Source organism: Brumimicrobium salinarum, assembly GCF_002844555.1.
Lineage (GTDB): Bacteria > Bacteroidota > Bacteroidia > Flavobacteriales_D > Crocinitomicaceae > Brumimicrobium > Brumimicrobium salinarum.
This window is the reverse complement of sequence record NZ_PJNI01000008.1, coordinates 115,343-173,013: the sequence shown is the minus strand read 5'-3', so window position 1 is coordinate 173,013 and position 57,671 is coordinate 115,343. Positions and strand designations below refer to the sequence as shown.

At 34.4% G+C, this 57,671-nt stretch carries 47 protein-coding genes and 1 pseudogene (2 of these 48 running past the window's edge); 25 read left to right on the top strand and 23 right to left on the bottom strand.

The annotated features are described in order from the left end of the window. The 5 genes from CW751_RS08535 to CW751_RS08515 form a co-directional block, all read right to left on the bottom strand. A protein-coding gene (locus tag CW751_RS08535; RefSeq protein WP_133122174.1) for an SUMF1/EgtB/PvdO family nonheme iron enzyme crosses the window boundary here: on the bottom strand, window positions 1–1,531 show its 5' portion. 14 nt of this gene lie to the left of the window's left edge; only the first 1,531 of its 1,545 coding nucleotides appear in the window; the start codon lies at window positions 1,529–1,531; its stop codon lies off the left edge, out of view. Window positions 1,532–2,128: 597 nt separating this feature from the next. Further along, complete coding sequence (locus CW751_RS08530; RefSeq protein WP_101334587.1) at window positions 2,129–2,530, bottom strand: DUF1987 domain-containing protein; 402 nt, start codon at window positions 2,528–2,530, stop codon at window positions 2,129–2,131. A gap of 118 nt (window positions 2,531–2,648) precedes the next feature. Then, complete coding sequence (locus CW751_RS08525; RefSeq protein WP_101334586.1) at window positions 2,649–3,458, bottom strand: hypothetical protein; 810 nt, start codon at window positions 3,456–3,458, stop codon at window positions 2,649–2,651. Window positions 3,459–3,470: 12 nt separating this feature from the next. Further along, window positions 3,471–4,151 carry a hypothetical protein gene (locus CW751_RS08520; protein ID WP_101334585.1) on the bottom strand — a complete coding sequence of 227 codons (681 nt, stop codon included), beginning with the start codon at window positions 4,149–4,151 and terminating at the stop codon, window positions 3,471–3,473. After that, the gene (locus CW751_RS08515; RefSeq protein WP_101334584.1) at window positions 4,133–4,678 is read right to left on the bottom strand and encodes a DNA-3-methyladenine glycosylase I; all 546 of its coding nucleotides are present in this window, start codon (window positions 4,676–4,678) and stop codon (window positions 4,133–4,135) included. Before CW751_RS08515 ends, CW751_RS08520 begins: the two co-directional genes overlap by 19 nt. 52 nt (window positions 4,679–4,730) lie before the next feature. Here CW751_RS08515 and CW751_RS08510 point away from each other — a divergent pair, with 52 nt between their 5' ends. Then, window positions 4,731–5,339, top strand: a complete 609-nt coding sequence (locus tag CW751_RS08510) for an acyltransferase (protein ID WP_101334583.1) — start codon at window positions 4,731–4,733, stop codon at window positions 5,337–5,339. A gap of 20 nt (window positions 5,340–5,359) precedes the next feature. Here CW751_RS08510 and CW751_RS08505 read toward each other — a convergent pair whose 3' ends face one another. The 5 genes from CW751_RS08505 to CW751_RS08485 all read right to left on the bottom strand — a co-directional run bounded on the left by CW751_RS08505 (window position 5,360) and on the right by CW751_RS08485 (window position 13,667). Beyond that, a complete protein-coding gene (locus CW751_RS08505) occupies window positions 5,360–7,219 on the bottom strand; it encodes a T9SS type A sorting domain-containing protein (protein ID WP_101334582.1) in 1,860 nt (619 codons plus the stop codon). Between the two features lie 510 nt (window positions 7,220–7,729). Beyond that, the gene (gene rny, locus CW751_RS08500; protein ID WP_101334581.1) at window positions 7,730–9,262 is read right to left on the bottom strand and encodes a ribonuclease Y; all 1,533 of its coding nucleotides are present in this window, start codon (window positions 9,260–9,262) and stop codon (window positions 7,730–7,732) included. Between the two features lie 88 nt (window positions 9,263–9,350). Next, entirely contained in the window at window positions 9,351–9,626 is a 276-nt protein-coding gene (locus CW751_RS08495; protein ID WP_205677805.1) for a cell division protein ZapA, read from the bottom strand. A 16-nt stretch (window positions 9,627–9,642) separates the two neighbouring features. Further along, a complete protein-coding gene (locus tag CW751_RS08490) occupies window positions 9,643–9,936 on the bottom strand; it encodes a hypothetical protein (RefSeq protein WP_101334579.1) in 294 nt (97 codons plus the stop codon). A gap of 350 nt (window positions 9,937–10,286) precedes the next feature. After that, window positions 10,287–13,667, bottom strand: coding sequence for a methylmalonyl-CoA mutase family protein (locus CW751_RS08485; protein WP_101334578.1), 3,381 nt, complete (start codon window positions 13,665–13,667; stop codon window positions 10,287–10,289). A gap of 99 nt (window positions 13,668–13,766) precedes the next feature. On the opposite strand from CW751_RS08485, the gene CW751_RS08480 reads away from it, so the two are divergent. The 3 genes from CW751_RS08480 to CW751_RS08470 all read left to right on the top strand — a co-directional run bounded on the left by CW751_RS08480 (window position 13,767) and on the right by CW751_RS08470 (window position 14,931). After that, entirely contained in the window at window positions 13,767–14,198 is a 432-nt protein-coding gene (locus tag CW751_RS08480; protein ID WP_101334577.1) for a DUF4190 domain-containing protein, read from the top strand. A 69-nt stretch (window positions 14,199–14,267) separates the two neighbouring features. Beyond that, window positions 14,268–14,627, top strand: a complete 360-nt coding sequence (locus CW751_RS08475) for a CCC motif membrane protein (RefSeq protein ID WP_101334576.1) — start codon at window positions 14,268–14,270, stop codon at window positions 14,625–14,627. Window positions 14,628–14,649: 22 nt separating this feature from the next. After that, window positions 14,650–14,931: a DUF2752 domain-containing protein gene (locus CW751_RS08470; protein WP_101334575.1), complete on the top strand. Its 282-nt coding sequence runs from the start codon at window positions 14,650–14,652 to the stop codon at window positions 14,929–14,931. Here the strand turns inward: CW751_RS08470 and CW751_RS08465 are convergent, their stop codons facing one another. The 3 genes from CW751_RS08465 to CW751_RS08460 all read right to left on the bottom strand — a co-directional run bounded on the left by CW751_RS08465 (window position 14,932) and on the right by CW751_RS08460 (window position 16,770). Further along, on the bottom strand, window positions 14,932–16,008 hold the full coding sequence (locus CW751_RS08465) for a chorismate mutase (RefSeq protein ID WP_101334574.1): 1,077 nt from the start codon (window positions 16,006–16,008) through the stop codon (window positions 14,932–14,934). Between the two features lie 93 nt (window positions 16,009–16,101). Beyond that, window positions 16,102–16,251, bottom strand: a complete 150-nt coding sequence (locus CW751_RS15410; protein WP_165779264.1) for a hypothetical protein — start codon at window positions 16,249–16,251, stop codon at window positions 16,102–16,104. A gap of 3 nt (window positions 16,252–16,254) precedes the next feature. Beyond that, window positions 16,255–16,770 (bottom strand): hypothetical protein, encoded by a 516-nt coding sequence (locus CW751_RS08460; RefSeq protein WP_133122173.1) that lies wholly within the window; start codon window positions 16,768–16,770, stop codon window positions 16,255–16,257. On the opposite strand from CW751_RS08460, the gene CW751_RS08455 reads away from it, so the two are divergent. The 4 genes from CW751_RS08455 to CW751_RS08440 all read left to right on the top strand — a co-directional run bounded on the left by CW751_RS08455 (window position 16,751) and on the right by CW751_RS08440 (window position 20,389). After that, window positions 16,751–17,431, top strand: coding sequence for an IMPACT family protein (locus CW751_RS08455; RefSeq protein ID WP_165779263.1), 681 nt, complete (start codon window positions 16,751–16,753; stop codon window positions 17,429–17,431). The two genes, CW751_RS08460 and CW751_RS08455, sit on opposite strands and share 20 nt — an antisense overlap. Further along, on the top strand, window positions 17,418–18,359 hold the full coding sequence (locus CW751_RS08450; protein ID WP_101334628.1) for a M20/M25/M40 family metallo-hydrolase: 942 nt from the start codon (window positions 17,418–17,420) through the stop codon (window positions 18,357–18,359). Before CW751_RS08455 ends, CW751_RS08450 begins: the two co-directional genes overlap by 14 nt. A gap of 87 nt (window positions 18,360–18,446) precedes the next feature. Next, a complete protein-coding gene (locus tag CW751_RS08445; protein ID WP_101334572.1) occupies window positions 18,447–19,331 on the top strand; it encodes a lysophospholipid acyltransferase family protein in 885 nt (294 codons plus the stop codon). 74 nt (window positions 19,332–19,405) lie between these two features. Beyond that, on the top strand, window positions 19,406–20,389 hold the full coding sequence (locus CW751_RS08440) for an OmpA/MotB family protein (protein ID WP_101334571.1): 984 nt from the start codon (window positions 19,406–19,408) through the stop codon (window positions 20,387–20,389). Window positions 20,390–20,520: 131 nt separating this feature from the next. Here CW751_RS08440 and CW751_RS08435 read toward each other — a convergent pair whose 3' ends face one another. The 3 genes from CW751_RS08435 to CW751_RS08425 form a co-directional block, all read right to left on the bottom strand. Beyond that, on the bottom strand, window positions 20,521–20,979 hold the full coding sequence (locus CW751_RS08435) for a type I restriction enzyme HsdR N-terminal domain-containing protein (RefSeq protein ID WP_101334570.1): 459 nt from the start codon (window positions 20,977–20,979) through the stop codon (window positions 20,521–20,523). Window positions 20,980–21,073: 94 nt separating this feature from the next. Beyond that, window positions 21,074–21,958, bottom strand: coding sequence for a formylglycine-generating enzyme family protein (locus CW751_RS08430; protein WP_101334569.1), 885 nt, complete (start codon window positions 21,956–21,958; stop codon window positions 21,074–21,076). 80 nt (window positions 21,959–22,038) lie between these two features. Then, on the bottom strand, window positions 22,039–23,022 hold the full coding sequence (locus CW751_RS08425) for a DNA topoisomerase IB (RefSeq protein ID WP_101334568.1): 984 nt from the start codon (window positions 23,020–23,022) through the stop codon (window positions 22,039–22,041). Window positions 23,023–23,346: 324 nt separating this feature from the next. Here CW751_RS08425 and clpB point away from each other — a divergent pair, with 324 nt between their 5' ends. Continuing rightward, window positions 23,347–25,968 carry an ATP-dependent chaperone ClpB gene (gene clpB, locus CW751_RS08420; RefSeq protein ID WP_101334567.1) on the top strand — a complete coding sequence of 874 codons (2,622 nt, stop codon included), beginning with the start codon at window positions 23,347–23,349 and terminating at the stop codon, window positions 25,966–25,968. A 914-nt stretch (window positions 25,969–26,882) separates the two neighbouring features. On the opposite strand, the gene CW751_RS08415 is transcribed toward clpB, so the two are convergent. The 4 genes from CW751_RS08415 to CW751_RS08400 all read right to left on the bottom strand — a co-directional run bounded on the left by CW751_RS08415 (window position 26,883) and on the right by CW751_RS08400 (window position 30,448). Beyond that, the gene (locus tag CW751_RS08415; protein ID WP_101334566.1) at window positions 26,883–27,368 is read right to left on the bottom strand and encodes a YkgJ family cysteine cluster protein; all 486 of its coding nucleotides are present in this window, start codon (window positions 27,366–27,368) and stop codon (window positions 26,883–26,885) included. A 60-nt stretch (window positions 27,369–27,428) separates the two neighbouring features. Further along, the gene (locus tag CW751_RS15900; RefSeq protein ID WP_317045801.1) at window positions 27,429–29,093 is read right to left on the bottom strand and encodes an SEC-C metal-binding domain-containing protein; all 1,665 of its coding nucleotides are present in this window, start codon (window positions 29,091–29,093) and stop codon (window positions 27,429–27,431) included. A gap of 126 nt (window positions 29,094–29,219) precedes the next feature. Continuing rightward, window positions 29,220–29,711, bottom strand: coding sequence for a hypothetical protein (locus CW751_RS08405; RefSeq protein ID WP_133122172.1), 492 nt, complete (start codon window positions 29,709–29,711; stop codon window positions 29,220–29,222). Window positions 29,712–29,743: 32 nt separating this feature from the next. Further along, complete coding sequence (locus CW751_RS08400; protein WP_101334564.1) at window positions 29,744–30,448, bottom strand: hypothetical protein; 705 nt, start codon at window positions 30,446–30,448, stop codon at window positions 29,744–29,746. A gap of 519 nt (window positions 30,449–30,967) precedes the next feature. Between CW751_RS08400 and CW751_RS08395 the strand changes: the two are divergent. The 4 genes and pseudogenes from CW751_RS08395 to CW751_RS08380 all read left to right on the top strand — a co-directional run bounded on the left by CW751_RS08395 (window position 30,968) and on the right by CW751_RS08380 (window position 36,854). Next, a pseudogene (locus CW751_RS08395) lies at window positions 30,968–33,066 on the top strand (alanine/glycine:cation symporter family protein). 264 nt (window positions 33,067–33,330) lie between these two features. Beyond that, the gene (locus tag CW751_RS08390; protein WP_101334563.1) at window positions 33,331–33,792 is read left to right on the top strand and encodes a hypothetical protein; all 462 of its coding nucleotides are present in this window, start codon (window positions 33,331–33,333) and stop codon (window positions 33,790–33,792) included. 402 nt (window positions 33,793–34,194) lie between these two features. Then, a complete protein-coding gene (locus tag CW751_RS08385) occupies window positions 34,195–35,169 on the top strand; it encodes a ribonucleotide-diphosphate reductase subunit beta (RefSeq protein ID WP_101334562.1) in 975 nt (324 codons plus the stop codon). Then, window positions 35,163–36,854 (top strand): ribonucleoside-diphosphate reductase subunit alpha, encoded by a 1,692-nt coding sequence (locus tag CW751_RS08380; RefSeq protein ID WP_262484524.1) that lies wholly within the window; start codon window positions 35,163–35,165, stop codon window positions 36,852–36,854. The genes CW751_RS08385 and CW751_RS08380 overlap by 7 nt, the downstream gene beginning before the upstream one ends. Window positions 36,855–37,018: 164 nt before the next feature. Here the strand turns inward: CW751_RS08380 and CW751_RS08375 are convergent, their stop codons facing one another. Then, window positions 37,019–38,482 (bottom strand): aminotransferase-like domain-containing protein, encoded by a 1,464-nt coding sequence (locus CW751_RS08375; RefSeq protein WP_101334560.1) that lies wholly within the window; start codon window positions 38,480–38,482, stop codon window positions 37,019–37,021. A 102-nt stretch (window positions 38,483–38,584) separates the two neighbouring features. Here CW751_RS08375 and CW751_RS08370 point away from each other — a divergent pair, with 102 nt between their 5' ends. Then, a complete protein-coding gene (locus CW751_RS08370; RefSeq protein ID WP_101334559.1) occupies window positions 38,585–40,453 on the top strand; it encodes a TonB-dependent receptor plug domain-containing protein in 1,869 nt (622 codons plus the stop codon). A 136-nt stretch (window positions 40,454–40,589) separates the two neighbouring features. On the opposite strand, the gene CW751_RS08365 is transcribed toward CW751_RS08370, so the two are convergent. Further along, window positions 40,590–41,336 carry a DUF2249 domain-containing protein gene (locus tag CW751_RS08365; RefSeq protein WP_165779262.1) on the bottom strand — a complete coding sequence of 249 codons (747 nt, stop codon included), beginning with the start codon at window positions 41,334–41,336 and terminating at the stop codon, window positions 40,590–40,592. A gap of 175 nt (window positions 41,337–41,511) precedes the next feature. On the opposite strand from CW751_RS08365, the gene CW751_RS08360 reads away from it, so the two are divergent. The 3 genes from CW751_RS08360 (at window position 41,512) to tamL (ending at window position 49,673) form a co-directional block, all read left to right on the top strand. Next, window positions 41,512–42,138 carry an alpha/beta hydrolase family protein gene (locus CW751_RS08360; RefSeq protein ID WP_101334557.1) on the top strand — a complete coding sequence of 209 codons (627 nt, stop codon included), beginning with the start codon at window positions 41,512–41,514 and terminating at the stop codon, window positions 42,136–42,138. Between the two features lie 159 nt (window positions 42,139–42,297). Further along, entirely contained in the window at window positions 42,298–47,397 is a 5,100-nt protein-coding gene (locus CW751_RS08355; protein WP_101334556.1) for a translocation/assembly module TamB domain-containing protein, read from the top strand. Next, window positions 47,394–49,673, top strand: coding sequence for a translocation and assembly module lipoprotein TamL (gene tamL, locus CW751_RS08350; protein ID WP_101334555.1), 2,280 nt, complete (start codon window positions 47,394–47,396; stop codon window positions 49,671–49,673). The genes CW751_RS08355 and tamL overlap by 4 nt, the downstream gene beginning before the upstream one ends. Here tamL and CW751_RS08345 read toward each other — a convergent pair. After that, window positions 49,670–50,698 carry a YihY/virulence factor BrkB family protein gene (locus CW751_RS08345; protein WP_101334554.1) on the bottom strand — a complete coding sequence of 343 codons (1,029 nt, stop codon included), beginning with the start codon at window positions 50,696–50,698 and terminating at the stop codon, window positions 49,670–49,672. The genes tamL and CW751_RS08345 overlap by 4 nt on opposite strands. A gap of 159 nt (window positions 50,699–50,857) precedes the next feature. Between CW751_RS08345 and CW751_RS08340 the strand changes: the two genes are divergently transcribed. The 8 genes from CW751_RS08340 to CW751_RS08305 form a co-directional block, all read left to right on the top strand. Beyond that, on the top strand, window positions 50,858–51,982 hold the full coding sequence (locus tag CW751_RS08340; protein WP_240612551.1) for a DEAD/DEAH box helicase: 1,125 nt from the start codon (window positions 50,858–50,860) through the stop codon (window positions 51,980–51,982). Between the two features lie 115 nt (window positions 51,983–52,097). Then, a complete protein-coding gene (locus CW751_RS08335; RefSeq protein ID WP_101334552.1) occupies window positions 52,098–53,150 on the top strand; it encodes an endonuclease/exonuclease/phosphatase family protein in 1,053 nt (350 codons plus the stop codon). Beyond that, window positions 53,137–53,682, top strand: a complete 546-nt coding sequence (locus CW751_RS08330) for a hypothetical protein (protein ID WP_101334551.1) — start codon at window positions 53,137–53,139, stop codon at window positions 53,680–53,682. Before CW751_RS08335 ends, CW751_RS08330 begins: the two co-directional genes overlap by 14 nt. A 179-nt stretch (window positions 53,683–53,861) precedes the next feature. After that, window positions 53,862–54,266: a hypothetical protein gene (locus tag CW751_RS08325; protein WP_101334550.1), complete on the top strand. Its 405-nt coding sequence runs from the start codon at window positions 53,862–53,864 to the stop codon at window positions 54,264–54,266. Next, complete coding sequence (locus CW751_RS08320) at window positions 54,209–54,670, top strand: hypothetical protein (RefSeq protein ID WP_101334549.1); 462 nt, start codon at window positions 54,209–54,211, stop codon at window positions 54,668–54,670. Before CW751_RS08325 ends, CW751_RS08320 begins: the two co-directional genes overlap by 58 nt. Before the next feature lie 87 nt (window positions 54,671–54,757). Further along, the gene (locus tag CW751_RS08315; RefSeq protein WP_101334548.1) at window positions 54,758–55,399 is read left to right on the top strand and encodes an ATP-binding cassette domain-containing protein; all 642 of its coding nucleotides are present in this window, start codon (window positions 54,758–54,760) and stop codon (window positions 55,397–55,399) included. Between the two features lie 3 nt (window positions 55,400–55,402). Then, window positions 55,403–56,578 carry an ABC transporter permease family protein gene (locus tag CW751_RS08310; protein WP_101334547.1) on the top strand — a complete coding sequence of 392 codons (1,176 nt, stop codon included), beginning with the start codon at window positions 55,403–55,405 and terminating at the stop codon, window positions 56,576–56,578. 99 nt (window positions 56,579–56,677) lie between these two features. Further along, window positions 56,678–57,671, top strand: the 5' portion of a protein-coding gene (locus CW751_RS08305; RefSeq protein WP_101334546.1) for a thioredoxin-like domain-containing protein. It continues 533 nt past the right edge of the window; the window shows 994 of its 1,527 coding nt (coding positions 1–994); it begins with the start codon at window positions 56,678–56,680; its stop codon lies beyond the right edge, outside the window.

Here is a 57,671-nt window from a genome sequence, read left to right as displayed (position 1 = left end):
CTCCACGACCACCAGCTTCAGGGTTTCTATTGAAGTTGTAAGTTGTCGAGTTTATATTAACCCTATCACCTACCCTACTTTGAAAATCACCTGATGCGTAGCTACCACCTCTAACAATGCTGAAAGTAGGATCTAAGTTCCAACCTGATTGATCGGCGTCTCCACTATTATTAAGTTTTCCATCACCTAATACCCCAGTAAAGCTTGATATGTTTCCGTTTGCATAGCCTACTGAAACAGTTTGCTCCCATAGGTTTCCAGTCATGTCTAATGAGCTCCAGTAAGAAGCTCCAGCTCCGGCTCTTGTAGGAATGTTGGATGCAGCGAAACCAACTCTTAAAGGACCATCATTATTAGAATCACCATTTATTGCGGCTAAGCCATCAACAGGGGTCGCCTCAATGGTTGAAAGTTCATCTTTTGTACCAGCATCTGATATGGTATTTGAACTTGTTTGGATGATCTCTTTAGCTCCCCACGCGTATTCATCCGTAACTACGGGTAAGGGACCACGACAAGCTTTTTCAAATTCTAACTCTGTCATTGGACGTAGTCCAGACCAATCTAGATAAGCAAGAATATCAGGCCAACTTAAATAATTACAAGCCAAATTTTGACCATCATCCGCTTCGTTAAAGACACCATTATTATTGAGGTCACATCCATAAATTGCAGGCTTGTTATCTGGACTAAGATTTCCTGGTGTAATAATTCGGACCCCATTCCGATTCATTATACTCGTTGGATTCGGAGCTAAACCATTTGTTCCCGTTGGGGAATTAGGAAGATGAGAGGTACGTACAGTCTGTTGCGCATAGTTCAAAAGGTTCAAGAAGTTAACATACTGTTCCTGTGTTATTTCATACTTCATAATATAAAAGAAATTGTATCCTTTTGGAAAATTCGCAGGAATGGATGGGTTGTAACTAAGTTCAGAAGGGGTGTTTGGTGCACCCTCTGTTTTTAACAGTCCTGCACTTATCGCACTTTCACTTGAAATAGTGTGTCCATTGTTAAAAGCTACTCCAGCATCCAAACTATTATAAGAACCGGAAGTTCCTCCAACTTCAAATGCGCCATCTAGCACAGAGACCATCTCTATTCCGAATACTTCTAGGCTAATGTTACTTGGGTTGTAAGCAGTTTGAAACGTTAAGGTAATGCTGGTAGAGGAAATATTTCCAACACCTCTACTTTGTCTTTTTATAAAAACACCTTTTCCATCTGAAACGGCATCAACTGTTAATATTCCACCAGAAGCAACATGATCTGAAGAATTGGTGCTTAAATCACCGTGTTCCCATGTCTTAAAATCAGAATTACAATCTTGAACTTTCACAAACACCCAAACTGCATCCCAGTTTTCTGCTGTACTTGACAAACCATTAAAATTCCAACTATTATCCCACTGCAAATCAAAGGAAACTTTGTCATTGGAAGGACGTGTGACATTATTTATTTTTAAGTTATTCGCAAGTGACAATCCAGATAAGATTATTTGGACTAATATTAAAAATAGTTTAATTTTCATATTGTTTTTTTTAAGTAATAGACTTTTAACATTTGTTTCAAAACCAAAAATGAATTTCCTTGACAAATATTATTAAAAATGTATAATACCTAAAATTATTTGGGTTTACATTAGGTTTACATAGGTCGGAAGCTTAGTTTTTTTTGATTAATTAAATCCAACTTAAATCCAATAATAGGCTCTTAAAGATTCTTTTGAAACATCTGAAATGTATTTCCTCATAAGACATTAACCTTTAACACTCTCTATGCCCCAAAATCCACATATTTATATCTATCAACAAATCAATGGACAGTTATATAAGAAAAAAGAATATCTAACGTATAGACCTATTTTAGCTCTATATCAGCATAATTCAATATTAGAAACACATAATACCCTCTCTCGAAACAAATCAATTTCAAGTATATAAGAATTCATATTATACCAGTGCAGATTGGATTGAGTGCTTTAAATCGATTACTTAAGTGAAATTTTATAGTGCCTCGGATTCAATTTTAGGGGTGAATTAAGTATAGTTTTGTTGAACAGAATTACTTCACCAATAAGGACAACAGTTATACATTAATTGTTCCTGAACATATTACAATCATTGAGCTATTTATAAATCTCATCTTTTTCAACATTTACAACCTCAAATTCAAAAGGAACTTCTACCATACAGGAAAAATCATAGCCTGCTTCTTTCATCTCTTTATCTTCTGTAGTATATTTCCACAACACAGATGCGTTGTAGCCTTGTTCCTTAAGTTCATTTAATTTATGCAGTAAAAAAAGAATTTGGCGAGAACTTGAATTGTTGTAATACTCCATATTAAAAACAAGCTTGGTATTCGATTGAGGAGCAATCGAATAAGCGTAAAACCATTTTAAAACAGGTCCCCAAAACTCTTCCGCATTTTGTGGAATTGCTCGACCTTGAATCAACATAACTCCAGTTTTTGGGTTAAAATTAATATGGGGAGTTACCGGTGTTGAACTTTTTTCTAATATTTCCATCTAATATCTGCTGTAAAAACTACCAATATGAGGAAAATTTTATAATTATAAAAACTCTTTGACTAAAAGTCTATTAACTACTAGATAAACACAAACTAAATGATGATAAAACAACTATTTATTCAGATAAAAAATCATAAAGTTTATGAACTGCTTCTATATGAACGTTTCCAGGTTGGTAACCATTTGTTTTAAGGCATTTAAAAAGATCAGATTTAAAATAGTAAGCAACACTACCTACAAAATGAATAGGATAATCTTTTCCAAGTGATGTTAAAGCTTCCTTACAAAAATCATTAAAAGCATCCCTCAATATGTCTTTCATTAAAGAATGATCAGAAAACTGTGCTACAACCTTTGTTAATCCAGCAATTTGCATACGTCCTTCTTTTCCATATATACAAGCCAGAATAGATTCATTATTAAAATAATTTTCAATATTTAAATTAATTACTTCTGGAAGTTTCCTGTGGAAATAATGTTGTAATAATCGTTTACCAATATCAAATCCGCTGCCTTCATCACCTAATATGTACCCCAGTCCGGAAGTTTGCTTGACTATCTTTTTCCCATTATACATGGCAGCAACAGCACCTGTACCTAAAACACCAACCACGCCCCTATCGCGTCCTAGGTGTGATATACACGCTGCTAAAACGTCAGTCTCAACACATCTCACTACCATTTGTTGCTTCTCAAAAAAATCAATTATGATCTGTTTATTGGTTTTATTTTCACAACCTGCACCATAAAAATAAACAGATTGCTCCTGCAAATGATTTTCAAGTACTATTTTTTGAATTGTTTGGATTTTTGCTTGTGTAATTTCACGGGGATGTAATCCAACAGAAATTATTTTTTGGAGATCTCCTGAAGAGCTTTTAAACAACCATGTTGATTTAGTACCTCCACTTTCAATAACTACCATGCGCTTTTCAAGTTAATAGAAGTCAAATCGATAGCCTAAGTTAAATGAGAAAGAAATGGGTGATATTTCATTTCCTAAAATAAGTGCTGGGTCATAAAGTCTAGAAATAACATCTAATCCTATATCAAACATCAATGCCCCCCCCATTGGAAGTTGATACTTTGCTCCTATTGTTCCACCGAAAGCAAACAATAAAGAATATTGCGCATCTGAACTATTCAAGTCTTGCGGTGGATAAGTGCTTGTCTGATAATCATCTATATCTAATCCTGAATCCATTCTATATTTCGATCCATAAGAACTTAAAATTCCTTTTAAATGTCCACCAGCAAAAAAGCCTAATCCTATATCATATTCGTTAAAGAAGTATAATCGAGAACCACCATCAACAGCAAAATAAGAGGTTTTAGTTATCAATTTTGCATCAGCTATACTTGGTGTTATTCCTGGCTTTGCGGATACCTGATCAATTCTTTGATTCTTATGTGGAAACATATAGGCACCACGAATAAAGAAGGTATTATTTGGTGATCGCGGAATTTCAGCAAATACATTAATCCCAATCCGATCAATAGGCAAATTTAATCCATGAAACGAACTCACACCACCACCTATAGAATGTTGTGCGATTGTTTGGGTTGATAAAAATCCAAAAATTAAAATTAAAAGTGTTTTTATGCGTTTCTTTTCCATTGTGGGTTACATTTTAATATTTCATCGTATACAGGACAATTTTTATCGTGGGCACCTTTAACATATCCTGTACTCATTAAAAACTCTTCAACAATTTTCTCCCCTGTAAATTTAAAATTTTTCTTAAACAACTTGGTCCATTCTTTCAATGAAAAACCAACATATTGTGTTAACCAATTATTAAAGCTACCAAATTTTTCTTGAATAATAAGTATTTTTTTAGCATTAAAAATAACTGCTTCAATTTTCCTTCTATTTCTGATGATACCTTTGTTGTTCATCAACTCGGTAATTTTTTGTTCATCAAACTGTGCAACACTAGCAATACTAAAATTATCAAAAGCTTTTCTGAAGTTTTCTTCTTTATTCAATATCAAAGACCAATTTAATCCAGCTTGGTTAATTTCTAAAATCAATCTACCAAACAATTCATCATCAGATTCAACAGGATATCCGTAATAAAAATCATGATATTTTTTATCTAAATGATTTTGTTTTAAATCTTTTGTAAATTCGCAATAGCTCATCGTTTTATATAACGAAGATAAACACTAAAAAGTTGTAATAAACAGTTAAAAAATGGCAAATATTTTTGAATTTAATGGTTTCAAACCAGTTATCCACCCATCAAGCTTTGTACATGAAAATGCTACGGTAACTGGTAATGTGATCATCGGAAAAAACGTCTACATCGGTCCAGGAGCTGCTGTTCGTGGTGATTGGGGTAAAATTATCATAAAAGACGGGTGTAATGTTCAAGAGAATTGTACCATTCACATGTTTCCTGGAACGACTGTTGTTTTGCATGAAAGCGCACATATTGGTCATGGAGCAATCATTCATGGTGGTGAAATTGGGCGAAATACTTTGATTGGAATGAACACTGTAGTTATGGATGACACTGTTATTGAAGAAGAGTGCATCATTGGTGCGTTAAGTTTTATTCCTGCGAAATCAAATATACCTAAAAGAAGCTTGGTTGTTGGTAATCCTGGAAAGGTTATAAAAAAAGTGAGTCAAGAGATGATTGATTGGAAAACAAAAGGAACAGCGCTTTACCAAGCCCTACCTCAAGAATGTTATGATACGCTAAAACCATGCGATCCATTGAGAGAGGAGGAAGCCGATCGACCTAAACAAGAATCAATGTATTCAACATGGGAAAAGATTAAAAGCAAAAGTGATTAATCTTGAAACACATTCAATAACTATTTTACGCGTACTTTCATTGTTCTCATAAAGTTATCCTTTCCAACCCTAACAAGGTAAATTCCTGGAGATAATTGAGTAGTATTAAACGCTACATTAATTTGCCCTTCAAATGATGATGTATTTTGCCTACTCAAATGTTTTCCACTAATTTCGAATAAGTCAACAAACATCTTTTCAGCTATCGGCATGTTTTCTCCTTTAACAGTAAGCCATTCGTTATTTTGAATATATGTTAATGTGGCTTCAGCCTTTATATCTTTACTTTCAAGATCCAATTGTTCATTTAAGTTAAATGAAAATATTTTTGTTTTTCTGGCAAAGTAATTTCCGTTTTTGGCAATATATTCACCTGTATACCAAAACTCTTGTCCATCAGGAGACAAAGTCATTTGTGCATAGTCACCATAACGGTTCCCTCCTGTTTGAAAAGCCTCTCCTTTTTGAGCCCAAGTTTCAGAAAAAGTAAACTTTCCAAGTTCATCTCCTGAGAACCGACCTGTTGCAGCTAATCCTGGATATTCTGTTGGACCTGAAACAGAATATCCCATTCCTATATGACCATTATAGTCCATTGCAATACTTCCTAAGAAGCGACTATTACCATCATTTATTGCATATGTACCTTGCTGATAAATCGTCCAATCATCTGTATCTGAAGCTTGTCTTAATTCATACCATCTTATTCCAGCTGTATTTTGATCATCGATATCAACGACATTACATAATAAAATTGAATTATGAGTAGGCCATTTCAAGTATTGCGCTCGATAATTAAAGATTGATGCAATTGCGTCTAATTTTTGAGACGTACCTTTCTGCTCAATATCATTCCAGGAATTAGTAAAAACAGCATTAAATGGAGCTGTGTTTATTTCCTGATCAATGAAAATAGCAGAATTTGATGGCACATTCCAATCAATATTCATTTTTAGTACCTTTATATGATCATTTGTAATGAAACTACTCCAAGAATCATCTTGAAAAAGAAATAAACTGATTGGTGTTCCATAAGGCGGCAAATCTCCATCAGCATCAGCAGGCAGCACACTATTAAAGCCGTATTGTGTGGCAAAATTAGGTAAATCCATTTTGATGAGCGACGCACTGGTATCACCTACTAACATTTTATCTCGTTCAAATGCTACAACACCTTTTCCAACAGTATTTGAGGTCATATAATACCCATCTGACCAAATAGAATACTTTGGATAATCAGGAAAACTTGAAAAAGAAAATGAATAAAGATGATAAGCTCCAGTTGGGTCTGCTGTTTTTGAAATTGCAATTAAAATCTCATTTGATCCCGTTTGAAATTGGGTCACCATAAATCGTTCAGCATGTCGGTCGTACAAAACAATCGGATCTCCTGAATTTCTAGAGCCTGGCCATAAATCTTTTAATTGAATAATGCCTGTTAATGGATTTCCATTCAAATCATATACGCGATATACAGTATTAACTGCTTGAACATAATATTGATCACTCACAGCACCAGAAGGATCTGGAGGAAAAGCCCCACGCATACCCTCAAAATTTTGAAGTATCTGAATCTCACCTCTTGAGCGTTCGGCTGAACCTAATGATTTTTGAAAATTAAAAGAAACTAGTGGGTCAAACTTTTTAGGTAAAGCCGTAGAGTCAACATATTCGGGGCGAACCCTATTTTCCCTCACCTTTGCTTCGTCATTATAATAAACAGTTGATTGTTCGTCAAAAATTTGAGGCAGTTCTGTTAATGGTTTGGATAAGCCTAAGTATTTACCTTGCTTTTTAACGTACTTTTTATCTTCTTGAGCTTGTACTTCTGACAAGCTTGAAATCACGACAAAAACTAAAATTATTTGAAAATATCTCATATTCTATTTGCATTAATCATCCGCAATTTACTACATACAACTGTCTAATTCAAAAATAATACAATTAACCCGAATTATTCACCAATCTTAAAGTTTAAGAATATCAACATTTGTAAGTCAGTATTTTAACTGTATTTCCTGTAAAATTTGAGAAACCCAATTTTGGGTATTTGTGTATTTGTAAGATTTTGATTTAATTTTGATCTATTCGTCGTTACAAGCCCCGCGAAATATACATATATTACTTTAGGTCTTGTGCCTAGAATAGATTTAAAATTAAATGCATGAATAATCCGGGTTAAAAGGCATAAATGTTTAAATAATGGTAGAATTACAGAAATAAACTAGTCTTCCTATCCCTCCAAGCCATTGGTGAGAAAATACATAAGCACACAGTATTGTTCAAAAAAAAACCTCTTTTCCGGTTACCTAGAAAAGAGGTTTTGAAATACTCATTAAATCTTGTCCAAAGGACAATTCGCTTCTTTATTAGAGAAGTAAATGATTACATTACTTCGCGTAATTCACTGATCTACGCTCTCGAATAAGAGTTACTTTAACCTGACCAGGATAAGTCATTTCGGTTTGAATCTTTTGTGAGATAGCAAATGAAAGTTCATCAGCTTTTAAATCCGAAACCTTTTCACTTTCAACCATCACACGTAATTCTCTACCTGCTTGAATGGCATAGGCTTTAATTACACCATCATAAGAAAGCGCATGATTTTCTAATTCTTTAATTCTATTTATATAAGATTCAACCACTTCACGTCTCGCACCAGGTCTTGCACCAGAAATAGCATCAGCTACTTGAACAAGTGGAGAGATCATGGTATTCATTTCAATTTCATCATGGTGAGCACCAATTGCATTACAAACATCTGGCTTTTCTCCAAATTTCTCTGCAATCTTCATCCCTAAAATTGCGTGCGGCAATTCAGGCTCATCTTCTGGTACTTTACCAATATCGTGCAGTAACCCTGCTCGTTTTGCTAATTTGACATTCAATCCTAATTCCGACGCCATTATCGCACAGATATTAGCTACCTCTCTACTGTGTTGTAATAAGTTCTGACCGTATGAAGAACGGTATTTCATCCTACCCACCATTTTTAATAAATTCGGGTGTAATCCATGTATTCCTAAATCAATACAAGTTCTTCTTCCTGTTTCGGCAATTTCTTCATCGAGCGATTTTTTAGTTTTAGCAACAACCTCCTCAATTCGGGCTGGATGAATTCTTCCATCAGAAACCAATTGGTGCATTGACAAACGAGCGATTTCTCTTCTTACAGGATCAAAACATGACAATAAAATCGCTTCTGGCGTATCATCAACAACAATTTCCACACCTGTTGCCGATTCTAAGGCACGGATATTTCGACCTTCACGACCAATTATCCTTCCTTTAACTTCATCCGAATCAATATTGAATACAGAAACTGCATTTTCAACAGTTTGCTCATGCGCAACACGTTGAATAGACTGAATGATAATTTTTTTAGCTTCGCGATTAGCATTTAATTTCGCTTCTTCTACAATATCTTTTATGTGAGCCATTGCATCTGTTCTGGCCTCGTCTTTTAAAGCCTCCATCAATTGTTTTTTCGCTTCTTCAACGTCCATTCCAGAAATTTTAGAAAGCTCTAAAACACGACGATCTTGTATCTTCTCCAACTCTTCCTGTTTTGTCAAGTTAAGTTGGATTTTTTCATCTAGTGTTTTTCTTTTACCATCTATTGACTTTTCCTTACGATTGATTTCTTCGATTTTCTTCGACAAGTTTTTCTCTTTTGCTTTTGTTCTGTCTTCAGCTGACTGAAGTTTGCGTTCACGATCTTTGATTTTCTTTTCGTGATTTTCTTTTAAGTGTAAAAACTTCTCTTTGGCCTGAATGATTTTATCTTTTTTAATTGACTCACCTTCATTCTCGGCTTCTTTTAAAATCTGCTCTTTTCGTTTCTTGAGCAGCACATTCTGCACTATTAAAGCAAGTATAACCCCAACGATTAAACCTATACCTGAACCTATAATCATCTCCATATTTATTAAAATTAAAAATCCCACAATAATAAGTGAATACAACACTCATAATGTGGGAAACATTTATTAAAAAACAAGACGTATTAAACTACTCTTCAATGCTATTGGAAAGCAATTGTAGCGCCGAAAGAATTTTTTCTTTTTCTAAACCTGCATCTCCCGATTGGGGTGATGGTTTTGAACGCGTGGCCAATTGCAATGAAGTCATCGCTAATAAATCTTGCATATCTTTTACTGCATAACTCTCTTGAAGCTTTTGAATATTAGTGTTAATGTCTTCCACAGCCTTGCGAACGAACTCCTCCTCACCTTCATTGATGGTCAGCGGATAGTTACGTCCTGCAATAACTATTTTTATTGACAATTTACCCATTTTCAAATTATGCTTTCAATCGACTTATACAGTCATCTATTTCCCTTACTAATGCATCAATTTGAACATTTTTATCCTGTTGATAATCTTGCTCAACATGATTCTGTTCTTGATGCGCTTTTAATTGATCGTATTTTGATTTAAATTCCAAAACTTCAGTTTCTCGAGCTGAAAGTTTTTCATTTAAACGTAAAACTTCTGCCTGAAGCTTTGTATTCTCAGCATTTACACTTCTCAATGATGAACGCATTTTAGCGACCTTCATTTCAATTTCTGTTATTACTTTTTGAATATCTTCCATAAATAAATACGACTGCTTACAAAGATAGTAAGTGAGAAGTTATAAAACAATTATTTTTTGAATTTCATTTTAGAAATAAATATTGCATTAGGTTGGTCTTTTTTAAAATCTATGTAAAGACGATCGATTTTCGTTAAAACAGCTAATCTCTATCAATAAAAACAAGAAAACGTATTTTTTAGAACACTCTAATTAATTTATGAAAATCTGACGTATAAATACGTACTCCATTTCAGCGTATTCCTTAAAGATCAATCCTCTGTAATTGGCACCATTTCATTTGATTTATTTTTTAACGTAGCGACGCTCAATCTTACGTCGCTACGTTTAAAAAAATAAATTATAGAACCTTACATATTTCTTCTGTACTGTCCTCCGACATTAAACAAAGCATTGGTAATTTGCCCTAAAGAACAATATTTACTTGCTTCCATTAATTTATCAAACATATTTTCATTGTTGACTGCCGCTTCTTGAAGAATGTTGAGCCATTTTTCTGACTCGTCTTTTCTTGCTTCTTGCAGTTCTTTTACCATCTTAATCTGGTATTGTTTTTCTTCTTCCGTTGCACGAATTACTTCTTTAGGAACAATCGTTGGCGAACCTTGTGAACTTTTGAAAGTATTCACTCCAATAATTGGGAATTCTCCAGTGTGTTTCAAGGTCTCATAGTGCAATGATTCTTCCTGAATCTTAGAACGTTGATACATTGTTTCCATTGCACCAAGTACACCTCCTCTTTCCGTAATTCTGTCAAACTCTGTCAATACAGCTTCTTCAACTAAATCGGTTAATTCTTCAATAATGAAAGATCCTTGGATTGGGTTTTCGTTTTTCGCTAAACCTAATTCTTTATTGATGATGAGCTGAATTGCCATTGCTCTTCGCACTGAATTCTCTGTTGGCGTGGTAATCGCTTCGTCGTAAGCATTTGTATGCAATGAATTACAGTTGTCATAAATTGCATAAAGTGCTTGAAGCGTCGTACGAATATCGTTGAAATCAATTTCCTGAGCGTGTAAAGAACGTCCAGAAGTTTGAATGTGGTACTTCAACATTTGAGCTCTTTTGTTTGCTCCGTATTTCTCACGCATCGCTTTCGCCCAAATTCTTCTAGCCACCCTTCCGATAACCGCATATTCTGGATCAATTCCATTGGAGAAAAAGAAAGAAAGATTGGGACCAAATTTATTGATGTCCATTCCTCTACTTAAGTAATACTCAACGTAAGTAAACCCATTAGAGAGCGTTAAAGCTAATTGTGTAATTGGATTGGCTCCAGCCTCAGAAATATGGTATCCAGAAATAGAAACTGAATAGAAGTTACGTACTTTCTTTTCGATAAAGTATTCCTGAACATCTCCCATTAAACGCAAAGCAAATTCTGTAGAGAAAATACATGTGTTTTGTGCTTGATCTTCTTTCAGAATATCTGCCTGAACTGTTCCACGAACCACTGCAAGTGTTTCTGCTTTAATTTGTGCATAAACGTCAGCTGGAAGAACCTGATCACCAGTTAATCCTAACAACATCAATCCTAAACCATCGTTTCCTTCAGGTAAGTCACCTTGATAAACAGGTTGCTCTGTTCCTTTTTCAGCAAAGATTGATTTAATTTTTGTTTGTACTTCTTTTTCGAGTCCATTGGCTTTAATGTATTTCTCACAAGCCTGATCTATGGCTGCGTTCATAAAGTAACCCAACAACATTGGCGCTGGACCGTTAATGGTCATAGAAACCGATGTTTTCGGGTCACTTAAATCAAAACCAGAATACAGTTTTTTAGCATCATCTAAACAACAGATAGAAACCCCTGAATTTCCAATTTTACCGTAAATATCTGGACGATCTGCTGGATCATTTCCGTAAAGCGTTACCGAGTCAAAAGCTGTTGAAAGTCTTTTTGCTGGCATTCCTAAACTCACGTAATGGAAACGTTTATTTGTACGTTCTGGACCTCCCTCTCCAGCAAACATTCTTGTTGGGTCCTCTCCTTCTCTTTTGAAAGGGAATAATCCTGCTGTGTATGGAAATTCTCCTGGTACATTTTCTTGCAATAACCATTTTAAAATATCTCCCCAAGAAGAATATTTTGGCAAAGCTATTTTTGGAATTTGTAAGTGAGAAAGCGATTCTGTATGTGTTTGAATCTTTAATTCTTTGTCACGTACTTTAAATGTAAAAACAGGATCTTTATATTTCTGAACTTTATCACCCCAAGACTCGATAGCCTCCCAATTGTGAGGGTTCAAGTCCATTTTAAGTTTTTCAAAAGTCTCCGTTAATCCTTTTATCAAACGATCTTTATCTTCCATCTCACTTTCAGAAATGGTATCAATTGATTTTTGAATTCCATATAATTTATCGGCTACTGCCACCTGATTTTCAACCCAGCGATCATAATTTCTATTGCTTTCAGAAATCTCAGATAAATAACGTGTTCTTTCCGGTGGAATAACAAAAACCTTCTCCGACATTTCATCAGTGATTTCAAAAGTAGATTCTAAATTAGCTCCCGCTTTTTCATTTAAGGTTTCCAAAAGTACTTTGTACAATTGATTCATTCCAGGATCGTTGAACTGCGACGCAATTGTTCCGTAAACTGGCATATCATCTACTGCATCATCAAAGCGAACGTGATTTCTTTGGTATTGCTTACGTACATCTCTCAAAGCATCTAAAGCTCCACGTTTATCAAATTTATTAAGTGCAATCACATCTGCAAAATCAAGCATATCGATTTTCTCAAGTTGTGTAGCTGCACCATATTCTGGCGTCATCACATACAAACTTGCATCAGAGTGGTCCATAATTTCAGTGTCTGACTGACCAATTCCAGAAGTTTCGAGAATAATTAAATCATATTCTGCGGCTTTCAGCACCAATAAAGCTTCTGCAACGTATTTCGACAATGCTAAATTAGATTGTCTTGTCGCCAGAGAGCGCATATAAACACGATCACTTGAAATTGAATTCATACGAATACGGTCTCCAAGTAAAGCTCCTCCAGTTTTTCTTTTCGAAGGATCCACAGAAACTACTGCGATTTGTTTGTCATCAAAATCAGTTAGAAAACGACGCACCAATTCATCAACCAATGAAGACTTTCCAGCTCCACCAGTTCCCGTAATTCCGAGAACAGGAACTTTTGATTTCTCCGCTAATTCGTGCATTTCATCCAATAGTGCTTTAGATTCCTCTGGGAAATTTTCGGCAGCAGAAATTACTTTAGCGATATCGGCATCTTTTTTATCCTTTAATGTTTTCGGATCTACTTTTACATTTTCTCCAACAGGAAAATCAGATTTTTCGATTAAATCATTGATCATTCCTTGAAGTCCCATTTCACGACCATCATCTGGATGATAAATACGCTCAATTCCGTAAGCTTCCAATTCTTTAATCTCTTCAGGGAGAATTGTTCCTCCTCCACCTGCGAAAATTTTAATTTGTGGTGCTCCTCTTTCTTGGAGTAAATCATACATGTATTTTAAGTATTCTGTATGTCCTCCTTGATAAGAAGTCATTGCAATGGCCTGCACATCTTCCTGAATTGCACAGTTTACAACCTCATCCACACTCCTATCGTGTCCAAGATGAATCACCTCACAGCCTGAAGCTTGAATGATTCTACGCATCACATTAATTGCTGCATCATGCCCATCAAAAAGCGAGGCTGCTGTAACAATTCTAACTTTATTTTTTGTTTTATAAGGTGCTATTTTCTCCATAATTTCGTCATAATGAACTCCCGCAAATATAATGAGTTTAAGTTGAAAAACGGTGTGATTGCGTTCCGAATTTAACAATCTGGTCAACGAAAGAATATTATGTCATTTTTTACAGGTTCAATACGCCAACCTCAACAGATCAGAAGAAAATCCATATCTTTTGCAAAAAAAGAAGACATGGACAATCACAAAGCAAACACAACGGAGAAACATCAGGACACGCTTAAGCAAGCTCCAAACAGCAAAATAATTCTTGTTTTAGGAATTTTGTCTATTTTCCCTGGTTCATTTTCTTTCGGATTATTAGGTATAATATTAAGTATAATTGCATTATCGTTAGCTTCAGGAAGCCAAGAACAAATTAAATCCACATCAATGCAATACAACACCCAATCCTTGAATCGATTAAAAACAGGTAAGATTTGTGCCATGATAGGACTGATTTTATCAATTCTCTTCTTTTTTAGTCTAATGATATATGCTTTATATTTTAGTGCTTCGTTATTAGGAGAGGAAAATTACTACATGTAATTTAATTTCTCAACATTAAAAAATAGAAGATAACAAAAAATTGTATTTTCGCCTTTCAAATTTTTCATAATGGAAGAAATAGATCAAGAAATAATCAACATTCCTGACTCAGGAACAGAAAAGGTACCGAACAGTACAGGCGTACTTGTACTGGGAATACTGTCAATAATCCCCGGATGTTTTTGTTATGGGGTTCCTGGAATAATCATGGGAATAATTGCTCTATCACTCGCTTCCTCTGCAAATAAGCTCATTAAAGAAAATGAGCAGAAATACGATCCGAGTTCTATACAATCAGTTAAAGCTGGTAAAATCTGTGCTATTGTAGGACTTTCCTTATCATCTCTATACATTATAGTTTTGCTTTACTATTTAGTGATTATAGGCATTAGCTCAATGGCTGTCTTGGGTACAGGCTTTGCGCTTTAAGGATTGAATTATTTAGTTGATTATGATTCAAGTAGATCAATTACTTCCCTGTTCATTTAAGTCTACATTAGGAATAGAATGTTTTGGCTGTGGAACACAACGTTCATTTCTGGCGCTACTTCAAGGCGATGTTTTAACTTCCTTTTTATTAAATCCAGGCGTTATCACAATGATTATAACAATCATATTTTTGATCTCTGCATATTTCCGAAAACCTAAATGGATCGTTCGAATTGCTACAATTGGTGCTCTAAGCACAGCTTTTGGAATGATTGGAAACTTTATTTTTAAAATGATCGCCTAACTATTCATTCTCGGGGTTCATTACTTTCGTTTGATGTCGAATAGACTCTTGATGTGTTGCATCTAAAACTAAACGAATAAAGTCTCTACTCAACCCTAATTCATCAGCTTGCTTGAGGCGTTGCTCTATCATTTGTGTCCAATGTTCTTTTTGTAGAATTGTTATCTCATTCTCTCTTTTATAATCACCAACTTGACGAACAATCTCCATTCTTTTCTTCATCAATGTAAACACTTGGTCATCGATAGCTGCAATTTCTTTTCTTTGCAAGGCTATAAAGTCTTTATCATGCTGAATATCCTCTTTTCTCAAAATAAGTTTCCCGATAAGCTCCTGTAACTTTTTGGGAGTTACTTGTTGTTGAGCATCCGACCAAGCCTTATCAGGTTCAGTATGTGTTTCAACCATCAATCCAGCAAAGTTCAAATCCATTGCTTTTTGAGAAACATTCAGCAAGCCATCTCTATTTCCAACAATATGACTAGGATCACAAATTATAGGAATATCTTCCATTTGTTCCATTAATGCAATAGGAATCTCCCAATTTGGAGCATTTCTATATTTTGGATGTTTATAAACAGAGAATCCTCGGTGAATAGCAATCAAATCGGAAATTCCCACTTTCTGAAAACGTTCTAAAGCTCCAATCCACAACATTAAATCGGGATTAATTGGATTTTTAACCATGACAGTAATCTCTGTCCCTCTAATCGCATCTGCAATTTCCTGCACAGCGAAAGGATTCACGGTAGTACGTGCACCTATCCACAAAACATCAACACCTGCCTTTAAAGCAGCGTCAACATGTTTTGCATTAGCAACTTCTGTTGTTACAGGTATTCCATACTCTTTCCCTGCATTGACTAACCATGGCAAACCTAACTCTCCAACACCCTCAAATGAATTCGGTCGTGTTCTTGGCTTCCAAATTCCACCACGAAGCAATGCTGGTTTGTTATACTGAACCAATTGATTAGCTATTTCCATGATTTGCTTTTCACTTTCAACACTGCATGGACCCGCGATCAAGTATGGCCGGTTAAATTTTCGTAAATTATGTTTTAATTCTAATTTCATTTTTCTTTCCTCCTCTTATGAATAACAACTCAAGCGTTTATAAAGTTGATTCAAATCAACCTTTTTATAAGCTAAAAATGTATAATTTAACGCTTATTGCTTCTTAGCAATTGCCGAAACGATTGCTAACGCAGCAATACCAATAAAAATGGCATGTTTAAAGTGAAATCCTGACATTACAATATCGTAAGCTGTTATGCCTAGCAACCCTAAACCGATGATGATTTGAAAATTAGTATTCATTTTTTATTCCCATTTTATATTTTGAAACTCTCCTTCAGTTATTCGCAAAGTATCATCTAAAGTATTACCTGTTGTAAACCGTGCCTTAAAAAAACCTGATAATTCATTTTGTGTTGTATTCACTTCTGAAAAAACAACAATTCCGTCGTTTAGTATTGGGTAAGCTTCTTGATTAAAAATAGCTTCGGAGTATACAACATTGACAGCCCTCGCTCCTAATGAATCTCCACTCCCGAAATTTAATTTTACATCAATCGTGTCATTATTGAAAGATAAAATAAATTCTGGAGATTTAAGTAAGGTATTATTGTCAAAAGTTGTTTTTACTCCATTAATTTTCATCGTTAAAAAACTAGAAACTTCAGTAGGTGTAAAATTACACGGTGGACAAACTCCGCCGCAATCTATCTTTTCTTCTTTTTCTGGATCAAGTATTCCATCAGCGCATGATTGTTCATTTTTTTGACAAGCAAAAAGAAGAACAAAAAACAAGAGAGAAATGGAAAGTCTTAGTTTCATTAAATTCAAAGATTACTTTATTATATTTGTGCAAAATCCAAAAATACTGAAAATACCGACAACATACAAGACATTAAAAGGCACTTCAGAAGGTCTCTACAAAGAAAAAGGTTCTAAGTTTATTGGAATTGCAATTAAGTGTGAAGATGAAGAAGAAGCTAAAGAGCTACTTGCAAAATGGAAGAATGATCACCATCAAGCCAGGCACTTATGTTATGCGTACCGTTTTGGCATTAAGAAGGACATTTATAGAGTTAATGATGATGGAGAACCAAGCAACAGCGCAGGAGCTCCTATTTTAGGACAAATACAATCTTTTGACTTAACAAATGTTTTAATAGGTGTTGTTCGTTATTATGGCGGAACAAAATTAGGAGTTGGAGGTTTAATAAACGCTTATAGAACCGCTGCAAAGGAAGCCATTGAGCATGGAAATATCATAGAAGAAGTAGTTAAGGACCGTTTTGAACTGTATTTTGATTATGCAGATATGCCGCTTATTATGGATACGGTAAAAGAAAGCGATGCAACGATTCAACAACAGAAGTTCGAAAATGATTGTTATTTAAAAATTGCGATCAAAATTGAAGCTAGTGATGTACTTTTGGCGAAATTAGAAACATTCGTATCATTAAAAATTGAAAAAATTGGCACATTTTAAACCAGATTTATTAGAAAAACTTATATCGATCCGAGGTACATCTGGAGACGAGGGAGAAATTAAAGCATTTCTATTATCCTATATCAATGAACACAAAAACACCTGGAAACATGAAGTGACTGTTCATACTGGTGATGATTTCCAAGACGCAATTGTTTTAATTTTCGGAAAACCAAAGACAGCTGTTTTTGCGCATATCGACACAATTGGTTTTACCGTTGGTTATAACAACAACCTTATTAAAATAGGCGGTCCCAAAACCATTGACGGAATGCAACTTGTTGGGAAGGATAGTCAAGGAGAGATTGAGACTGAGTTAATGATTATTGAAAATGATGAAGGACAACAACAACTAAAGTGTGTTGCTGATCGAACAATTGATAGAGGAACGAACTTGTCATTCAAGCCTAACTTTAATTGTACCGAAGAATATGTTCAAACCCCTTACTTAGATAATCGTTTAGGTGTATTAAATGCTTTAACATTGGCTGAAAATTTAGAAAATGGAGCTATTGTATTTTCAACTTATGAAGAGCATGGTGGCGGATCTGTTGGCTTTTTAGGGAGATTTCTATATGATAATTACAATGTGCGTCAGGCGTTGATATCAGACATAACTTGGGTTACAGATGGAATTCAACACAATGGTGGAGTAGCGATTTCTATGCGAGACAAAGCCATTCCAAGAAGATCATATTTGAATAAAATTTTAGCAATCGCGAAAGAAAACAACATTAAACATCAACTTGAAGTAGAATCTGCTGGTGGAAGTGATGGTTCAATGTTACAAAATACTGACCTACCATTTGATTGGTGTTTTATTGGTGCGCCAGAAGATCATGTTCATTCGCCACAAGAAAAAGTTTTTATCAGTGATATAGAGGCCATGTTTTCTTTGTATCAATTGTTGATGAAAAGAATGAATTAACGTTTTAATTAACAATTTACAAAAACTTACTTGTCAGTTATGCCTTTTTTAGTAGATAAAAACTATTTTTGAAGATTATTTTTGAGCATGTCGAAATTTATTAGTGCCCTTGTATATTTTGTTATTGTGATTCCTATATCGCATTTGCCATTCAAGGTACTTTACTTTATTTCTGACCTTGTTTACTTACTCCTTTATTACATAGTTGGTTACCGTAAAAAAGTTGTTCGCGAAAACCTCAAAAACTCATTTCCAGAATTGGATAATGAAGCACGTTCTGACATAGAAAAAAAATTTTATAAACACTTTGCAGATTTTCTGGTGGAAAGCACTAAATCTTTAAGCATATCCAATAAAGCCATTCAAGAACGATGTGCACTGATTAATCCAGAAGAAGTGCATAAGTATTTTGATCAAGGTAAGGATGTTATTGTACTATGTGGTCACTACAACAATTGGGAGTATTATGCTGTAGGAATAGCGCAACAAATGAAACACCAAACAATCGCAGCCTATCGTCCTTTGAAAAATGGATTTTACAACAGAAAGATTCTAAAATCACGTCAACGGTTTGGAATGAAAATGTTGAGTATGCGTGAAATTCCACGTTTCTTTGCGCAAAAACCAAAAAATCCACCTGTCTTAAGTGTTATGGTCAATGATCAGTCGCCTGGAGATCCAAAATCTGCTTATTGGAATACTTTCTTAAATCAAGACACAGGATGGATGAAAGGAGCTGAAAAATTAGCTAAAAAATATAATCAAGTTATCTTGTTTGGTGCAATTAGAAAGCGTAAGAGAGGTTTTTATGAAGTTAGTTTCACCCCTATCTCTGAAGATATCACCAAAGAAAGAGATGGATATGTGCTTGACAAACATGCTGAATACCTAGAACGCGTTATTCAGGAACATCCACAATACTGGTTATGGTCCCACAGAAGATGGAAGCATAAAAAACCGAATACCCCCTAAAAAAAATCATTTTTTCTATCTGTAACCATTGAATTTCAGTTATATTTGATGTGGATAAAATCTAAATTATTACCATGAGAAATAAAAACATAGTTTTACTAGCTATCGGAACACTCTTTTCTGTTGCTTCATGTGCACCGATTTACAAATGTGGCGAAGAGAAGCCCGAAGGCGGAATTCAAGGAAGCAATCGCCTTTTAGATGTTGTAGACGAAAGAGATGAACTATGTGAAATAGTTGAAGTTAAAGAAAAGGAGAATGAATACTTAATTAAGACCAATCAATCTCTGGAGATCAAAAACGATAGCTTGATTAAGAAAAATCGAGAAATAGTAGGTGAATATAATGAATTAGAAAACAACTACGAAGATTTACAATCAAAACACCGTAACCTTCAGGAGGATCATTTGAACTTAAGCGAACGTTTTTCTGGCGCAATTACCAATAATTTGAATCAGGGACACCTTTTTGATGAACGTATTAAGGAAAAGGAACGTCGTTTGACAGAAAAAGAAAATGCGCTTGCCGAAAGAGAAAGAAGAATAAATGAACTAGAAAAAGAAATTGCACGTCAAGATTCTATTGCTAAGCGATTAAACCAATTATTACGTGAAGCATTACTCGGATTTGAGGCAAATGAGTTGTCTATAGAAATAAAGGATGGAAAAGTTTATGTTTCTATGTCGGATAAACTCATGTTTAAATCAGGAAAAGCAGAAGTTCAAGATAAAGGAAAACAAGCTTTAAAAGTTCTCGCTGATGTTTTAAAGAGAAACACCGAATTTAAAATCTTGGTCGAAGGTCACACAGACAATGTACCGATTAAAACATCAACTTATAAAGACAATTGGGATTTAAGTGTAGCCCGAGCAACATCAATGGTTAGATTATTACAAGAGCAACACGACATAAGTGCGGAAAGGCTGACTGCTTCAGGACGTGGAGAATACGATCCTAAAGCAAGTAATTCAACCGCATCTGGAAGAGCCAAAAATAGAAGAACTGAAATTATTCTCTCACCTGATTTAAGTGAGGTGATGAATTATTTAGGTAAATAGATACTTGGGATTAGGTACAAACAACCACGAGATGAAATCTCGCGGTAGCATACGTACTCTTTGGACTGATGTCTTTTCGTAAAAAAAACTAAAGTACAGAATTATGGAGCAGCAGAAATGTTGCTCTTTTTTTATTTTATTAATTCTGAATAATTTGGAATCTCTTCGTGATATTGAACTACTCCTGTAGATTGATCTACAAATGCAACAATAGTGTGTAAGCCATTGGTAAGAATCAGCCAATTAACACGTAACTTATAATTGTATTGTGCAATTTGGTGCAGTACAGCTTCTGTTAACTTTATTTGAGGAGCTTTGCATTCAACAATGGCTACAGCTTTTCCATCTCGATTGAATACTACACCATCGCAACGGCGTGTCATCTTATTAACTTCAATAGCATATTCCGCGGCGATAAGTGGTTCTGGAGTTTCTTTATGTTGTATCAAGAAATGTAATACATGTTGACGGACCCATTCTTCAGGTGTAAGTAAAAGTTTCTTCTTTCTGAAAATATCCCAAACAAAAATCTCCTCTCCTTTTTTGGAGAGCTTTAAGGGCGTTTTGGGGAAGTTCAAAGGCATTAACATGGAACAAAAATACGACTAAAAATGAATTTTCAGTAGTATTTTTGAGTATTGAGCAAGAGTACTGCGCATACAGGCGAGATCAAATAAAATTTTCTTAATTGATTGCTGTAGCTACAATCCTAAATCCTACGGTTGCAGAAGCTCCGGAATATTTTTTTACACTTCTATTTTTAATATCAAAACCTGGATCATACCATGAACCTCCAATGACCTCATTAGGATCAGCCAATAACTCTGCAACATTTCCATTCATGTTATACACGTCAAATTCATTAGGATAATATGATTTCGCAGGAGAAATAACATCCATAGTATTGATTTTACTCAAATACTTTACTTGATTCGTAACAATTTCTAAATCACCTGCTTCATTTCTCGTAATTGACGATTGAGGTGTAGAAACAAAGTTTGCTAAATATTTGCCTTGGTTATTTCTAAGATAAAGACTATTCCATGTATAAATTTTATTCGGCTCACTACCTTCTGCCGCGCGTAACCATTCTGCTTTTTGAGGCAAACGGAAAATGAGGTGTTCTTCTTTCGGTATTCCTTCATTCATTTTTGCAGTATACCACTCACAATATAAAGTAGCCCCTTCTTTAGTTACGTTAACAACCGGATAAGATTCATATTCAGTTTGTAAGTGATATGATTCACCAAGCTTTTCAAAATTATTATTCGGCACCGTGTACCATCCTGTTGAATCTATTTTAGCAAGTTTGTATTTCTCTATTTGACCAGTTGCTATTAAATCATCTAAAAAAACTTTATACTCCCCGTTTGTCACAACAGTTTTAGCGATATAAAAAGCTTGAACAGTTAGTTCTGAATCATTTAACTTGACCTTTCCTGAAGGAACATAACCAAAATCGTTTTTAAGCTTTTTAAAAATACTATTTGTCGAATCGAATTCAAATGTAAAGGATAGCGCAACAAATACAATCAATGCCGAAAAAATTGAATACCGTATTTTTTTCATAGATGTGGATTAAATATTTCAATAAATTTACTTAAAATTTCAATAAATAATAAACCAAACTTAAATTTATGCATTAATCTTTATTCCAAACGACTTTTCAACATGCAAAGCACACCTACTTCCTGTTTAGAAAGGTTCTCTGCTTTTTGCAATAATTCGATAATTTCCTCTTCAAAATATTGCAATGTTTTTCCTTGTGTGTATTCTTCTATAACTCTAGGATCAATATAAGATGAACGTGCCACGGCTGGCGTATTCCCCAATCTTTCAGAAACACGATTTACAGCTTCTTTGATGTTTTTATCTAATAGATCTTGGTCTTTTTCCTTAACAGCTCCTAATTCATTTAAGGCAATTGCAGCGATCATAGTTCCTGCCCAAGTTCTAAAGTCCTTAGCGGAAAAATCTTCTCCCATTACTTCATGAATATATGCGTTTAAATCATCGCTATCAACCTTTACAATCTTATTGTTTTCATCAATATACTTGAAAATCCTATAGCCGGGTAATTCATCTACTTCTTGTACAATTTTGGCTAATCTTTCATTCACAATATGCTTTTCTTGTTCTTTTCCAGATTTCCCTGTATAATTGAAAATCAATTCATCTTCCTCAATCGTTAAATGCTTATTTCTCATCGTTGTGAGTCCATAAGTTTCATTTTCTTCGGTGTAATAGTCGCTTCCTGGCCGAAAGAAAGCCGTTTCTAATAAGCGCAACATTGCTGCCATTACTTTTTTTCGCGTAGGCTTTTCTATTCTTAAATGCTGCCCACTCACCCGACGCATATTTTCTAAGGAATCTGCAAAGAAAACGATCCGATCATACTTTTTCGCATTTCTTCTTGCCCTGTAATCGGGATGATAAATATATTGTTTCCGGTTTTTGGCATCTCTTCCGGTCACTAAAAGATCAGCTTCCCTATCCTCGCTTATCTCAACCTCAGTCCAAGCTGGAGGAATAACCAAAGATGCTATCCATTTTCGAATAGATTTGTCCTTAATGGTTTTTCCACTTTCGTATCGATAAGTAAAACCTTTGCCATATTTCTTTCGGGAATACATCTTTTTTCTGCTTTATAAAAGTATGATTTAAATCAAAACTAAAACAGTAAAAGACAAGAATAGTTTAATTATATCGAGAAACTAAAAGAGCAACTTTTTAAATTATGATTGATGAATTATGAATTATGAACGATGAATTCATAATTCGTAATTCGTAATTCGTAATTGAAAAATTCGTAATTAAATAAACGTCATTTAGTCAGTCCAACCCAACTCCACGCGCCATAATGTCATTAATCTTTAGCGATTTCTCTCTATTTTAGCAATGGTTAGGAATTTGATAAAGCTTCACCGAAAACAAGAATAAAAAAAACGAAAAATTATATGGATACTAATAAATGGACAACAAAAACGCAGATGGCAGTTCACGAAGGGCAAAAATTAGCTCAAGAGAACGGTCAACAAGCGATTGAGACAGGTCATATTCTGCGCGGTATGATCAAAGTCGATGACAGTGTTCTTCCTTTTATATTTAAAGAGTTAAATAGCGACTTACCTTTATTCACAAAAGCTTTGGATAGCATTATCAAATCTTATCCGAAAGTTGAAGGAGGTGGTCAGCCTTATTTAAGCAACACTTTACAACGTGTTTTAAATTACGGAATGAACGAAATGCGCAACTTTAAGGACGAATTTCTTTCACTTGAGATATTGCTCTATTCATTAATGGATGGAAATGATCAAGTTTCGAGCTTGATGAAAGACAATAAGTTCAAAAAATCAACTTTAAAAGACGCAATTATGAAATTAAGAGATGGAGAGTCAGTAGATTCTCAAGGAAAAGACGGAACATATAAGTCTTTGGATAAATTCGCCAATAACCTCAATAAAATGGCGGAAACAGGAAAGCTAGACCCGATTATCGGGCGTGATGAAGAAATTCGTCGTGTGTTGCAAATTTTGACCCGAAGAACGAAAAACAATCCGATTATGATTGGTGAAGCAGGTGTGGGTAAAACTGCAATTGCAGAGGGAATTGCACAGCGAATTGTTTCAGAAGATGTGCCTGAGAACTTGAAATCTAAAATCGTTTATGCTTTGGATATGGGGGCATTAGTCGCCGGTGCAAAGTATAAAGGAGAATTTGAGGAGCGTTTAAAAGCCGTGGTCAACGAAGTAATTAAATCCGATGGAGAAATCATCTTATTTATTGATGAGATTCACACGCTTGTTGGAGCTGGTGGTGGCGAAGGCGCAATGGATGCTGCAAACATTCTAAAACCTGCTTTGGCACGTGGAGAATTGAGAGCTGTGGGTGCAACAACCTTAGACGAATACCAAAAACACTTTGAAAAAGACAAAGCTTTGGTGCGTCGTTTCCAAACCGTGTTGATTGATGAACCTTCTTCGGAAGATGCGATTTCAATTTTGCGTGGAATTAAAGAAAAGTATGAGAATCACCACAAAGTTTTGATCAAAGACGATGCGATTATCCAAGCAGTGGAACTTTCTCAACGTTATATTACCGACAGACAATTGCCAGATAAAGCGATTGACTTAATTGATGAAGCGGCTTCTAAATTGAGAATGGAAATCAACTCAAAACCAGAGGAATTGGATGAGATTGAGCGAAAAATCATGCAGTTAGAAATTGAGCGAGAAGCTATTAAACGAGAAAACGATAAGCAAAAGTTATCTACTTTAAAGGCGGAATTGGCGAATCTTTCTGAACAACGCGATGAATTCATGGCGAAATGGAAAGCCGAAAAGGATGTAATTGACACCGTTCAAAATGCCAAAGAGGAAATAGAACAAGTAAAACTGGAAGCCGATCAAGCGGAAAGAGCCGGAGATTACGGTAAAGTAGCCGAATTGCGTTACGGTAAAGTTAAGGAGCTGGAAGCTGAAGTGGAGAAAGGAAAAGAAAAACTCATTGAACTTCAGAAAGAAAGTAAAATGATTAAAGAGGAAGTCGACGCCGAAGAAGTTGCAGATGTGGTTTCTAAATGGACGGGAATTCCTGTCAACAAAATGCTGGAAAGCGAACGTGCGAAACTCTTGCGCTTAGAAGATGAATTGCGTCAACGAGTGGTTGGACAAGAAGAAGCCATCGAAGCAGTTTCCGATGCAGTGCGAAGAAATAAAGCGGGATTACAAAACCCCAACCGTCCGATTGGATCTTTCCTATTCATGGGAACGACAGGAGTGGGAAAAACCGAATTGGCCAAGACTTTAGCGGAATATTTATTCAACGATGAAAACGCAATGACGCGTATCGACATGAGTGAATACCAAGAAAAGCACAGTGTGAGTAGATTAGTGGGAGCACCTCCGGGATACGTAGGTTACGACGAAGGTGGACAATTGACAGAATCTGTGAGACGCCGCCCCTACTCGATTGTTTTACTCGACGAGATAGAAAAAGCGCATCCAGATGTGTTTAACATTTTACTGCAAGTCTTAGATGATGGTCGATTAACTGACAACAAAGGTCGTGTTGCGAATTTCAAAAACACAATCATCATCATGACGACAAACATGGGCGCAAGTATTATCCAAGAGAACTTCGATGGAATAAGTGATGCTGAAATCCCAACGGTAAAAGAAAGTACAAGATTGGAAATGCTGGAATTCTTGAAAAAAGAAATTCGTCCAGAGTTCTTAAACCGAATTGATGAGCAGATTTTATTTACGCCATTAACGAAGAAAGATACACGTCAAATCGTAGAGATTCAGTTGAACAACTTGAAAAAACGATTAGAAGAAAACGACATCAGATTGGTGGTCAAAGAAGACGCTTTAAACTGGATTGCCGAAACAGGTTACGATCCACATTTCGGAGCGAGACCAGTAAAAAGAGTAATTCAAAAGAGCATTCTGAATGAGTTGTCAAAGGATTTACTCGCACAGAAAATAGATACATCGCAGAATGTTGTAGTGGATCTATTTGACGGAAAGATTGTATTTAGAAAACCCATTTCTCAGGAAGAAGAAGAAATTGTTTAAGACAATTTCTAGGGAGAGGAGCGCTAAAGCGCAGGGAGAGATGCCGATAAATCGGCAAGGAGAGGATTTCCAACCTTCGGTTTGGAAGAGGGAGAGAGATGAAATCTTCGCTTTGCTTGATTTCACAAGGTGAGGGAGAGAAAAAGAGAGATTGGTGCCACTTTGGATTGGATTCTTTCTTTCATTGAATATCGTAGCTTCTCATTAAGAAAAAACATCCCTTGTACTGAAAAGTATGAGGGATTTTTTTTATACATAATCACTCATCAAAATTAACATAATAGACATTTACAACTTCTTTTCCTTCTGGAAAAAGCGCAGAAATAGAAGTAATTGACTACAGGCCTAGTCTCAATCCTTATTCGTGTGGACATTCCTTTCGGAGTTTCATAAAGCGGATATCATCATAAATTTGTCTTCGTTTTACCCCCTCAGATTGACCGGTAAATTCACAAATAGAATAGTTGCAAGCCTCAAGAAGGTCATCCATAAAAAATTTTCGACCTCGATTTGAAAAGCAAGTATCTAGTGTATTATATCTTATCGCAGCGTGTTTATTGGTACTCATGCATTTTGATTTGAGATAGTTAACGTTAGATTTTAAAATTAAAAACATTTTAGGAAGAAAGCCATTCTTATTGAAGAATAAATATGGAAATTTCTAATTCCCGCCTGTTTTACTGAGATTCTTTTCATTATCCCGCATTTTTCACCCATTACTTGTTTTAATCAAACAATGGAATGTACATCAAGTGTTTCCCCCTGCTATTAAAATATAAAAACATACCCTAAGTTTGGGTTCCTTTCCAAGCCTTTAAAGTTTAAAAAAATAATATTGATGAACCGCGATGTATTAAGCGTGACGGAATAAGCATGTGAGTTCATAACCACACCAATCACAGTGCAGCCATTTTTCAAATCATCTCTACCTTCAACTCTTCAAAAATTCGACTCACTGCTGGGCAAACCAGCGTATTTCTTTGGGTCAATGGTAAAATTTGATACATGCGTTTTCTATCGGTGTGCGGATATTCTCTGCATGCTTTTGGTCGATCTTCATAAACGCTGCATTTGTTATCGTCCATCAAAAATGCACACGGCGAACTTTGCAAAACGTAATCTTGATCGTCATCGATACGTAAATACTGATCTATAAACTCAGCGGGTTTTAAACGTAAACGCTTAGACAATCTCTTGATATCTATATCTCGAAAAATTGGACTGGTGGTTTTACAGCAATTGGCGCATTCCAAACAATCGATTTCCTCAAAAACCTCATCGTGCTTTTCATGAAATAAATCATCGAGTTTCCGCTCGGGAATACGCTTAAGTTTCTTGACCAGCTTCTTATTGCCGGCTTTGTTGGATTTTGCTGTTTCGAGATCTGCTTGGTACTTCATTGAGGCAAAGATAAAAGAATGCTGACCTTAAATAAAAAATCTAAGACTTTTAAACGTGTCTTACCTGCCTATACAGCATTTTTTGTACTTTTTCCCGCTTCCACATGGACAAGGATCATTTCTTCCCACTTTTTCCTCCGCTTTAAAAGGTTGAGATTTGGAGGATTCACTTCCTTCACTTAGGAGGTCTTCAAGTAGATCATTAAAGCTTGTTTTTTTAAATGGGTCCTCTTCTGCTTCATCATCGAAATCAATATCAAATTCATCATCGAAACCAAAATGATCATCATCAAAGTCAAGAAAGTCATCCATAAGATTGGCTCTTAGTGACAAATTATGCACGTAATATTCAGAAATTGACAACATCTCTTTCTTGTAATCCTCTGATTCAAAAGAATTAAATCCCTCTTTAATTGTAGAGAAATCACCGCAAATATTTAAATAAACGTAATCTTGCTCAATTAAATTATTAATTATAAAAAGCAGCTCATTAGCGTTGATTTCTTTCAGTTGATCAATCATATCGCCGAGCAATAAACTATCAATAACATTGTCCGTTGGTTTAGCCTTCTCATAAAAATTAAGTACAGAAGCAAAAAACGAAATCACCTCATCTCTTCTTTTTGGTTGATGAATTGCTATTTGAACAAGGGCCGAAGTTACTTCCACTTTATAATTCATTAAAACTCCAGATGTCTTCATAAACTCCTCAAGAAGATCCAGTTGATTTTGACCTAATTTATAAATCGAATGCCATAAATCATCGTGCTGATAATGTAAAATGTACAACTCAAAATAGTCTTCACTTTGTTTGAAAACATGGAGAACCTCAGGCAAAGCTTCTGTGGCCTCTAACTCCGCTAAAAGACTAATGGCGTGAAATACAAAAGCTGTTTCATATTTGCTTTTCTTTTTAAAAAAACTAAATCTTTCAACACTATCTTTCAACACCAAACATAGATCTGCTATGAGCTCCTTCCTAGACAGTGCTAGAATACCATGCAAGATCCCATCATCTATGTCTAATTCATATTCATACAATAAAGATATTTCATTATGCTGAAACTTTGGCGGAGTTCTTTTAAGCGTTTGGACTTGTGGTTGAATTTCAACGGTAAATTTATAATCTTTCTCACTTTGTAAAAACTCATCCTGTTGCTCCAAGCTTTCAAACATCAACATTTCTTGGGCATTTTCAACTTCAGGATGATCTTCATCAATATCCATCATTCTTTCTACATAGTCTTCTGCAGTATCAAAATCAGACATAGCAGCATGATAACGTACAGCAACTTTATACATACTCATGATTTCATTAATATGAAAAATGTCACGGGTTGGAAAACAATTCTTCAAATTAAAGTCCTCCCCTAACAAGTTCACCACCTTTTCTAAATCACCGTAATCAATATATGCATTGGCTTGGTTAGCCATGGCATAAAAATAGTCTGGATGCTCAGTAAGAATCTTAGTATTACAATCAAAAGCGTGATCAAATTCTTCATTAAAAATATGATAGATAAACATTAATTGTTTAACATTTGGGTTATCAGGATAATTCGCAATCAACTCCTTAATTCTACTTTTCACATTTAAAACATCATCCAATATGTCATTGTAAATGAGATCTATTTCATCATTTATTATGGGGGAATCAGTAAAATATTTAGATGTTAATTGTGGATCTTCTGAAATGCTAAAACCTTCCTTTTCTAAATATTTCATTTTTATAGTTTTTACAATCCAACATGTTAACTTTAAAGTTACTGCTCTATGGAGTTTCTGTTTAGATTTTTTTATTTGAAATTAAAGTTCGCTAAGAAATACAAGTAAATATTCTGGTTTATTACCCTAATTATCTTCCTTAACCCGAACATATCGAATGGAAGAATTACTTGGCTTGGCATTTCCAGCACTTAATCCGATAGTGTTTTCATCAATGAATTGTGCTTTAAAACTTTTCGATGTTTCCAAATCATAGAGCGAAAATAAAGGGCTGCCCAGTTTCTTTTCAGTTAAATTAAATTCAAAGTTTGAGGTTCTTTTGATCCCTGTCACCCATGCTTCATTAGGTTCCGCAAACAGTTTTACAAATTTGTTATCATTTAACTTAACCAGTGTTCCTTGAAGCTTATTTTTATCCGTATTTTTAATTTCAATTTGAACTCCTTCAAACATTGATCTTCCTTTAAGTTCCCATGTACCAACAAATTGTTGAAGCTCTACCCGTTGAAACTCATCGCTAGTGCAGCTAGATATAATTACCATAAAGCTAATGAGGAGTATAATTTGCCTAAACTTTGATAATCTTTTCACTTTATTTACTTTGTTGAATTCACTCATTTTTAATTTTTTTATCCAATGGCTAAAATAACTTATTCCGTTAAGAAATAATGTTTTCTCAATGCTTTCCCGCACATCACCCAAATTGTTCCAATATAGAATAAAAGTGGAAAAATGTAAGTCGTCGGTGAAGTTGGAGGAAGGAGGAACTTATCAAAAAACCAATCCTCTACAGGTTCGTATTCGATGGTAAACTTAATCATGAGAAGAACATTAACAAGACTATATGCAAAATACAACATCAGTAAAATCCAACCCGATTTTTTTCGTTTCCAAAACAAATAAACACTAACAGGCAAACCGATATAGGGAATAAGAAAAAGTAAAATAGAAAAATCCCATCCATAAGAAGAAGTGAAAATATAAACAAATGTATCCAACTCACTGAACAATTGATAAATCGCTATTCCTCCAAAAACAATACTTATTAATCGAATATTTCTCTCGTGTTTTGACAAGTCAGATAAGAAAGGATTAATCGGATTAAAGTACGCTATAACTTTAGCTTTTACTTGATTTACCCTCTCCTTTTTTGCTGCCTTATTTCTAATTTCCGCTTCATCTTTAGCTTTAAGTTTCACATAAACCCGAGATAATTCTTGCTCACTTAAATTTCTAGCTTTTATTTCTGATTTCGCCACCTCAACAGCTTCAGGTTGATAGTCCTCACTGTTAGAAATAATTTCTAACAGCTGACTATTAGTGAATGATTTATAGCGTTTCTCAAAAGTTTCCATTCCGGAAATATAAGATTTATAATTAAAAAGCTTATAGAAATGATCCTGAAGGGGGCACCTGTTTATAATCTCAAGTAAACGAAACAAAGTGCAGTGCAACTCGAGTATAGAAATAGGCTACAATAACTTTTGTTTTGGCGATATTTTTGTTGCAAAGCAATACAAAAATAATGACAAAACAGTTGTAAATAGGGACACTACAGTGTTTTGGTTTAACTCCGAAACTTCAGTGATTTAATTGAAAAGTTTTCCTCTTTAAGGCACAAAGTATGATTAAGTTCACAGTGTCGATACTATCCCCCCCACAAAACACCCCCATTACAAGCTCAAAGATAAAAGAAACTAAAACCACCAAGAGCTTCTATACCAAAGGTTGAAAAATTTAATAATCAACACCTCTAAAACATATCCGTTAAGATTTAGAATAAATTTATATTCCCTTGAAAAAACACAGATTTATCATTAATTTGGACGTTTTTACGCAAAAAAAACTAAAAAACTAAAATTTTTATCTCTTTTATGAAGAAATACATACTCTTTACATCAATTTTTATTTCAAGCTTTTTATTGACTTTTCTAAATGCGCAAGAAAATCCAAGTGCTTCCTTGCAATTAGAAATAGAGATAGAAAATCCAACAAAAGAGATTAACGACGGAATAGCCAAGGCTAAAGTCAGCAATGGTGAAGCTCCTTTCCAATACAAATGGAGTAACCAAAATACTAGCATTGATTCCACACGATCAACAGGACTAATTGAAGGTTTAAAACATACCCTTACCGTTACAGATGCCAAGGGAGCTAGTATTACAAAGGAATTTAAAATTCCAACCGAATCAATTACTGAAATGTTCAACAGCAATGTCCAACCTGCAGTAGATGTCCTAGGAGCCATTCTTTTTTGGGATCCTTTTGCAGCAACTGGATTGTACGATGCCACAGTATATGTTTCAGAAGTTAAACTTGAACTTCCCATCAAAGAAACCAAAATTGAAGCAGATTATTTAATAAAATCGTGGAAGGTTCAAGAAAATGAACACATTAAAAAAGGCGATGAAGTTGCTATCATTGAAAAACCTGATAAAAGTACATTTACCGTTTTTGCAAATCGAACAGGGAGCATTGAAAAACACTACCAGGCGAACGATACAATTTCACGAAAACCAGAAACTGGCGAATTTAAAGCACGTGCACTGGGAATAATTCACTTTGATGAACCACAACCACTTTTACATCCTAATGGAGATATAAAAACCAACACCATTCCGTTTATTGTAATATGGTTGATCTTGGGAAGTATTTTTTTACTTTTCGCCTCAAGTTTGTAAACATCAGCGGATTTAAACACTCAATAGATTTAGCTCGCGGTAAATTTAATGACCCCAATGCTCCAGGAACAATAACCCATTTCCAAGCAATGGCTACCGCAGTTTCCGCTACCGTTGGCTTAGGGAATATTGCAGGTGTTGCCGTAGCAATTTCATTAGGAGGAGCTGGAGCAACGTTTTGGATGTTTTTAGCTGGTTTCTTTGGCATGTCGCTCAAGTTTGCCGAATGTACATTAGGTGTAAAATATCGCTTTATTGATGAGGGAGGGAGAATTTTCGGAGGACCAATGAACTATTTGCGTTACGGTTTAGAGAAAAGAAACATGAAAGGACTCGGTAAATTTCTCGCAGGAATGTTTGCCGTATTAGGAATAGGTGCTTCTTTTGGTGGTGGAAACATGCTGCAATCTAACCAGGCTTTTAAAATCGTTTCTGAACAAATCCCAGCACTTCAAGGATATGGCTTCATGTTTGGAGTTGGTTTCGCATTGCTTGTTGGAGCTGTAATTATTGGTGGTATACGCAGTATTGCAAAAGTTACAGAAAAAGTAGTTCCCCTTATGGCTATTTTTTATGTAGTGGGCTGTATTATCGTAATAGGTGTTCATATAGAGTATATTGGTGGTGCTTTTATGGCTATTTTCAATGGTGCATTCTCTGCAGATGCGCTTAAAGGTGGATTTATTGGTGTTTTAATTATAGGACTTCAACGAGCAGCATTCTCAAGTGAGGCTGGTGTTGGATCTGCTGCAATTGCTCACAGTGCCTCCAAAACTAATCATCCCATTGCTGATGGTTTCACGGCTTTGGTAGAGCCTTTTATTGACACAATGCTGGTTTGTACCATGACTGCCCTAGTACTTATTTTTACTGGAATGCACGAAGTAGATACTGGAATTGGAGGCGTAGAATTAACCGCTGATGCATTCGGAAGCGTAATTTCCTGGTTCCCAACTGTACTTGCAATCGCTGTTTTTCTTTTTGCATTTTCAACCATGGTCTCCTGGTCCTATTATGGTATGCGCTCATGGACTTTCCTATTCGGAAAGAGCAAAAAATCAGAATTAATTTACAAAGTGCTTTACCTTGTTTTTGTAGTAGTCGGAGCTTCCGTTAGTTTAGGAGCCGTGCTTAGTTTTGCTGATATGATGATTCTGGCCATGTCCTTCCCTAACATCATCGGATTATATATTCTTTCACCCGAAATTTACGCCGATATGAACTTGTATTGGAAACAATTAAAAGAAGGTAAACTATATATAAATCCTGCCTATGCAAAAGCAAAAAAATGATGTTTACTAGTCATATAAACGCAATAAACTAAGTTATCCAATCATTTAAAAATTGATGAATAGGCTGCCTTATCCGTTTACACCTTCAAGCTGCACGCTATTTATATTACACCGCTAAAGTTACCAAAAAGAGCTTCTAAAGTCGCTTTCTTGGCGCCTGCGGTTGTAAAAAAATAGCAAACAGGCTTTTCGGCTTCACCGGGGCAGATAACAACGAGAATATATTTACATTTTTTCCGTATATTGATACCAAAATACAAAACAATGAAATTCCTTATCTACTTTATTTTTGCCGTATCATTAAATATATCTTATGCCCAAACTAAAGTCTACAAAGGAAATTCAAACAGTCACTTTGATATCCTATACACCATAAAAAACAACAAAGTCTATCGTGGAAGTTCAACTTCTTTCACAAACATAGCATACACCATTGCTGAGAATAAAATTTACGAAGGAAACTCCACCAGTTATACAGATGTGCTTTATACCGTGAAAGGCAACCACGTTTATAAAGGAAATTCAACTAGTTTTACAGATATTCTTTACACTTTCGATGATCAAAAAATATATAAAAACGATTCCAAGAGTTTTACAGATATCCTATTTACCCGCATGAAAAACAAATTATTTTTTGGAAACTCTACGCAGTTCACCGATTGTATAATCTCATTTAATGGTGAAATAAGCATGCCCGTAATTGCAATTTTAATTGGGCCTTACTAAAATAAATGAATAAACGTAGTAAGTTCAAAAGAAAATAAAAATTATAAAATCTACTTTTTCCTCCAATCTTATTGTACACAACGCATCCGTAATTTATCAACATTTTTTGTTTATAAGAATATCTACTTTTCAATATCAAAGACAATATTCAAACCTATATTTGCTTAAAATCTTTTTGATAAGAACAAATGTTTAAACGCATTTGAAAAATTAGGGGAATCGTGTTCAAATCACGAGCTGTTGCGCAACTGTAATTGGTGTCAAATCCATAAGCCAGATTACCTAAATTCTATCAAGTTGAATTTTGTTTTCGCATAAAAAACAAGGTTCTAGAATGTGTAACTTAACACTTCTTCCCTTCTATTTTTTATGCCTTTGTTTAATTTTTAAAAACCAATTACAATGGGCATTTTTGACAAACGTACGAATTACAAACCTTTCGAATATCCAGAGGTTTTGGATTTCATCGACAACATTAACCGTACTTTTTGGGTACACTCAGAGGTCGACTTTACCGCCGACACACAAGATTTTCATTCGCATTTGGCACCGCATGAAAAACAAGCCATCAAAAAAAGTTTACTTGCTATTGCACAGATTGAAGTAGCTGTAAAGTCATTTTGGGGCGACCTCTATCAACACATGCCTAAACCGGAGATGAACGGCTTAGGAAGTACTTTTGCAGAATGTGAATTTCGTCACTCCGAGGCGTATTCAAGACTTTTAACTGTATTAGGCTATGATAACGAATTTGAAAAAGTAATCGAAGTTCCTGCCATTAAAAACAGAATAGCGTATTTAACCAATGCACTTCAACATGCAAAATCGGATGACAAAAGAGAATATGTTTTTTCTTTAATTCTCTTCTCTATCCTTATTGAAAATGTATCGCTGTTTAGTCAGTTTGGAATTGTGCTTTCATTTACACGCTTTAAAGGCTTAATGAAAAATGTAAGCAACATCATTTCATGGACATCAATAGACGAGCAAGTACATGCTAATGCTGGAACTTTCTTGGTGAATAAGATCAAGGAGGAATATCCTGACTTTTTTGATGAAAACACGAAAAATGAAATTATAGAAATCGTAAAAGAATCAATTAAAGTTGAAGCAGAAATTTTAAACTGGATTTTTGAAGATGGAGAAATCGATTGGATCAGTAAGCAAGATCTACTTAATTTCATGAAGTTTAGAGTAGATGAGAGTCTATCTGAAATTGGAATTCAAAAGATATATAACATCACCCCAGAAGAATATCAACCCATGGCATGGTTTGAAGAAGATGTTTTCGCCAATTCATTAGACGACTTTTTTGCCAAAAGACCCACAGAATACACCAAGCACGATAAAAGTATCAGCGCTTTAGATTTATTCTAGACTTCAATCAATTTTTAACATCAAAACAGCAAACAATGGAAAAATTATGGTGGCTCAATGCAGAAAGTGAGCAAATATTAAATCGTGGTTACTTGCTCAAAGGCGAAACCGTAAAAGGAGCAATTGAACGTGTAGCAACCGCAGCAAGTAAACGTTTATACAAACCTGAATTAAAAGAACCCTTTATTGAATTAATAGAGAATGGTTGGATGAGTCTCAGCTCACCGATCTGGGCAAATATGGGAACCGAAAGAGGTTTGCCTATTTCTTGTTTTAATGTTCATGTTCCTGATAACATAGAAGCCATAACGCATAAATTGGGAGAAGTAATTATGCAAACCAAAATTGGAGGAGGAACTTCTGGATATTTTGGTGAATTGCGTGGACGAGGTAGCGCGGTTACAGACAACGGACAAAGTAGCGGTGCAGTTTCTTTTATGAAGTTGTTCGATACGGCGATGGATACAATTTCACAAGGCGGTGTACGAAGAGGAGCTTTTGCAGCTTACTTAGATATTGATCATCCAGATATCTTGGAATTTTTAAAAATTAAAGACATTGGAAATCCTCTACAAAATCTATTTTATGGCGTTTGTGTTCCCGATTATTGGATGCAAGAAATGATTGATGGAGACATGGATAAACGAGAGATTTGGGCAAAAGTACTTGAATCTCGACAACAAAAAGGATTGCCCTATTTGTTTTTTACCGATAATGTCAATAAAAACAAACCTCAAGTTTATAAAGACAAAAACAGAACAATTAATTCAAGTAATTTATGTTCTGAAATCATGCTCCCATCCAACAGAGATGAGTCTTTTATTTGCTGTCTCTCCTCTATGAACTTAGAATTGTATGATGAATGGAAAGATACAAATGCTGTGCAATTAGCCATTTATTTTTTAGATGCCGTACTGCAAGAATTCATCGCTAAAACGGAAGATAACTACTATTTAAAATCTGCAAATCGTTTTGCAAAGCGACACAGAGCTTTAGGTTTAGGAGTAATGGGCTGGCATTCGTATTTACAGAAAAATCATATCCCTTTTGAAGGTTTTGAATCTAAACAATTAACCAGCTCAATCTTTTCTCACATTCAATCAGAGGCGGAAAAAGCATCAAAATCTTTGGCGGAAATTTATGGAGAACCAGAAATACTAGCAGGATATGGTAGAAGAAATACAACACTTTTAGCAATTGCACCAACCACTTCCTCCTCCGCTATTTTAGGTCAAGCCTCCCCAGGAATAGAACCTTTCAGCAGCAATTACTACAAAGCGGGATTGTCTAAAGGAAATTTCGTACGTAAAAATAAATACCTTAAAACTTTACTCGCTGACAAAGGAATAGACAATGAAGAAACATGGCGCAGTATCATGTTAAATCAAGGAAGTGTCCAGCATTTAGAAGCATTAACTTTAGAAGAGAAAGCTATTTTTAAAACCTTTAAAGAAATTAGTCAATTAGAGATTATCCAACAAGCCTCTATCCGACAAAAATTCATAGATCAGTCACAAAGTTTGAACTTAAACATTCCTTCAAATTTACCTGTCAAAGACATCAATGCCTTATTAATTGAAGCATGGAAACTAGGTGTGAAAACTTTGTATTATCAAAGAAGTCAAAGCGTAGGAAAAGAATTTGTTGTCAAAAATTTAGTGGAGTGCGTGAGTTGTGAAGGGTAGGTGAAAAGTTTCCGCCTACCAAATGAATCTTGCCAAGCATTTATTTAAAAACAGCTCGTGCAATATTACATTAAAAATGCTCAGTTACTTTCCTTCGGAATAACAAACAGTTTGGTGTGAGATGGTTAGAAAAAAGAAAAGTTGTATCTATTGTTAATTATCAATTAAACTTTATTTACCATCCCCCCCAATTCCTTAACCACTTCTTCCATTTCTTCCTTATTCCAATGCGCGAAGCCCAAACGTAAGGCAGTGAGTTGATGATTTTGGTACATGCAAATCCTCGGCAAAAAGACATCTCGTTTCTTTAACTCCTTGGACAGCGCCACTAATGAAATAGATTGCTTAAAAATAATCCAAAAAGCGAAACCATTGTTGGGAATTTCGTATTCAATTTCATTTCCTAAATGTGTGCGCAATAAATCCTCGAAAAACTGTAATCTTTCGGTATAAATTTTCATTGACTTTTTTAAATACCGATAAAAATCGCCTTCTGAAATCATTTCACCTAAGGCTTGTTCTAGGACGTAATTTCCTTGAGGTTGCAGAACAGACACATGCTTTTTTGCTGCTGCAATAAAGTCGGGAAATGCAACAATAAAACTCATCTGAAATGAAGGATGCAAATGTTTTCCTATTGTTCCTAAATGAATAATTCTTCCCTTTGCTTCCTGAATTGAACTTGGTAATTCCACGCTTTTTTGATGACTAAAATCGAAATCTTCATGGTCTTCAATGATCACAAAATCATATTTCACAGCTAAAGCTTTCAATTTTTCTTTTCTTGAATTAAACAAAGGAAAAGTTGTAGGATATCCTTGCGATGGATTCAAATAAACTCCTTTGATTTCTCCTTTATTATAGCTTTTTTCAATGTATGCTATGTCCATTCCATGTTCATCGACAGGAACTGTTTTTAACGATATATTTGCTTGATTAAAAACCATATTCATAGAAAACAAGTTTAATTCTCCTATTAACACAACATCTTTTGGTTTAAAAAGCGTTTTGGCCAAGGTGTAAAACAAAGTTTCTTTACTTTTTGCGGTTAACAGATGGGATTTATCAATGTGAAAACCGCGACTTAAATTCAAATAAAAACTCAATTGTTCTTTAAAAAAATCATTTTCTTGAACCGCATAATTTCCAATGTGCTGTTGGATATTTCTTCGTTTTAAAGCACCCGAATAAAAACGAGATAATTCTTGAGTTTTTAAAATACGATAATCGGGCTGTCCTTCATTACAAATTAAGCGATGATTTTCATGTTCATAAGGCGATGACAATAAAAAAGAACGTTGAAATTCAAATCCTGATTGTTGAATAGAATCTACAGATTTTGCCGCTTTAGCCTGTGACTTTTGCGCTTTTACAGTTGGATTTTGAACAAAAGCACCCACTTTTGCTTGTATCCTCATCCAGTTTTGAGCGGCCAACTCTTCAAAAGCAGCTATAACCGTTTTTCTATGAACACCTAATTCATTACTCCATACGCGTGTTCCAGGAAGTTTAGTTCCTTCCAATAAAAGACCACCTTGCACCGCATTGATATATTGATAAGTAATCTGAAGGTACAATGGATCAGACTTTCTTCTGTCGATACGAATATATTGAGATATAGAAATCAAATCTGGACTATTTTGTTTTTATAAACTGGACTACTTATCAAAAAAACAAATATATCATCTTTGCAGCAATTCTTTAAATACCGAATAAATAATTATCATAAAATGAACAAATTAAAAACCTTAATCGGCTTTAAAATGACGCTTCTACTTAGTTTTGGAGCAATTTCTCAACAAGACACAACGGTTTATGAGGAGATTATCATTCAGCGTAATCGATTAGAAATTCCGATTAATCAAGCCACAAGAAATGTAGATATATTAACAGCAAAAGAGATCAAAACACTTCCTGTGCGAACGGTCAATGAATTGCTATCCTATGTTGGCGGTGTAGATATTCGTCAGCGTGGCCCCTTCGGAACGCAAGCAGACATTAGCATTGACGGTGGATCATTTGAACAGACATTAATTCTAATCAATGGCGTTAAAATGTTAGATGCTCAAACTGCACACAACATGATGAATATTCCCATTCCTTTAGATGCAATTCAACAAGTGGAAGTCTTAAAAGGCCCTGCAGCCCGTGTTTATGGTGTAAATGCTTTAACTGGAGCAATTAATATCGTTACCAAATCTGCTGGAAAGTCATTTGTTGCGGTCAACACTTATGCGGGTTCTTCATTTCAGGAAAAAGAAGCGGGTGATGGAGATGGTATTTACGGTGGTGGCGGAATTCAACTTACAGGGAATTTCAATACGAAAAAACAAAATCATTTAATTGCTTTGAGTCAGGATTTATACAATGGTCAACGCTACAACACAGCACAAAGTAATACAAAGTTTTTCTACAATGGAAAACATAAAATCAATAACAAGCATCAATTAGAATGGATGGGCGGATATACCTATAATGATTTTGGCGCAAACGGATTTTATGCAGCTCCTGGAGATATTAACGCACATGAAACTGTTGAAACAGGACTTTTTAGCGTTTCATCAACACATAAGGTGGGGAGATTTAAAATTTCACCAAGAATTAGTAATCGATATAACGAAGATGATTACCGCTATTTAGGGAAAGACATAGATTTAGCACGTTCAAAACATTATGCCAATGCATTTATGGCTGAAGTCAATGCGAGTGTAGAAACTTCAATTGGTGATTTTGGTCTAGGTTGGGAATCGCGTTTTGATGAAATCAACAGTTCAAATATAAGCCAACATCAACGCGATAATCATGGAGTTTCAGCAGAATATAAAGGTGTTTTTTGGCGTAAACTCATCGCTACTGCAGGAGCTTATGTAAATTACAACAGCAGTTACGGTTGGCAAGTTTATCCCGGTCTTGACCTCGCCTACCGATTTTCGCCCCATTGGAAAGTTTCAGCCAGTGCTGGATCGGGTCAGCGCATTCCCTCCTTCACCGATTTATATTTGAATCAAGCGCCTGAAAATATTGGTAATCCCAACATTCAACCTGAAAATGCATGGGCGTATGAGTTTAACTTTACTTATAAAAGAAAATCTTTTAAAATGAAAGGTGGATATTTTTACCGTTCCATTTCAGACTATATTGATTGGGTAAGAGATATGCCTTCATCACCCTACTCCCCTATCAATATTGGTGAAAATTTAGTTCATGGAATTTACGGACAAATAGGACAGCAATTTAAGTTTAAAAAGAAGCATCAATTGGGCTATAAAGTAAGCTACAATTATCTTCAACCAAGTTATCAATCTAGTGAAGACTTACAATCCAAGTACATACTTGAATCTTTAAGGCATCAATTGGTTATTGGCTTAAATTATGCTTACAAAGACTTTTCAGTTCAAGTGAATCACCGATACATCGAAAGAGAATTGAACACACCTTATCATTTATTGAGTGCGAGAATTAATTACGACATCAAGGCATTTTCAGTATATGCAGATGCGAGCAATTTACTCAACGCAGAATACAAAGAAGCTGGAGCAGTTCCTATGCCACCTCGTTGGCTAACCTTAGGTGTTCGTTATGTTTGGAAGAAAAAGTAATTCATTGAAAATAAGAGGAGTCATTTTGACTCCTCTTTAGCATAAAATCAAACCTTATTAAAAACACGAAGCTTCATTTAACCATAGATATTTTTATGCGTTTAAAACATTATTCAGCCACTTCAAGAAACTGAAATTACTTCGTTTTTATCACCCTCACCTTCCATTTTTCTGGTCCTTTTTCAATATATTCCCATTTGAATGGATCTTTACTTTGGGCTTCCATTTGATAATATAGTGGAATTGGGTCATGATCATTAATAAATTCAAAAGCTTCTCCTGGTTTTATGTCTGCAAACCCTTTGTAAAACATTTCATGTCTTTCTGTTGGTGGATAAGGCCGTAAGTCAAAGGTGTCAACAATTGAATATCCGTCGTCCCCTAATCCACTTTTGGATTCTTTTTTAATATGTACAACATACTCCTCAGGATCTTGTTTTTTATAAATCCAAGAATGTTTTCCTTCAAATTTACGCACAAAGATTCCATGAATTTCTTTGGGTTGAACCGCTGAGATTAATTCCATGACATCTCCTTCCTCCATCATGCCGTAGCGGTGAAATACAATTTGTTTCCACTCTTTTTCATCCGCTTTTCTTAAATCTAACAAAGTGGAAATATCTGTAAATTCCCTTCCTTGAGAGGCTTCGGTTCGTGTAACTTTCATCTTCCAGTCTCTTCCACCTCGATTCAGGTATTCCCAGCCTACAACATCTCCAAAAATAGTCCTAAACTCATAAAATAATGGAATGGGATCATGGTCATTAATAAATACGAAATGCTCACCAACGGGTAGCTCTTTAAATAATTGTATTAATCGTTTATGTCTCTCTATCGGTACATGTACGCGCATATCTAGCGCCTCTGTTGTTGTATTACTCATAATCTAGCTATAATTAAGATGTTTTTATCTTTTTTTGTCTAAACTATTGTTTTATAATACAATCATTACTTTTTTTGACCTGACATTTGTCAGTATTTTTCAATTTAATTCGTGGGTTTATCTAAAAAGCAATATATTTGAGTCGCAATCAATATATTATCAAACTATTCGGTCTATGAAGTCTCAACTTATTTCTTTTTTAACTCTAATTTTTGTTTTAACAATTTGTTCGAGTTGTAAAAAACAAAATTCTTTATGCGTTAAAACGATTGATGCAAATCCGCAAGAGGTTCTTGTTACAGTGGATAAACTTATACTTGCTAAACAATTATTGGCTTCTATAAACATAACCAACCCAAACATACAAGTACATAGAATGGTCACAAGTTCTTATGGAAGTTACCATGTTCATTGTCATCAATATGTGAATGGGATAAATTTATACCTTAGTGATGTAGCTTTTCATTTTACCTCTAAAGATGAATTTGACTACATGAGCGGAACCCTAATTAATCAACTTAATTTAGACGATAACTTTCAAATGAGCGAAAAAGAACTCAAAAAAATATTCAAATCCACAGTCAATGATGATAAATTCGCAAAAGAAAGATTAAATGCTTTCTCTAAAAATTGTTTAACCGTCGAACCTATCTATTACGATTTGAATGCCATGAAAGGTGAAAATTCCTTAGATATTGTCAAGGCATGGAAAGTTGGACCCAAAAAGAATTCATCCATAAAAATGATTATACAAGACAGTAACGCTGAGGTGATTTCTTTTCATAACGGAGTTATTTTTTAGTCTAATCTCATATAAAATTGAACCAATACCTTTTTCTTGTGTTAAACTCAAGCTTTACATTAGGTATAGCTTATTGATTAACGTTTTTTAAACAACATGCAAAGTTTCGTTAATAAAACAACGGTTAGAAATGTTAATTTTGAATAAACAGAACGATTTTTGGAAGAAAAGGTAAAGAAAAAACATAAAAAGCGTCCATGGTGGAAACGCGGTTTGCGGATTTTGGCATGGTTTGCCACTGTCCTTGTTGCCTTATTTATAATTATTGTTTTAATTGTTCGTAGTGAATGGGGTCAGCGACTTATCGTAGGTGAAGCTACCCAATTTATTACTGCTAAAACAGACACGGAATTCTCAATAGATAAGCTTTTTATTACTTTTTCAGGAGATATCTACCTTGAAGGACTCTATCTTGAAGATTTACAGAAAGATACACTCCTATATTCAAAGTCATTACAAGCTGGAATCCCAATATGGCCAATAATTATGGGAAATCCAATTGCCATAAACGGAGTCGAATGGAATGGTTTACGCGCCAATGTTCACCGTGAAGATTCCATTAGCGGCTATAATTTTCAATTCTTAATTGACGCTTTCTCGAGTGAATCGACTTCTGAAACGGAAAAATCAGTTGAAGAACAAGAACAAAATAGTGAGTCACCAAAAATTCAAATAGGTACAATACATTTTTCTAATTTTAAGGTGAATTACCATGATGAAGTCACAGGAATGGCTGCTGATCTTCAGCTGGGAGCTTTCAATTTTAAAGGAAAAAATTTTGATTTGAACAAAATGCAATTTGAGGTAGAACAAATCGCACTTAAAAATACAGATATAAAATATGTGCAAAACAAGCCTATTCCTCCTTCAACGGACACCACCTCTACTGAACTTCCGTTTATCAATGTAGATGAATTAAAACTTGAAAATGTGAATGCTTATTACCAATCCATTCCTGATGGTTTAGAAGCTACCGCAAACTTAAATCTTTTTAAAATTAATGTTCCTGCAGCGAATTTATCCAATCAGGAAATAGAGATCAATGAAATTATTTTAGATCAATCTTTTATTGACGTAAAAATAAGTTCAACTCAAGTCCAACCAAGAAAGGAAACTCAAATAGACACTATTGGGAACCAAAAAGACAGTTTACCATCCTCTTTTGAATGGCCTGATTGGAAAGTAGATATAAATAGAATTGCTTTTACCGATAATCAAATTCATTATACAACTTCTCCAAATGAAGTTAACAGTGCAGCCCTTGACCCCAACAATATTCAACTAGCTGATTTTAACTTCATAACCGATAAAATTTCATTAACAAAAGAAGAAACAGCACAATTTAAATTAGAATCTTTGTCGTTTAAAGAAAAGAGTGGTGTAACAATAAACAATTTTCAATTTGATGCTCATTTAGAACAAAATAAATTAGGTGTAACAGCATTTAATCTTGTTTCAGGTCAAACAAATTTAGTGGCGAATATTGATCTAGCATTTCCCAGCATTAATAAGATAATTCAACAGCCCGAACAAGCAGAATTAGATATTCGACTCTCCAAAATTTATGTAGAATTAAAAGATATTTTCACCATTCTTCCGGAGTTGAAAGAGAATGAATATTTACAAAAATTGAGCAAACATCCAATCGAAAGTCAGCTCTATGCCAAGGGAAGTATAAAAAAGATGAAGCTTTCTAAATTTGAATTGTTATGGGGATCAAATACGGCAATCCATACAAACGGACAGTTCCTCAACCTTACAGACACAGAAAGTCTTTATGCCGATATTGACAATTTAACGATTCAAACGCAGCGAATTGATATTGCTCAGCTGGTTGAAACAGATAGTTTAGGCATTTCTATCCCCGAAAAAATAAACATTCAAAGTAAAGTCAAAGGTGGTTTGTCGGCTATTGAGACACAAACAAAAATTCAAGTTCCAGAAGGAAAAATAAACCTTGATGGCGGTTTTAAAAATAATAATCAATTATCTTTCAATGGAAAACTATCGGTAATTGATTTAGCATTAGGTAAAATTATTAATAATCCTTCAATTGGAATTGTTGCATTTGATATTGAAGCACAAGGTAAAGGAAATAACCTTCAAGATTTGAATGCTGAGCTTCGATCTGATTTTTCACATTTAGAATTTAATAACTATGATTTTTCTGCACTCGAATTAGACGGTCAACTGAAAAATGGAAAAGGTGATATCAATTTATGTTTTAAAGATGATCATTTGAATCTAACATTAGACACACAACTTGATTTAGATACACTTCGTCCAGAAGCATCAATCGATTTAAATGTTAAAGGAGCTAATTTGATGGCTTTAGGATTAACAAAAGACAATATTAAGAGTAGATTAAGTTTGCAGTCGGAACTGAAAGGAAATTCAGACCAATTTAAAGTAACGGCAAACATATCAGAAGGGGTAATTGTTTCAAATAAAGATAATTACTATTTAGGTCCTGTTATAATGGCTGCAGAACTTGATAAGGACGGCACCTCAATGGATGTAAAAAGTAACTTCTTAAATTTAGCTTTACGCGCCAACGCAGGTCCTGAGAAGATATCCAAATCCATTCAAGACCATTTAACCAATTACTTTGCCGATTCTATTGCTCGCCAAGACAGTATTTCAAATCCAGTACAACTCTCATTAGATTTAGATTTCACAGAAAATGAACTATTCAGTTCTTTTTTAGTTCCAGAATTAAAAACAATGGATACACTAAATTTAACCGTTAATTTTAACGAAAGTAAAAATGATTTATCCACAACTGTATCACTTCCATACCTAAATTATGCAGGTAATACGATTGACAGTTTAAAATTTAAAATAGATGCAAAACAAGAAGATGCTATGTTTAGATTTGGCTTTAAAGCATTAAAAGCAGACCCTATTGCAATGAATCAAACCTATTTTGATGGAGATTTAAAAAACGGTAACTTAAATTTACATTTTCACTCTTTTGAAGGTGAGGAAGAACTATATATTGTTAAAACAGAAATTTCAGGAAAGAATAACAATTTAAAAATTCATTTTTTACCAGAACCTTTAAAGTTTAATGGAGAAACTTGGTCTATTCCAAAAAACAACGAGCTCACCATTCAGAAAGATCAAATTATTGCAAAAGAATTCAAATTTACTAAAGGAAATCAAAGCATAGGTCTTGCAAACGATCTTATATCGCGCAAAGAAAATAATATCGGCATTGGGTTTAAAAACTTCAAACTGCAAAATCTATTGGCTTTATTTAATGATGAAGAACTTTTGGCTTCAGGAGATTTGAATGGTAATATCGTTGCTATTGATCCGTTGGATAAACTTGGATTAAATGCAGACTTAAAAATAGATAATTTAAAAGCCTTACAAGCAGAAATTGGTCAATTAAATTTGAGCGCTTCTTCAAAAACACTCGAAGATTACAATGTTGACTTATCAATTCAAGGAAATCATCTTGACATTGATGTAAATGGAGATTATAAATCGAAAGTATCAGAAAACCAATTAGACTTTGTTGCCAACCTACACCAAATAGACCTTGAAACAATTGCAGCCTTATCAAACGATAATTTAACCAATGCAAGTGGTAACATATCAGGAAAAATTGAACTTAAAGGCAATATAAGCTCACCTATTTACGATGGTTTTATACAGTTTAATCAAGCTGAAATGAATGTTACCCAACTTAATTCTAAATTCAAATTAGCCAATGAGCGCATCGGTATAAATAATGAAAAAATTAGTTTTAAGCAGTTTTCTATAGCAGACCAAAACAACAATAAATTTGCTTTGAATGGTGATATACAAACCAACGACTTTTCAAATCCATCTTTTAATATTGGAATAAAAGCTAATAATTTTCAAGCCATCAATTCAACAAAAAAAGACAATGAAGTTTTTTACGGGGATTTGAATTTTGATATGAACGGAGATATAAAAGGAGATTTGAATGCACCATTTTTGGATCTTAACTTAGCTATCAATGAGAAAACAGATTTCACTTACGCATTACAAGATGCACAAGCGCAGCTTGAGAAAAGAGATGGTGTTATCGAATTCGTAAATAAAGAAAATCCCGATAATATTTTGACAGCCAACGAGGATTCAACAAATATTGTTGCCTTTGGAGGTATTGAAGTGCATGCAAAACTAAAAGTTGAGCAAGGTGCAGAATTCAATGTTATTGTAGATCCAAAAACCGGTGATAACCTTAATGTATCTGGTGCTGGAGACTTAATATTTAATTTAGAGAAAAACGGAAGAACCACTTTAAGTGGTAAATACACCATTGACAAAGGACATTACAATTTAAGCTTGTACAATTTAGTAAAAAGAGAGTTTGAGTTTGAACCAGGAAGTTCTATTTCTTGGAGTGGTGGAGATCCGATGGATGCTGATTTAGACGTTACAGCAAGTTATTCAGTTAAAGCATCCGCATCCGCACTGATGGCAGCACAAACTGCAGGAGCCAGTGAAGAGGTGAGAAATAAATACCGACAACAATTACCTTTCTTCGTTTATCTAAATGTAAATGGAGAAATTGATCAACCACAATTAAATTTCAACTTGGGAATGCCAGAAGAATCAAAAGGAGCTATTGATGGAACGGTTTACAGTCGTATTAGACAAATCAACAACCAGGAAGATGCTTTAAACAAACAAGTTTTCTCCTTACTGGTACTTAAAAAGTTTTATCCAAATCCTGGATCTGATGGTTCGAGCGGAGGAACAGCCAGCTTAGTGCGAAAGAATATCAACCAAGCCATTTCCGATCAACTCAATGCATATTCAGATAAATTAATGGGTAACTCTGGTGTAGAGCTTAATTTCGGATTAGATAGTTATACAGATTATCAAGGAGAAACAGCCGATCAACGGACAGATTTAAACGTTAGTGCACAAAAAAAACTACTTGATGATCGATTAATTGTAGAAGTGGGAAGTACTGTAAATGTTGAAGGTGATGCTCCTCCAGGTCAGGATGCAGTTGTGGGAAATGCAAGTATTCAATATTTAATTACCGAGGATGGACGATGGAGAATAAAAGGTTATCGCGATAGCGAATATCAAAATGTTATTGATGGTCAGGTTTTCGTCAATGGAATTGCGTTAATATTCCAACGACAATTTAATCATTTTGAGGACTTATTTGGTGATAAAAAACAAAAGAAAAATCCAGAGGATCAAAAAGATAAATCAAATTCAAAAACGAAATCAGATATCAATCAGCCAAAAAAAGAAGAAGAATGAACATTAAAAATTTCTTCAAATATTATTTATGTTTTGCTTTGGCAATAGTAATGAGCGCTTGTAGCATCAAGAAGCATATTCCCGAAGGAGAGTTTCTATACCGTGGTGGAGATGTTACCGTTATAGACACCAATGATGTAGAAAACAAAGCCGATTTAGAAAATGAGCTTCAGAGCTTGCTTTATCCTGCACCAAATACTCGAATATTATGGATGTACCTTGGTTTATATTATCATTATAAAGCCCAAAAAGAAGATCCTAATTTTATTGTTCGTTTTATGAACAAAAAGATAGGCGAAGAACCTGCTTACTTTTCAGATGTTAAAATTGATGTCACCAAAAATTTAATTGAAAATCGATTGCAAAACAATGGTTTTTTCTATAGCGAAACAGCCTCTTCTATTAAAAAAGATAGCACTAAGGCAACAGCAGAAACCAATTATACTGTGCGGATTGGCAAACCCTACAGACTTAATAAATACAAAATAGAGCGCGATACAACAGATCGGAATTATCCTATATACACAGAATTAGAAAATGCACTATCAGAAACATTTATTAAAGATTCTTTTAGGTATAATTTACGTGGTTTTAAAGCCGAGAGAGAAAGAATTGACCAATACCTCAAAGAAAAAGGATATTATAATTTCAATGCTAGTTTTATACTTTTTCAAGCCGATACAAACTTAAATAACAACCGAACTTATAATTTGTATTTGAAATTAAAGAATGGTGTTCCCCAAAAGTCTAAAGTTCCCTATGAAGTAGAGCAGATTCAAGTTTTTCCGAACGCTTCACAAGACACGTCTGCAGTATCAGCTGATTCTGTTCTCGTAAATAACATTACATTTATTCAAAATGAACTTTTCTTTAAACCTCATCGTTTACAACCTTTTGTAATCATAGAACCGGGAAAGAGATATGACCCCACAAAATCTAAATATACCAGTCGTCGCCTCTCCTCTATTGGCACTTATAAGTTTGTCAATATTGATTATCAGGAAATAGAACCAAAAGAAGAAGATAGTTTGTGGAAGCGAAAGTTAAAGGCAGATATTTATTTGTCGCCACTTACAAAGCGTTCTTTAAGGGCCGAGCTCCAAGGTGTTACTAAATCCAATAATTTCACGGGGCCAAATGTTGGTTTAACTTATACCAATCGAAATATATTTAAAGGAGGAGAAAGTTTTTCAGCGACTGGTAGTTTTGGTTATGAAAAACAATTGGGACGTAAAACAAATGGTTCGAGCAGTTTACAGTTGGGAGCAAAAGTATCTTTGACCTTTCCACGTTTAATTTTCCCAGGAAATTTAGAGCCCTATTTCAAATATTCTGTTCCGAAAACAAAAATCAGCACAGGATTTGATTATTTCAACCGAACAAAATTATACAACTTGAATTCTTACTCTGCATCATTTGGATATATGTGGAATGCAAATCGGTATGTAACGCATCAACTTACTCCTTTTCAAATAAATTTTGTGAAACTTGGAAATACCAGTGATGAATTTGAGCAAATTTTGGATGATAATCCATTTTTGAGAAGAAGTTTCGAGCAACAGTTTCTTGCCGGACTTACGTACTCATTTACATATAATGAAGTGAATAAAACCAATAATAAAGGAGAAATTAACTTTCAAATGAACTTTGATATTGCAGGAAATAGTATCAATCTTTTTGGTAAAGAGCAACCCGATGGAATTAAGACTTTTTTGGGTTTAAAATATGCGCAATACGTAAAAGGAGATGTTGATTTCAGTTATCATTACGAACTAGGAAAAAACGGTCATGGACTAATTGGTCGTATTTTTGGCGGAATTGGTGTTCCCTATGGAAATTCACGTGCATTGCCCTTTGTAAAACAATATTTTGCAGGCGGTTCTTATAGCGTTAGGGCATTCCAAATCCGTTCTTTAGGTCCAGGTTCTCACCAACCAGATGATAATGAAAATGGCTATTTTGATCAGGCTGGAGACATACGATTAGAAGCAAATTTAGAATATAGGTTTCCAATCATTTCAGTGCTGAAAGGTGCTGTATTCCTAGATGCAGGTAATGTGTGGTTGAAAAATGAAAATACAGCACTTCCAGGTGGTAAATTCTCAGACAACTTTATCAACGAAATTGGTATAGGTCCAGGAGTTGGACTCCGAGTGGATGTTCAAGGATTTGTAATCCGATTTGATTTTGCTGCTCCCATAAAAAGACCTTCATTAGATTGGAAGTTTGAATATAAAAACCCAGTATTTAATTTTGCGATTGGTTATCCATTCTAATCGCCATTCAGGTTGGATTTATAGGTCTCATAATCCATTTCTTGAAGGCTGATTTTTTTGGCATGATTCGCCGGCCGAATTGGTCTACCTTTGTAAATCATTATGGCTCTTGTTATTTCGGCTCCAATTAAGATAACTACTGTGGAATAATACACCCAAATTAAAAGTACAATTACGGATCCTGCTGCTTGATAGGTTTGTGAAAATGTACTATTCGATAAATACATTTGAATGGCATATTTCCCCAATACAAATAATCCAGCCGTTATTAACGATGCCATTCCAACATCTTTCCACCGCAGTTTAACATCTGGTAAAAACTTAAAAATCATCGCAATAATTACAAAAATAATAGCGAATGAAACGACTGTACTCACAATAGTCAAAAGAACTCCTGTATTTTCACCAATCAATTTTTGAATTTCATTGAAAAATAATTCAAGTAAAGTATCACTAATTAATGAGACAATTAAAATGAATCCCATCCCTACAATCATTCCTAATGAAAGCACACGGTTAATTAAAAATTTAACAAACCCTCTTTTAGGTTGCGCTACGACATCCCAAATTCTATTTAATCCTTGCTGCAGACACATAAAAACTGTTGTTGCGGAAAAAACAAGTGTCCCTACACCAATAACGGTCTGAAGTACACCATCTCCCCCTACATTTACTTGCATGATAATGTCGGATATGGAATTGGCAATTTCAGGACCAATAAACTCTCCTAATTGCGTAGTTAACTCACCTGAAGCTGCATCTTTTCCAAGAAAAAAACCAGCCACAACAATTATCGTAACCATTAAACCTGGTAAAGAAAATATAGTATAAAATCCAATTGCTGCTGCAAAAGTCATTAAACTGTGTGAACTTACACCGTCAATAATGGTTTTTACCACATCTATAATCGGATTAAGTAACTTTTTTATCTTATGAATCATTGTGTTTATTTTTCTTCTGCCATTAAAGATAAAACTAAATGACTTTGCTGATGGAATTGTTTTATAAAAAATCTTAATTTTCATAAATGCAATCTCATGTCCCAGATCATGAAATCCCAAAAAAAAATAATATTATTCTTTTCTTAAAGCCTATCCTCCACTCCATCTTTATCGTTTTACATCATCAAATAGCCAATGCTCTTTACTTTTATCTATCTTTACAAATTCAATAAAAAACGAACAGTGAAAGATTTTAAAGAATTAGGAATTGATGCTGACCTGAACAAAGGTCTTCGAGAAATGAATATTATTGAGCCAACCACCATACAGCAAAGGGTTATACCAATATTACTTGCCTCCAATATAGAAATGGTTGCTCAAGCACAAACAGGAACTGGTAAAACAGCTGCTTTTGGTTTACCTTTATTAGAAAAAATTGATACTAAAATTCAACACATTCAGGGTTTAATTTTATGTCCAACACGTGAACTCGCACAGCAAGTAGCTAAACAACTTTTTAAATTTACCAAATTCACTGAAAAAGTTTTTGTTGAATCCGTTTATGGAGGTGAGCGCATAGAAAAGCAAATTTCGAATCTACAACGTCCAACACACATCGTTGTAGCAACTCCTGGTCGCTTGATTGATTTATTAGCTAGAAAAGTCATTCATTTAGATCACGTTAAAACAATTATTCTAGACGAGGCTGATGAAATGCTAAGTATGGGATTTCAAAAAGAACTCAATCAAATTTTAACATCTCTTCCTCAAGTAAAAAACAAATGGCTTTTTTCAGCTACCTTACCACAAGGTATAGAACAAATCGTTGCTGCACATTTATCTCCAAAGGCGGTAAGAATAAGTATTGACAAAGCAGATGTAGTTAATAAGAATATTGATCATCAGTATCTCGTATGTGATGAATCAGAAAAGTTAGAAGCGCTTTTACTTTTCTTAAAATCACAGGAAGGAAACCGTGGGGTTGTTTTTTGTAAAACAAAAGCTGCCACTAAAAAACTATCCAAACAACTCATTGCAAAAAACTGTTCCGCAGACGCAATTCATGGAGATTTACTTCAAAAAGAACGTGATAAAGTCATGCGTGCATTTAAAAATGAATCTTTAAGAATTCTTGTAGCAACAGACGTTTCGGCAAGAGGTATTGACATTGCAGATTTAGCATTTGTCATTCACTATCAGCTTCCCGAAAGTTTGGAATATTATACACATCGTAGCGGCCGTACTGCCAGAGCAGGTAAAAAGGGGATTTCAATTTGCTTTGTTAATAACGCTGAAGCAAAAACACTTAAAGATTATGAAAGAAAACTGGGCATAACTTTCCAAAAGATCAAACGAAACGAAAGATAGTTAGTGGTCAGCTCAAACTTAAGTTTGGATTTTTTTTTCGTTTAAAATATAGCATACCAATATTTCGATTAAAAAAATTTGCTGCTTTTTAATATCTTTGAAAAAACAGATATCTATGGAACTTTTCTTTTTAATATTTTCAATACTGCTTATATTATTAAGTATTCTTCCATTTTCTCAACATCAACATTGGGTTTTTCGGGTTCCAGAGTTTATAAAACTTCAAATTTTGGTGCTACAAATCATCGCTAGCATTGGGTTGGTAGCTTTTATGAAGGACAACATACTATATTACGCTGTTTTATTAATACAAATTGCACTTATCGTTTATCATTTATATTTATTTTTTCATTTTACCCAATTGCATAAAAAACCAACTCCCGAAAATGAAAATGCTCAAAAACTCAAAATTATCTCTACTAATGTATATCAATACAACACAGATTACGAGCGCTTTTTAAACTTAATAAAAGACGAATGTCCAACGCTATTTTTAACCATAGAAAGTAATTCTGATTGGGAAAAAGCCATGCAAGAATTGGAAGCAGATTATCCATACACTCAAAAAGTTACATTGGAAAACACCTATGGTATGCATTTATATTCAAAAATACCTTTTGAAAGTGTAAAAACACATTATTTTGTTGCAGAAGATGTTCCTTCCATCGAAGCACATTTCAAAACAGAAAATGGAAATAACTTTTGTCTTTTTTGTGTTCATCCGCCTCCCCCTTCACCTACGCAAGAGGCTAACTCAAAAGAGCGTGATGGCGATTTAATGTGTATTGCCAACAAAATTAATCAGATGAATAAACCTGTTTTAGTGGTGGGTGATTTCAACACTGTTGCATGGTCGAAAGTATCACTGATATTTAAAAAGGCTAGTCAGTTAATTGACGGTAGACATGGACGAGGAATCTTAGCCTCATTTCATGCAAAATATTGGTTTTTTAGAGCTCCGTTGGACTTGGTTTTTCACAGTAAACATATTTTTTTGGGAAAATTAGACATTTTGAAATCAATCGGTTCAGATCATTTCCCTGTTGCATGTGAGTTTAGTTTGAATAAAGTAATTGACACGAAAGAGAACAATTTATCAAACCAAGAAATCCAACAAAAAGAAAAAATGATTAGAGAAGGTAAAGCTGAGGAAAGTGACAAAAGGTAAAGATCATAAAAGTCATTATAGAGTTGCTATAGTACTTGCAGCTTTGTCCTTATTAAGTGCTTTTATCTTTAATGAAATTAATCTAAAACATCTTCAAAAAGATCATGTTCCACTTCGAGAAAACGAAACGATAATCACCGCAGATGATTACACCTATATCAGTCCGGCTCAAAACTTACTAACTACAGGTGAATTTAAAGAAAATTTCCCTGGAAATGGCGCCTTCCTCATCCGATCACCTGGCTATTCCAGCATTTATGCATTTTTCGGTTTATTTTTAGATTTTAAGAATACATTATTTGCTGTTAAAATACTACAACTCGTACTTTTTGCCTTAGCCATTTATTGTATGTATTTTATTGCATTGTATTTTCTTCTTAATCAAACTTGGGCACTAATCGTTACTGGATTTTATGGTTTTTCTGGCATCGGATTCGGTTTTATTTACTACACCCTAACCGAAGGAATTACACCTGCATTGATTATTATTTTCACATTTATATTACTTCAGGCAAAAAAACTCAGTCAATAAAAAGAAAACAATGGATCTATTATTTCAGTGCAGTCCTATTTTCATTTATATTCATTACCCGCCCTTTTCTTGGCGTTTTTGGAGTACTATTTCCATTTTTTATAATTTCAGACTTTGTAAAACAACCGAGGAGATGCATTTTAAACCTAATTTTAGTTGGTTTCATTTCAATAGGTGGAATGTTGTTCTGGCAAATTAGAAATTACAACATCACCCATGAAATTGTATCTTTAAACCCCATATATTATCCAGAAAACAGTCACTCAAGCTTTAGACCAACACACCAAGCTCTATGGAATTTAAGTAAAGGTTGGGGTGAAATAGGTGCCAACTTCCATGATTATATGGGAACTTTTTGGAGTGGAGCTATGCGGGGTGTAACAGCTCAAGAAAATACGCGTGAAATTATAGATCGATTACCGAAGCACATTGTAAAAGAATTAGGACGTGAACGTTTTAGGGAAATGTTTTTAAATTACCACCAATCTATCTTACACCAAAAAAATACATTGATCAAAATCGTGCAATGCCTAAAGATATACCTGAACTTGAAAAGTCTACCATTACTCAAATTAAAGCCTTAACTGCTGATTTCAAAAATAAATTCTGGATTCAATATTACATCACCAGTCCACTAAAAGTGTTTAAAGAAATGGCATTTCACTCCAATTTATCTCTTTATGTTTTTCAAAAATCATTCAGGGGACATCCTTTGATGGAGTTTTTAAGACTCCTCTCTTTTATTGTACATGCACTCGCTTTTTTGGCACTTCCCTTTAGCGTATTTATGAGAAAACCACATTATTTAAAATCAATATTTTCTTATGTTTTAATTATTTATGTTGGTTATTTAATTTTTATTCAACGCGGAATTGAAGAACGTTACACCCTTCCAATCTTAGCTTTATCCCTTATTTATCTTGCGTATTTCATTAAAACACGCTACTCATTGATAAGCAAAAAACCAAACACAACACCTAATAAATAATTGATTAACAAATAATTGAAATAAAAATTGATTTTATTTTTACATTGGAACGAAAATTGACAGATAACAACACACAAAAGAAAAACTATGAACATTCATTTTGACAAAGTCATTCCGATTCCACTTTCTGGAATTTCACACAGTGCTCAAAGTATTTGGGGCAGTTCATTTTCCTTAAATAAAGGCGAAAAAGTAATGCTCAACGCATCTAGCGGAAAAGGAAAAACGACTTTTACACATACGCTTGCCGGGATTCGTAATGATTTTAACGGTAAAATCCGCTTTGATGAGAAAGAAATCACTTCATTTTCACCTACAGCATGGGCGGATTTAAGAAAAAATAAGATCAGTTTTGTTTTTCAAGACCTTCAATTATTTCCGCAATTAACAGTTGAAGAAAATCTTCAGCTAAAAAATCAGCTTACCGATACTTTCTCAGCAAAAACATTAAAAGAAATGCTCAAAGCACTTGAAATTGAAGATAAATGGAAAGTTCCTTGCGGTATTTTATCAATGGGACAACAGCAGCGTGTAGCTATTATCCGTGCATTAAGTCAGCCTTTTGATTGGTTAATTATGGATGAACCATTTAGTCATCTAGATGAAGAAAATACCCAAAGATCACTTCAATTAATTGATGAAAGAGCAAATCAACTTAATGCTGGGTTCGTCTTAACCACTTTAGGAGAAGATCATAGTTTTAATTTTAATCGAACACTTAATTTATAAATCATGGTAAAGAAAATTTTATTTAGTTATCAAAATAAAACGCAATTGATCATTGCTATGATTGGTTCATTTTTAGGTTTTACTTTTCTAGTTACTTCTATTCATTACCTCATAAGGGTAAACGAATTTGGAGAAGGCGAAGATATTTTAGGAAATAATACTATGATTATCCAAAAGGAAGTTAATAATTATAGCAGCATGAAAATGACTAAGACAGACTTTAGTCAGCGTGAAATTGAAAGTATTCGCAATGAAAGTTTTACTGAAAGTTTACAGCCAATCTTAAGTAATAGTTTTGGCGTTTCATTACAGACAGACAGCGAACTTGTTCCTTATTTTCGTTCAGATGTTTTTGTACAGTCGGTTGATAATGAATTCACTAAAATCGATGCTGCTGCTTGGAAATGGGAACCAGGTGATGAATTTGTTCCCATAGTTTTACCCCGCGATTTTTTAGTAATGCTCAACACATTTGCAAGTGCAAAAGGAATTCCTCAAGTATCGGATGATTTAGCCAAAACAATAGGCTTTAAATTCACTTTATACAACGATGAGAAAAAAGACTGGGAAAAAGTAAAAATTGTCGGCTTCACAAATGAAGTTTCTGCTATTTTAGTTCCTGCATCTTTCATGGAATATGGAAATGCTACTTTTCCAACAAGCGTACCTGCAAAAACAACTCAATTGATGTTAACAGTAAAGGAAGGTCGTTTTGGTGAATTTGAAAATTATTTGGAAAAACGTTCTTTAGAATCAAAAGAGAACTCTATGATTGTAGGTAAACTGAAAAGCGTTGCAGGAACTTTATTTTCCATACTTATAGGAATAAGTGTCATAACAGTTTTTTTAGCAGGTTTAGTTTTAATACAGTACGCGCAGTTATTAATTTCAAGAAACGAATACGAAATACGTACTTTATTGCGACAAGGATATGCGCCTAACCACATCATTAGAACTATAATCTTATACTTTATTAAAGTGTTTGCTATTATTGCAGGTGCGAGTTTGCTTGTTTTTGGAGTGGCCAAATTCTTTATTGATGAATTATTGGTTCAAGGTGGAATCCATATCGCTTCAGGGTATACACTGTTAAGTATTTTATCGGTAGTGATTGCTTTTGGCATATATACCGTTGTCAATTACTTCAATGCTAAGAAGGGCATTTTAAAATCTCGTTGATCAAATTAGTTAAAAATGTGTTAAAAGGATAAACCTCTTCACGTTTCAACCGTTAAAATTAAAGAATACAAATTATATTAGCATAAATTGAAAAGAATTATGAAAATAATTAATACACTTATACTTACTGCATTATTAGGATTCAGTGGGTTTTCTCAAGATTTAACATTTAAAGTAACAGGTATCAAAGATACTACTGTTCATTTAGTAAAATATGTCGGAAGTAAATTATATTACGCTGATACGGCTCAATTGGTAAACAGCAAAGTTACTTTCGATGGCAGTAAACAAGATCCTGGAATAATGGCGCTTTTATTGCCCGGACAACGTTATTTTGAGTTCATCCACAATAATGAGAAGGTTCACATTGAAACAAAGTCTCCTAACTATGTTGATCACATGGTGGTTAAATCTTCAAAAGAGAATAAAATTTTCTTGGATTACATCCGATTCATGAAAAGATCTAGAGAAACAGCAGAAGGTTTTCAATCTAAATTATCCAATATAGAAGATAAAAACTCAAAAGAAGCCAAAGAATTAAAGAATAAAGTCAACGAAGTCGGTGATAAAGTGAAGGCATATCAAAATAAAGTAGTTAAAGATAATCCAAATACTCTTGCTGCTGCTATTATCAAAATGTCTACAGATTTAGAAATCCCAGAATCTCCTAAAGATGAAAATGGCGATCCAATCAATGAAAACTTTAGTTACGAATATTACAGAGATCATTATTTTGACCATATAGACTTAACAGACGATCGACTTGTTAACACTCCTTTATTACAAAATAAGATTGAGTATTACTATTCTAAAAAGATGCTTTTGCAACACCCAGACACTTTAATAAAATACATTCATCCCATTGTAGACGAATTAGATGAATCCTCTATGATGTATAGATTCTTTGTAACGAATATTACTTCACATTTTGAGAAATCAAAAATTATGGGAATGGACAAAGTGAGCAATTATATGATCAATAGATATTATTGTGCAACTAATGATCAAGGTGAATATAAAGGGCATTGGATGGAAAAGGAAAAGTTGGACGAACTGTGTAAGGACACCAAAAAAAGACTTCGACTTGTTCAAG

Excerpts from the sequence above, each read along its gene's own strand:
- CW751_RS08415 (WP_101334566.1), bottom strand. The coding sequence starts at position 27,368 with ATGAAGTACCAAGCAGATCTCGAAACAGCAAAATCCAACAAAGCCGGC.
- tamL (WP_101334555.1), top strand. The coding sequence starts at position 47,394 with ATGAACATTAAAAATTTCTTCAAATATTATTTATGTTTTGCTTTGGCA.
- CW751_RS08360 (WP_101334557.1), top strand. The coding sequence starts at position 41,512 with ATGAAGTCTCAACTTATTTCTTTTTTAACTCTAATTTTTGTTTTAACA.
- CW751_RS08480 (WP_101334577.1), top strand. The coding sequence starts at position 13,767 with ATGTCATTTTTTACAGGTTCAATACGCCAACCTCAACAGATCAGAAGA.
- rny (WP_101334581.1), bottom strand. The coding sequence starts at position 9,262 with ATGGAGATGATTATAGGTTCAGGTATAGGTTTAATCGTTGGGGTTATA.
- CW751_RS08400 (WP_101334564.1), bottom strand. The coding sequence starts at position 30,448 with ATGGAAACTTTTGAGAAACGCTATAAATCATTCACTAATAGTCAGCTG.
- CW751_RS15900 (WP_317045801.1), bottom strand. The coding sequence starts at position 29,093 with ATGAAATATTTAGAAAAGGAAGGTTTTAGCATTTCAGAAGATCCACAA.
- CW751_RS08530 (WP_101334587.1), bottom strand. The coding sequence starts at position 2,530 with ATGGAAATATTAGAAAAAAGTTCAACACCGGTAACTCCCCATATTAAT.
- CW751_RS08520 (WP_101334585.1), bottom strand. The coding sequence starts at position 4,151 with ATGGAAAAGAAACGCATAAAAACACTTTTAATTTTAATTTTTGGATTT.
- CW751_RS08325 (WP_101334550.1), top strand. The coding sequence starts at position 53,862 with ATGTTGTTCTGGCAAATTAGAAATTACAACATCACCCATGAAATTGTA.
- CW751_RS08370 (WP_101334559.1), top strand. The coding sequence starts at position 38,585 with ATGAACAAATTAAAAACCTTAATCGGCTTTAAAATGACGCTTCTACTT.
- clpB (WP_101334567.1), top strand. The coding sequence starts at position 23,347 with ATGGATACTAATAAATGGACAACAAAAACGCAGATGGCAGTTCACGAA.
- CW751_RS08510 (WP_101334583.1), top strand. The coding sequence starts at position 4,731 with ATGGCAAATATTTTTGAATTTAATGGTTTCAAACCAGTTATCCACCCA.
- CW751_RS08525 (WP_101334586.1), bottom strand. The coding sequence starts at position 3,458 with ATGGTAGTTATTGAAAGTGGAGGTACTAAATCAACATGGTTGTTTAAA.
- CW751_RS15410 (WP_165779264.1), bottom strand. The coding sequence starts at position 16,251 with ATGAATACTAATTTTCAAATCATCATCGGTTTAGGGTTGCTAGGCATA.
- CW751_RS08470 (WP_101334575.1), top strand. The coding sequence starts at position 14,650 with ATGATTCAAGTAGATCAATTACTTCCCTGTTCATTTAAGTCTACATTA.
- CW751_RS08405 (WP_133122172.1), bottom strand. The coding sequence starts at position 29,711 with ATGAGTGAATTCAACAAAGTAAATAAAGTGAAAAGATTATCAAAGTTT.
- CW751_RS08505 (WP_101334582.1), bottom strand. The coding sequence starts at position 7,219 with ATGAGATATTTTCAAATAATTTTAGTTTTTGTCGTGATTTCAAGCTTG.
- CW751_RS08515 (WP_101334584.1), bottom strand. The coding sequence starts at position 4,678 with ATGAGCTATTGCGAATTTACAAAAGATTTAAAACAAAATCATTTAGAT.
- CW751_RS08385 (WP_101334562.1), top strand. The coding sequence starts at position 34,195 with ATGGGCATTTTTGACAAACGTACGAATTACAAACCTTTCGAATATCCA.
- CW751_RS08390 (WP_101334563.1), top strand. The coding sequence starts at position 33,331 with ATGAAATTCCTTATCTACTTTATTTTTGCCGTATCATTAAATATATCT.
- CW751_RS08440 (WP_101334571.1), top strand. The coding sequence starts at position 19,406 with ATGAGAAATAAAAACATAGTTTTACTAGCTATCGGAACACTCTTTTCT.
- CW751_RS08465 (WP_101334574.1), bottom strand. The coding sequence starts at position 16,008 with ATGAAATTAGAATTAAAACATAATTTACGAAAATTTAACCGGCCATAC.
- CW751_RS08485 (WP_101334578.1), bottom strand. The coding sequence starts at position 13,667 with ATGGAGAAAATAGCACCTTATAAAACAAAAAATAAAGTTAGAATTGTT.
- CW751_RS08310 (WP_101334547.1), top strand. The coding sequence starts at position 55,403 with ATGGTAAAGAAAATTTTATTTAGTTATCAAAATAAAACGCAATTGATC.
- CW751_RS08435 (WP_101334570.1), bottom strand. The coding sequence starts at position 20,979 with ATGTTAATGCCTTTGAACTTCCCCAAAACGCCCTTAAAGCTCTCCAAA.
- CW751_RS08315 (WP_101334548.1), top strand. The coding sequence starts at position 54,758 with ATGAACATTCATTTTGACAAAGTCATTCCGATTCCACTTTCTGGAATT.
- CW751_RS08345 (WP_101334554.1), bottom strand. The coding sequence starts at position 50,698 with ATGAAAATTAAGATTTTTTATAAAACAATTCCATCAGCAAAGTCATTT.
- CW751_RS08445 (WP_101334572.1), top strand. The coding sequence starts at position 18,447 with ATGTCGAAATTTATTAGTGCCCTTGTATATTTTGTTATTGTGATTCCT.
- CW751_RS08475 (WP_101334576.1), top strand. The coding sequence starts at position 14,268 with ATGGAAGAAATAGATCAAGAAATAATCAACATTCCTGACTCAGGAACA.
- CW751_RS08320 (WP_101334549.1), top strand. The coding sequence starts at position 54,209 with ATGCCTAAAGATATACCTGAACTTGAAAAGTCTACCATTACTCAAATT.
- CW751_RS08425 (WP_101334568.1), bottom strand. The coding sequence starts at position 23,022 with ATGTATTCCCGAAAGAAATATGGCAAAGGTTTTACTTATCGATACGAA.
- CW751_RS08335 (WP_101334552.1), top strand. The coding sequence starts at position 52,098 with ATGGAACTTTTCTTTTTAATATTTTCAATACTGCTTATATTATTAAGT.
- CW751_RS08430 (WP_101334569.1), bottom strand. The coding sequence starts at position 21,958 with ATGAAAAAAATACGGTATTCAATTTTTTCGGCATTGATTGTATTTGTT.
- CW751_RS08365 (WP_165779262.1), bottom strand. The coding sequence starts at position 41,336 with ATGAGTAATACAACAACAGAGGCGCTAGATATGCGCGTACATGTACCG.
- CW751_RS08455 (WP_165779263.1), top strand. The coding sequence starts at position 16,751 with ATGGAAAGTCTTAGTTTCATTAAATTCAAAGATTACTTTATTATATTT.
- CW751_RS08490 (WP_101334579.1), bottom strand. The coding sequence starts at position 9,936 with ATGGAAGATATTCAAAAAGTAATAACAGAAATTGAAATGAAGGTCGCT.
- CW751_RS08460 (WP_133122173.1), bottom strand. The coding sequence starts at position 16,770 with ATGAAACTAAGACTTTCCATTTCTCTCTTGTTTTTTGTTCTTCTTTTT.